Below are 57,671 nucleotides of genomic sequence, written 5' to 3'. Positions count from 1 at the left end.
TCAATGATGGTTTCAATGTGTGACTGATTCACCAACAAAGACTCAGTGACCGAATGCGTGGTGTGCGACAGGGACTGAATACGGCTTTGCATGTTGCGCAGCGATTCTGACACCAATCCTGACGACGCAAACTGTACCGCTGCAATGTTGCCGTCAGCAAAGTGTTCAATTTTACGCGCCAAGTCTTCCGGCTCATCACCTAAGTTGGTATCGATCTCTTTTTTGACGATGTAAAACACCACCAGTGCCAAGATCAGCCCGACAGCCAGCAAGATGAAGACAAACATCATTAGCATGGTATTGCGGTTGGCAATGGTTTCTTCTTGCTGGGTGAAGGAAAACACGTCGTACTGACCGTTATAGTCTTGTTTAGACACGGTGTAGTAAACCCCTTCGCTGTCTTGGTAAAGCAAAGGCGTGGCGCTGGCTTGTTTGAAATTCGGGCGCACAGTGTAAATGTTTTGACCTTTCCAGTGTGCGGTTTGATCATGCACAAACAGTACATGGCCGTCTTTGCTGGTAATGGTGAATTCCATATTCGTGCGGGCTAAGTCGGCACTGATGTCGACATCAATGCTCAATACGCCTACGATTTTTTGGTTACGATCTCGAACAGGGGAGGCCACACTGATGATGGTTTCACCGGTGGAGCTGGAATACGGGGAGGAGATCACGTTGCGGCCTTGCATCGGCACAACAAACCATTCGCGTTGCAGGGCTTTGGCATTGAAGTTGGGCATCACGCCGCTCAGTTCCGCCGAATAGGTGAAGGTTTCACCGCTTGGCTTACTGAAATACACGCCCATGAAGCGGCCGTTTGAATCGCGGACGACATTTTCCATAATGGCGAGGGTTTGGTCGTCAAAGTCGTAATCAGCAAAGCTGTTAGACAGGGCAGTCACGCTAGTTTCGGCACTGAGCAGGGTGTTTTCCAGTGCAACCAGCAAGGTGTTGGTGACCGCGTTGTTTTCTTTTAATACGTTGACATCTTTCCACGCATCCAGATAGCGATAACTCACCATACAGCTGAGTGAAATTAATACCGCTAACGTCAGTACAAAAGATAAGGTGATTTTTTTAAGCACGTTCCTCTCCCTGAGGCTAAACATGACGTTGTGGCGGTGTGGCCACGAACCATCAATACTTATAACGACGGCATTGAAGGGTTAAAAATGTTACTACGTGTTAATTAAGTGAAAATAAAAAATATTATTTTCAAATCAAACGTAAAACGTCCCGCTTTATATCCACCGTTCTTTGTCCAGAGGTATATTCAATCGGGATAATAACAGTTCAACGAAATAGTCTATGGGTGTGACTTTCAGGGGGGAAGATACCACGGCCTCACTAATCGGACTCACCGTAGCATGCTGTAACTGTGCGGTCTGCCGCCTTTTTTTGCCTCTCTTTGGGTTGTTTTTGTCTCAATGTGTTTTGTTTTGGTTGTTTTTTCTCGAGAGGGTACAAAAATCATGTGTCAAATACCGATGTAATGAACCGCAATAGCGCGACAGTCACAGAATAACAAGACAGTGAAAATATAAATAAGCGCATTTCCCATTATATAAATCACGCCTTTCAATAATGAGGTGAATGAATAATCAGTCGCAAGAAAAAGCGCCGTGTTATATCCCCCTTTACGGTGTGCATAGATATAAAGGGGGACTGAACGTTATTCTCGTGTACAACATGTATTATGCGGGCTGTGGCGCCATGGCTGAATCACGTTTGATCAATAGGGGGTGAAAGATGCGAGACAGCGGACTGTCGGTGCCTTCCAGTGATAAACGGGCGGCATTGATCGCCATGCTTTCAATCGGGCTGCGAATGGTCGTCAGCTTCGGACTGAAATAGCACTGCGGCAATACATCATCAAAGCCGACAATAGACAGTTGTTCTGGGATCGCCACGCCGTGCTCTTTGAATACTTGCATCGCAGCGGCGGCATAGAAATCATTGAACGCCACCATCGCCGTCACCGGCAACCCTTTGTTGAGCAGGTTAGTGGCCGCTAATGCCCCGCCAGGCTCACCGAAAGGCACTTCTTCAATCCAGTCAGGATTCACATCAATACCGGCTTCTTCTAGGGCGCGGCGATAGCCATCAAAACGATCGAATTTATCATCCACTTCCATTTCACACGATAAATACGCAATGCGTGTATGGCCCAGTTCAATCAAATGCTGGGTCGCTTTGTAGGTGCCTTCACTGTTATCCAGCCACACACATTGTGATGCGATGGCGGGTACATGACGGTTGACCACGATGAAACCGGGTAGCTGTTCCGCATGGCGGATCAACGCATCGTCACTCATCGCTTTACTGTGGATCACGATATTACGGCAGCCTTTGTTCAGCATGAACTGAATCGCCTCTTCTTCGCACGTGGCATCGTAGTCACCGCTGGCGACAATGACTTTGCGCTGGTGTTTACGGGCGATTTTTTCCACCCCTTGGGTCAGCAAGCCATAAAAGGGGGAGTTAAAGCGGCTGACGATTAAGCCGAGGGTATCGTGACCCTGGTTGATCGTCAGGCGACGGTTCCCTTTGACCTGATAGCCCATCTGTTGCATGACCGCTTCCACTTTGGCAATGGTGTCAGGCATGACATTGGGTGATTGGTTGATCACGCGGGAAACAGTGGCGGTCGAGACGCCTGCGGCTTTGGCTACATCATTAATCGTGGTCATGTGTGTGCAAGATCTCATTTTTAAATCATGTAATTTACATCTGATAATATTGTTTTTTATTGGTGAATTCCATCACAGAACTCTCGTTTCTGACACATTATTCTGCAGGCATTGAGTTAAACCGGTTTTGTTTCAAAATTTCTCTGTACCATCATACTGTTTCGGATGTAAATTACATGAATAATAAAACAATAACGACACCGCCAGCAGGATTAGCCTTGCTCCCTATCATTGCTATGTTGGGATTTTTAGTGATTGGCTACGGCATGTACGGCCTGCCAATCGAAAGTTTATTGCTGGCGTCTGCGGTTGTTGCGGCAGGCGTGGCGTGGAAACTGGGTTACGGTTGGGATGATATTCAATCGGCCATCATCGATCGTTTGGCGAAAGCCTTGCCTGCGGTATTCATTTTGGTGCTGGTGGGCGGTTTGATCGGTAGCTGGATGGTCGGCGGTACGATTCCGATGTTGGTATTTTACGGCCTGAAAATTATCAGCCCTGAATACCTGATCCTGACAGCATTTTTAGTGACCTGTTTAGTGTCACTGTGTACGGGTACCTCTTGGGGGTCTGCCGGTACGGTCGGTGTCGCACTGATGGGCGTCGCAACCGGTATGGATGCGAACTTGGCGGCGGTGGCCGGTGCGGTCGTATCTGGCGCGTATTTTGGTGACAAGATCTCCCCCCTTTCAGACAGTACCAACTTTGCCCCTGTCGTGGCGGGTACCGATTTGTACTCGCACATTCAGCACATGCTGTGGACAACGATTCCCGCGTTTTTGTTGACGAGTGTGGTGTTCTTCTTTGCCGGTAACAGCGATGTGAGTGCGGACACCCCTGAAAAAGTGTTGGCGATTCTGGCGAACATTGAGCAGTTGTTCACACTGAATATCTTCTTATTGCTGCCGCCTGCGCTGATCTTGTGGGGCGCAATCCGCAAGTTGCCAACGATCCCATTGATGCTGGCTGCCATTGCTATCGGCGTGGCAAACGGTGTGATCTTCCAAGGTTTCAGCTTGGTGACGGCGCTGAATGCGATGCTGAGCGGCTTTAAAGTGAGCATGTTTGCGGATGCGGGCCTTGGGGATGTGGCATTGGTCTCTGATGTGGTGACATTGGTGAACCGTGGCGGTATGACATCCATGATGGGTGTGGTGCTGTTGGTGTTCTGTGCCTTCTCTTTTGCCGGGACGTTAGCACTGACGGGCGGCCTGAATGTGTTGGTGAACACGATGGCGAAAGGCATTAAAGGCACTGCGAGCCTGATTGGCGCGACCATTGTGACCACCATTACTGTGGTATGTACCACCTCTGACGGTAAGTTAGCCCTGTTGATCCCTTCTGAATTGTTCCGTGACACGTACAAGAAAATGCAGCTGGATGCGAAGAACCTGTCTCGTACCATTGAAGATGCCGGTACGGTGATTGAGCCGCTGGTGCCTTGGACCAATGCCGGTGTGTTTATGGCGGCGACACTGGGTGTATCAACGTTAGATTACTTGCCTTGGGCGATTCAAAACTACTCTGCGATTTTCTTTGCCATGATTTGGGCGGTGACAGGGGTGGGTATCGCGAAGGCTGTGAAAGACGTGCGTCAGGGTGAACCGGCGACGGCGTAACACATTGGCGGCATAAAAGAACGACGACGTGAAGCCACAACGGCGTCATGTAGAAGAAAAAATATCATCATCATTTGAAGAGAAAACACAGGCAGCGTTGAGAGGGTCAGCGCTTCCTGCTTTATACGAGGTTTATATGGCGCACGAATTGGATACAGTGATCAACCGTTACGGTACGGACTGCTTGAAGTGGGATTACATGGAAAAGTGGCTGGGTGTGCCGGAAGGTGAGGCATTGCCAAGTTGGGTGTCTGACTGGGATTTTAAAGCGCCCGATTTTATTACAGAACCACTGAAAGCACGCCTTGAGCACGGTATTTTTGGTTACTCTGAGCGTGGCGACGAGTATTTCAATTCGGTGATTGATTGGTGGCAAGAACGCCATCAGGTCACATTGAAAAAAGAATGGTTCCACACCACGCCGGGCAGCCTGCCTGCGATTGCGATGCTGGTGGAGCGTTGGAGTCAGGTGGGGGATAAGGTGTTGGTACTGAGCCCTGTGTACCATGCCTTCTACCGTACCATCACGAACACGCAGCGTACCGTGGCAGAATCGGCGCTGATCAATGACAACGGATATTACACCATTAACTTTGATGATCTTGAGCAGCAGTTCAAAGACGGCGTGAAGATCATGATGTTCTGTAACCCGCACAATCCGGGTGGTCGCGTGTGGACTGAAGAGGAAGTGACACGCGTGTGCCAGTTGTGTCACCAGTACGGCGTGTACTTGATCTCCGATGAGATCTGGGCGGACATCGTGTTCCGTGGTCACACCTTCTTTAGTTGCCTGCGCGTTGACCCAACGTACTTTGACAAGCTGGCAGTGTGTATTGCTGGTACCAAGTCATTTGGTCTGCCATCGATGCGTCTGACCAACACCATGATCCCGAATGAGAAAGAAGCAGAGGCATTAAAGTCTAAGCTGCTGGCCTACGGGATTGACGTCTACAGTGCGTTCAGTATTTTGGCGAACCAAGCGGCGTACCGTCATGGTAAAGACTGGCTGGATGATACCTTGGTGTATCTGGAAGCCAATAACCAGCGTTTGGCGGACTTTGTCGGTAACGAATTGACGCAAGTGACGTACCGTTTACAGGAATCGACCTATCTGGCGTGGCTCGATTGCCGCGGCATGGGCATGGACGATGAAGAGCTGGAGCAGCGTTTGCACAAAGCCGGTGTTATTCCGACCATGGGATACGGGTTTGGTGACGATGGCCGCGGTTTCATCCGTTTGAACCTGGGTTGCCCAGCCTCGATTTTGGAAGAGAAAATTCAGCGTTTGCGTACCGTGCTAAAATAATCGCATTCAGAGGCACGCTGACACATTCTGATACGAGAAAGCCCTCATCATGAGGGCTTTTTTCTGACCCGCATGGGGGCCACTGCATTAATCCAGCGCGTGAATTACTTTAGGATCTTGATGCTGTCGACATCCACTGCATTGGCAGAGCTGTCTTTCTCAATCTCGCCGCGAATTTCCACTTTGTGATTGGGATTGATGGTTTGACCGTTCCATTCATCGTCATCAATTTTGATCGGCATTTTGCCGGTATCATCGGCAAACATGTAACGTTCTTTGCCTAATGACAGGGTGACGTGGCCAATCAGCGTGACCTCGGTGCCGTCGGTTAACCATGCTGCATTTTGTACGTCTGCCACGGTATTGAGGTTGTCACTGGCACTCGGACCTTGGAAACCGCCTGCCGCATGAGCAGTACCCGCGCAAAGCAGGAGTGTGGCCAGTGCCAGATAATGAGGACGAATGCTCGAACGAAGAGCGAATTTGCGTGTCGGTGTGTGCACAATACATCTCCTTGGTGTTAAAGTGGCGCGACAGGAAGTCCCCCATCCGGTTTAGAGAGTCGAATGACGAAAATCGCGGGGGAGTACCTTTGTCGGGTAATGCCGGACGAGGGTGCCATAATGCTGCTTTTCACTGTAGTGCATATCATCATGAAATACCATTGGCCGGGATCACTCGCTCTTCTTATGAACAGTTATGTGCGAATAAGTTCCAAATCTTGAACTCGGTCACTCTATTTGAATGAAAAGTTGATAAAACGCATAGTTCTGCGATGTCTGAGTGCATAATGTCTCGGTATTCCGTTCCATAGAAGTGTTAAGGTTACTAAATATGTCTGATGTACCCGTATCTGTTACAAATGTGGCCGACGTGGTTCAGCCTGTGGCTGAGTCTTCTGGCTCTATCTGGGGCTACGTAGCAGGTGGTGTTGCTTTGTTGATTCTGGCCGGTTATTTCGGTTACAAGAAACTCAACAAACCAGCCTTTATCATCAATCAGGTACGTAAACGTAATCTGAAAGAGATTAAAAAGCTGGGTATGGAGAATTCTGATTTTGTCGTTGATTTGGATCGCTTGCTAGACTCTGTCCTGACGTATGCAAACGAAAACGGCAAAACCGGGGGTGATGTGGTGAAGATCATCAGCCCATTGAACGATGCAGCACGTATTAAGACTGCGCGTGATATGTACCAATCCATGATTTACATTGCCAACGAAATTCACGATGCCTCACTCGCGCGTGAATTTAAGAACAAAGCCAAGCAAGTGAAAGCGAGTTCGCCATTGATGGCGGGCCTGCTAAAGCGCGCTGGGATCTAATCACGGTGGGGTGTTCGCCTTGGGGCTGACACGCGACGGTGAAAAACCATGAATAAGCCACGTCGAAAGACGTGGCTTTTTTTATGGTTTTATTTCGCAGGGCGATAAAAGGGAAATGTGTGATGCCACAAGGGAAAGCGTGGTTTTTGTCACCCCAGAGGAGAGCTTTATCACGGCAGTGGTCGGCTGGACTTGCTAGGCTGGATATAGGCAGTAACGATTTTTCTACTGGCTTTTATTGAAAGGGGGACGCGTATGAACACTCAACTCACCATCACCCTCGCGGGCGACGATCACCCGCAATTGATCAATGTACTGGCAGCCAAAACCCATGCCTTGGGCGGGAAGTGGTTAATCAGCAAAATTAACCGGTTGGATAACCAAGTGGTCGGGATCATCAAAATCGATATTCCCACCACCGCGGTCAGTGAGCTCAAACAAGTTTTTATGGCCCAACCCAGTCTTGATGTTCGTGTTCTTGACACGCCCTCACTGGTCGAGGCCATTCCTACCCATCCCGTTACACTCAAAATCAAGGCCAATGATCGCTCGGGGTTGGTGCATGACCTGAGTCGAATTCTCGATGAGATCGGGATTGGCATCGTGAAGATTGAAAACCACCGTATTGGCGTGCTTGATGTGGGCAAGGCATTGTTCTTTGCGGAATTGCAGATCAATGTGCCGGAAGACATCGACCTTGATCAGTTGCTTGATGCCTTGCAGCAAGTGGATGAAGGCATGGTGGTGAAAGTGCTGGAACCGGCATAGCCAACGGCCTAGTCAATGGCGTGATCACGTAACGATACAGAGACATTGATGAAAAAGGGATGAAAAAATAGATGAATAAAAAGGCCTGCACAGATGCAGGCCTTTCTTTTGGAACGCGTTGATTCGGCGCTTATTCGTCGTTCGTGCTTAGTAGCGCTTAGTGCCATCAGGCTGGGTGCGTAATACGCTTAAAATCCACATGTACTGCTCTGGTTGCGCGCGGATCATCGATTCCAGCGTCTGGTTCATGTAGCACGCATCAGCGTACTCGTCGCCGGACGGGAAGTGGGTCAGCGGTGCGCGAATGTCCATTTCAAAGCGGCCAGTATCGAGATTGTAAGACGGGTACACCGGTAAGATCGCGGCATTAGACAGTTTGGCCAGTTTGCCGACGCCTTTGACAGTGGCTTTGTCGTTGCCAAAGAAAGGGGCAAACACACTCTGCTGAATACTGTGTTCTTCGTCAGGCAGGTAATAGGCGAGGTAACCGTCTTTGATGGAACGCAGGTACGGTTTGATCCCTTGGCTGCGTTGGTAAATACGGCCACCAAACTGTTTGCGCTGTACGTTCATCAGCCAGTCCACAATGGGGTTGGATTGCGGCTTGATCATGGCCACCATCGGCATGTCATTGGCGGCAAAATACAACGCCGAGAAGTCAATCGCCCAGTTGTGTGGCACCAGCATGATGATGTTCTTGTTGTCAGCTTGCAGGGCTTCTAAGTGGTGTGCGCCATGAATATCATGGCTGTCGAGTACGAAGCGGCGCCCTTTAATGAACGGTTGAGCAAACCCCAACAGGACACAGCCTGCCACGGTAAACGTACGAACCAGTAAATCTTCCTGCTGCTGCACCGTTAATTCCGGGAAGCACAATTCGATATTTTTCAATGCACGTCGTTTGGCGCCACGCTTGCGGGTCAGAATAAATTTGGCCGCTTGGTGTGAAATACCACGGCGGACACGGTGTGGCAGAAGGGCCAGTAAAACGATGAGGGGCATCGCAAGCCAGATCAGCCAGTGTTTAGGGTGCAAAAAAGACAAAGAAAAGGTGGGGTTGTACTGATTAGCAGTGGTGTCGCTCATGAATAGTATCCGGTATAGGCGAGGGCTGAATCTCGACGTGCTGATATCGAAATAGGGAGATTCAGGTCTGGCCTTATTCCTGTTGTCGATGTAAGAGGGGGTGTTCAGCTTGAATACAGGATTGTAGGTGGAATGGTTAAGGATGCAACGGCTTAATAACTGGCATGAAATAACTGTGATCTGGATCGCCAAATGGCGGTAGGTGAGGGGGTTATGGGTGATCACCGACCAAAGCGAGCCGGTGATCGCGGTGTTACGTTGTTATGAACGTGTTACGTGACGGCCGCCATTAGCGTAACACGGTATTGCGTTTCATCCCGGCTTTCGCGTGCCCGTTTTCATGACAGGTAAATTCGACAAATTTGTCGCCCATGAAATGCCAGCCCATTTCTGCGGACTCCCCCGGGGGGAGGGTTATTGTCGTGTCGTTATTGTGGTGTACCATTTTCATGTTCGCCATCATCTTGCGATGCGCTTGCTGCTCGTTGACACTGCCAATAGAAAACGAATGGGGTTCTTTACCGGTGTTGGTGATGACAAAACGCACCACATCCCCTTGTTGAATAGACAACGCGGGCGAAAATTGCATGCGCATGTCGTCACTCAGGGTCACTTGATAGGTGTGTTTGGCTTGTGCTGTGGGAGCCGGCATGCCGACTGTGGATGCCATTTCACCATGGCCCATTTGGCTGTGATCCATTTGGGCGTGGTCCATTTTTTTCGCGCTCATGGCATGGTGATCATGGTTTTCCATTGCGCTGGCGGAGCTGCTCAGCAGTACGTATGCGAAGGGCAGTAATGCGGTGAGGCATGGCTTGATGAACGTCGGTTTGGTTAGGTGCATTATCATTTCTCTTCCTTTAGTGAGTCGGAACGGCGGTGCGTTCCGACTGCTGGTGATGGTGAATAGGGACTATTGTGACGCCGTCTTACTCGATGGTCTTGTTATGAAGCCGGTGACTGCGACTCTTCCAGAGTTTGAACACGGCAGGCAATACGACCAGCGTTAACAGCAAGGCCGATGACATGCCGCCGATCATTGGGGCGGCAATGCGCTGCATGACTTCTGAACCGGTCCCGGCCCCAAACATGATGGGGATCAGGCCAATGATGACGGTGGCAACGGTCATCATGATGGGTCTGACCCTGAGCCCGGCGCCTTCTTGGATCGCGTGGTTCAGGTGCGACGCCGTCAGTGGGGTATTGGCCTGTGCGGCATCTTGCTGGTGGAACGCCCACGCCTGATTGAGGTAGACCAGCATGATCACCCCAATTTCCACGGCGACCCCCGCCAAGGCGATGAAACCGACGCCGACGGCAATGGAGAAGTTGTACCCGAGGATTTCCATTAGCCAGACTCCGCCGACCATGGCGAGGGGCAAGGTGCCCATGATGATCATGACTTCACCGACACGGCGGAAGCTCATGTACAGTAACATCATGATGATCGCGATAGTCGCTGGGACAACGACACTCAAGCGGGCTTTGGCGCGCTCCATGTATTCGTATTGACCAGACCAGACCAACGAGTAGCCCGCGGGCAGGGCCAATTGTTCAGCCACGGTTTGCTGGGCGTCTTGTACATAAGAGCCTAAATCACGATCTTCAATATCGATAAAGACCCACCCGTTAGGACGGGCGTTTTCGGTTTTTATCATCGGCGGGCCGTCTTCGAATCGAATATCGGCCACATCGGCCAAGGCGATACGGGCACCGTTAGGCGTGATCAGTGGCAGATTTTTCAGTGCGTCCAAAGAATCGCGGTAGCGTTGTGGATAGCGGACATTGATGGGGTAGCGTTCTAACCCTTCTACTGACTCACCCACATTCATGCCGCCCACCGCAGTGCTGATCACCTGTTGGATGTCGCGAATGTTGAGGCCATAACGGGCGGCTTCTCGGCGTTTAATGTCCATGGTGATATAGCGGCCACCGGCAACGCGCTCGGCATACACAGAGGCGGTGCCTCTGACATCCTTCAATACCGTTTCTAGCTGAGTACCGATGTGCTCAATCTGCTTGAGATCCGGCCCAGCGATTTTGACCCCGATGGGCGTTTTGATCCCCGTGGCTAACATGTCGATACGGGTTTTGATCGGCATGACCCATGCGTTGGTTAATCCCGGGAATTGGATCAGATTATCCAGTTCACGGCGCAGGCTTTCGGGGGTTACGCCTTCGCGCCATTGGTCTTTGGGCTTGAGCTGGATAATGGTTTCGATCATGGTCAGTGGCGCAGGATCGGTGGCGGTGTCGGCACGCCCAATTTTGCCCCAGACGGTTTTCACCTCCGGAAGGGTTTTGATCAGCTTGTCCGTTTGTTGCAGTAACTCTCTGGCCTTGCCGATAGAAATCCCCGGATAGGTGGTCGGCATGTACATCAAATCCCCTTCATCCAGCGGAGGAATAAACTCACTGCCCATTTTTTGGATCGGGTAATACGCCGATGCCATGAGGGCAATGGCAATGACAATGATCGTCTTGGGAAATTGCAGGCTAAGGGTAAGTAGCGGGCGGTAGAGGGCGGTCACGACACGGTTCACCGGGTTTTTATGTTCCGGTAAAATCTTGCCGCGCACTAAATACCCCATCAAAACAGGCACGAGGGTGATGGCCAAACCGGCTGACGCTGCCATGGCGTAGGTTTTGGTGAAGGCAAGGGGGGAGAACATTTTGCCTTCTTGGCCTTCAAGCGCAAACACAGGCACAAAGCTCAGGGTGATGATGATCAGTGAGAAGAACAGGGGCGTGCCTACCTCCTCGGCCGCCTTGCCGATCACCTGCCAGCGGTTCTCATCGGTTAACGGTGTGCGTTCAATGTGTTTGTGCACGTTCTCTATCATCACAATGGCGCCATCTACCATGGCGCCAATGGCAATCGCGATGCCACCGAGGGACATGATGTTGGCGTTGATCCCCTGCCAGTGCATGATGATAAAAGCGGTGAGAATGCCAATCGGCAGGCTGATCATCACCACCAAGGATGAACGAATATGGAACAAGAACAGTGCGCAGACAATCGCGACAACAAAGAACTCTTCCGCCAATTTTTCATATAAGTTCGTGACGGCACTGTCGATTAAGCCAGAGCGGTCATAAGTGGTGACGATTTTCACCCCATCGGGCAGGCTGCGTTGCAGATCGGCGAGCTTGTCTTTGACGCGACTGATCACCGCTTGGGCATTTTCCCCAAAACGCATCACGACCACGCCGCCGACGGCTTCCCCTTCGCCGTTGAATTCCGAAATACCTCGGCGCATTTGTGGGCCGATATTGATGTCGGCAATGTCACCCAGCAATAACGGGGTGCCGTTGTCGGTGACTTTTAGCGGGAGGCTTTTGAGATCATCAAGGGTCGATATGTAGCCCGTTGCGCGGATCATGTGCTCGGCTTCGGCCATTTCAATGACCGATGCGCCTGCTTCTTGGTTACCGGCCTGAATGGCCATGTTGATCTGTTGCAGCGTGAGATCATAACCGCGTAATTTCGCGGGATCGATCTGAACCTGATATTGCTTGACCATGCCACCCACGGTGGCAATTTCAGAGACGCCACTGACGGTTTGCAGTTCATATTTCAGGAACCAGTCTTGCAGGCTGCGCAGTTCGCTTAAGTCGTGCTGGCCGGTTTTGTCCATCAAAACATAGCTGTAGATCCAGCCCACACCAGTGGCATCCGGTCCAAGCGTTGGTTTCGCGCTCTCAGGCAATTTTGGGGCGACTTGGCTGAGGTACTCCAGCACGCGTGAGCGTGCCCAATACATGTCGGTATCATCATTGAAGATGATGTACACATAGGAATCCCCAAAGAAGGAATAACCCCGTACGGTTTCTGCTCCCGGTACGGCGAGCATTGCCGTGGTTAAGGGGTAGGTGACTTGATCTTCGACCACTTGCGGGGCTTGCCCTGGGTAACTGGTTTTGATGATCACCTGCACATCAGAAAGATCTGGAATGGCGTCAATCGGGGTCTTTTTAACACTGTAGATCCCGGCGGCAATCAAAAAAACGGTGGCCATCAAGACCATGAATCGGTTTTGGATCGACCAGCGAATAATAGCGGTAATCATAATGCACTGACCTTATTTTTTTTATCCACTACGCTGTGATCCATCGTGCTGTGGCCCATTGCAGCATGTCCCATCGCGCTGTGATCCATAGAACCGTGATCGGTACTGTTGTGGCTCATATCACTCTGGCTAATGCTTTCTTTTTCGTCTGGCGCAATGTCGGAGACGGTGTATTGTCCGTCATCGTGTTGGGTGATCAGAAACCGGATGGATTGTCCGCCGATGAGCTGGCTTAGATCGCTGTCATCCGTTACGGTGAAATCCATCGTCATAGCAGGCCAATCCCACTGTGCGATGGCAGGGTGTTCGATGGTGAGCATCTGGTGGTTCAGCATGATGTTTCTTACCCGCCCGCTCACCATGATGGCGTTGGTTGGCAGTGCGTTTTGGTTGATGCGGCTGAAATCAGCACTTTTGCTGGATTCTGCGTCGATCATAAATTGGGCGGAGGTCACGATGGTATCGTTGGCCGCTAAGCCGTGCGTCACCTCGACCATGCCGCCCGCACTGCGACCGATCTCGATACGGGATGAGCGGTATTTGCCGTTGCCTAATGCCAGTACAACACGCGCCATGTTGCCTGAGCGGATAACAGCTTGCTCTGGGACGACAAGGACGGGGTCAGCGCTGCGCGGCGTGAGGATCAGATCCGCTAACATGTTGGGCTTTAAGTCGCCATTGTCATTGTTAAATGTCAGACGGATGCGCTGGGTGCGTGTTTTTGCATCCAGAATGGGGTAGATATAATCCACGTCACCTTGCCAGCTTTTACCGGGTAAAGCATCAATCTGCATCGTGGCAGCGGTACCTGGCGTGATCCAATGGGCTTGGCGTTCAAAGACTTCAACGTCCACCCACACATTTTCAAGCGAACCGCCACTGATCACGGTTTGCTGTGGCGACAAATACCCGCCTTCACGCACATTCAAGGCGGTAATAACCCCTGTCGCTGGGGCTTTAACCGCAATGGTTTGCTGGGTTCTGCCCCGTTTCAGCAGTGCATTGATCTGGGCATTATCGACCCCCAGTGCGCGCAGTCGGTCTTTTGCCCCTTGAACCAGAATGGTTTTGCCAATGCGCTTGGCGTTCAGTAATTCTTCTTGTGCCCGCACTAATTCCGGTGAATAGATCGCGAATAGGACATCGCCTTTTTCGACTTTTTCTCCCACGGTATTGACGTTCAGGGTTTGGATCCAACCACTGACTCGGCTGTTGATCTGCCAGCGTTGGGTGTCATCAAACGCCACGTAACCCACGGTATCAATCTGAGGTTCGAGAGGCTGTCGGCTGACCAGCGTTGTTTTTACCCCGAGGTTATTTTCCACCGCAGGATTAATTGTGACGGTGCCTGCGGCTTCTTGCTTGTTGGGCGTCACATCGTCGGCGTAGACGGGAATGAGATCCATGCCCATCGGGGACTTGCCCGGCTTATCTCGTTGATAATTTGGGTCCATTGGTGCGACCCAATACAGCGGTTCGTGAGTCTTGGCGCCCGCATGTGCAAGCATTGGAGAGGCCGCGTGATCAGGCATGTTGGCGTAGTAACCCAGCGCGCCGCCGACAGCGAGTGCAATAACAGCAACGGTAATCGTCTGTTTCATGGTATCCCTTAATATTTGTTCAGCAGGTAAGCGAGGTTATTGTTGGCCTGATGGAGATCCGCGCCCAAACGGGCTTGTTCGAGTTTTATCGCCAGTTCATCACTGGCAGCCCGAATGTATTCGTCCAATTGGCTGGTGTTGTTTTGATAGCCTCGTTCGACGGCGTGGGTTTTTTCCTGTGCCTGTTTAAGCAAACTTTGCTGATAACGGGAGAGGCGTTGTTGCGTATTGTGGCGATCAATCATTAAGCTGCGGATGTTGGCCTGCATGCTCTTCAATAAAAGATCGCGTTGAGTTTTGGTGGCGCCGACTTGGTGCTGGGCGGCGGAAAGCTTTTTGTCCTGCCTTTTTTCAGTGAACAGCGGGATATCGAGTGTCAGGTAGGCACTGAGCATGTCAGGCGCGGGGGAGCCGTCCATGCGATCCGCTTGGCGGTGGGCATACATGACTTCAACGCCAAATTGGGGCTGATACGCCTCGTTCGCGATATCGATGCCGATCTCGGCACTTCGGATCACGGCATCTGTGGCCATAATGGCCGGGTGTGTGGCCAGCGTGGAATAGAAATCCGTGGGCTCGCTCGCTAAATAGTGATTGAGGGGGAGCCACTGCGGGTAGTCATACACGTTCAGTTGTGCGGCGTGATGACCGACCCATTCAGAAAGTTGGGCTTTCAGGCGATCTTGCATTTGTTGGTTGGCTTGCAGCTGATCATCAATACGGCTGAGTTGTACGTCAGCTTGGATCAGATCCTGGGCTTGATTGGCGCCCACGCCGTAGTTGGTGCCCAGATAGTGTGCCAGTTCCTGAAATAACCGTTGGTTTTGGGTCATGATCTGACGCGCTTGGTTAAGGTAGGCTAATTCAATCCACGCTTGGGTGAGGGTTTTGGTCACATCGAGCTGACGCACCCCGGCTTTTTCATGCAGGCTATCGGCTTGTTGACGACTTTGTTTCTGCATCAGAGACAACGTATCGCCACGGCCAAATTGCTGCATCAACCCCACTGACATGCTGGTCATTGGGTCTTCATCGAAGGAAAACGTATCCACGGGCAGGCCGCCGATACCCACTTTCACTTTCGGATCCATCAGCTGGCTATTCGCCATCCCCAGATCGATGATCGCGTCTGCTTGGTATTGGAGTTGTTGCTGTCCGGCGTCATGCTCAACCGCCCACAAAATGAGCTGTTCAAGGGTCGACGGGGTATTCATCGGGATCACTGCGGCACTTTCTTGCGCGTAAGCAAAAGAAGAAAGTGGCGTCGTCAAGCCAATGATTAATGCCATGCCAAGGGCACGGGAAATCATGCTTTTTTTCATGGTGTATTCACTACATCAAAATTAAAACGTGCTGGTGTAGAACGCGCTACAAACAGCCGACTTTCAAAATGAGTATCAGTGAATGGGAGGGCGTAAAACGCTTTCTTGGCGAGTTAGCAGGGTATTGGCCAGTGCTGTTGGCGTGGGAGTGTGATGGTGCATATCCACGCTGGTGGAGAACAACGTGGTGAGCGTGCTGTATTGGCAATGTTGGCCATCACAGTGCTGACAATTGTCCATGCTGTCCATGGCGGCGCAATGGGCATTGTCTGTCCCAGCGGTGCTTTCTGCCTCTGTGGTGAGACAGTGATCACTAGAAACGTGGGACGCAGAGGGGGTAGGGGGATCCGATCTATCATGAGGGGCAGAGTGGTCATTGACCATGCTTACCGACGTTGTGTCTGTTGGAAGCATATTCATGGCGTGATTGGCAGACATGGCAAACATCGGCGTTATGATGAGGCTGATCATCATTAACACCGTGAGCAACAAGTGATGTGTTGTTCGCCAGTATGTCATTCCACTACTCAATACGGTTATTTGTCAAAACGGACAAAAATCCTGAAAAGTGTAAACCTTTCCCTAGGGGGAAGGTCAAGTTTGTCCTAGTGTATTTTTTGTCAGGCGCGGATGGCAGCAAAAAAAAGACGCAGCACACGGGCTGCGTCATTGGTAACACGGTATTTACGAGGGCGTTTATGGCTCTCGTTGGTCGCTTTCGTTGATCGAGAGACTGATCGAATAGCGGATCGGGACTATTTATTGCGTGATTGTGGCGTCAGCCGTTGTGTTTGTATCTGTCGTGTTCGCTTCTGTCGCTGGGATGGTGACAGGAGTTGCAGCAGGAGCGGCGTCTTGGGCTGGCTTGGCTTCTGTTACTGCGTCCTCAGCGACAGTTTCATTCGTTACGGCTTCATCTGTGACCACTTCATCAGTGACAGCCGTTTCGGTTTCGGTCTTTTTTGCTTCCGTTGTTTCCATTGCTTCCGTCACGACGACTGGTGTCGCTTCGGTTGTTTCGGCGTCTGTCTGGCGATCTTCAGTCGAACCCGTTCCAGCGACCTCTGCAGTGACAGTCACAGGCGTGGTTGCGGTCGACTCTGGGATGTCCGTCTTGGCATCAACGGGCGCCGCCGGTGTGATGTGCATAGCAGCCAGTTGTGCTTCAAGTTTCGCGACTTTTCGGTTCTGCTCGTTCAACTGGCTCAGGTCATGTTCCAGTGTCTCTACCTTGTCAGTCGCGGCGGCCAGTTTTGCGTTCAGCTGTTTGATATCTTCCAGATCCTGCTGGTACTGCGTGATGAACGCGACCAAGGCTTGGCCTTGCTCCGGCATACTGCGATCACGGCTATCTTCGGCACCCAGCGCTTGAGCAATGTTGAACAAAAGGGTTTCTTGGCTGACGACATAGCGTTCGTAATCTTTCACCGGCAACAGTTTCAGCTGCTGAACGGCTTCGGCAATGTAGCGGGTGTGATGCAACGCAAACATCGCTTCATCGGCTTTGGTTTGGATGGTGGCCATATCACGCGGGTCGGCAGTGATGAAGGCTTCTGCGGCGACGACTGCAGCCGCACCCGCAGCCAGTGTGTCCGGCGCATGTTGAACCACGTTGGCGCTGTTTAACTTGGCCAATTCTTGCTTTGCCGCATCAAGGTAAATGTGTGTCACGGTTTTCACTTCAAATGCGCGTAGCTGGGTCACTAATGCCGGTTGGGCTTGTGTCGCGCGCTCGGCGTCATCCTCGGCAATCCACTCAATCAGTGTTTTGAACTCGCTATCCAATGCACGGCTGGTGTCAGGGAAATACTCAGCGGCGTTTAAATGTTGTAATTGCACGCGGTAAGAGAAGGCTTCCGCTAAAATGGTGTGTGCTTGTTGCTGCAGGGTTTGTGCTTGATCAACCGCATCATTAAATGCCGCCAGGCTGTCTTTTGCTGCTTGCCAGTTGGTGGTTGAGCTGAAAAACCCACTGCTGCTGTTAGCTTGGGTCGGATCCTGCTCAATGACGGCGTAATATTCTTTTGCGTCTGATAGGGCTTTCTCGGCATCTTGCATTAAATCTGACGCTAGCCACATCAAGTCTTGCGCCTGAGCGTGTTCCATACGCGATTCTGCTTGGGTGATGTGCTGCTGTAACGACGCGGCTTCTTGGGTGGTGTCCGTCTGATTCGTTGTCGGGGTCACCGTGGCCGTTGAGTTGGAGTCGGAAGCGCAGCCCGATAACAGTAGGGCGGCAGCAAGCGCGGTCAGTTTTAAATCCATTTTCATGAGATATACCGAAATAAAAGGCAATAGGATGGAATATCGGCACTGTCTAATTAACCAGTGATCGATGTCTGTATTATTATCGCGCCATAATAAAACGATATTTTTAGAATGGAAGTCTGCAACAGATTGTTCTGAATAAAATATTCGTAAATATTGATATTTTTTTAGGGAATATATCAGGGGAAGAAAATGCGTCAAAATGATGACGCACTAGAGGTGATGGTTTTGCCTGTCGTGTGCTACCGATAGCCTGTTATCGATGACGAACTACCGATGACGTGTTTCGTTGTCTTCTTGTGCGACCTTGCGTTCTAAATCGCTTTTCACCATCGCCAGGGCGGCTAAGGCAACCTTGGGATCAATCTCGTTGCTTTCCAGCAAATAGATCAAATCGACCGCTAATTTTACCTCTGCCGGGGCGTTATCCAGTGGCGAAGCCGCTGGTGCTTGTTCGTCTTTTTCGTTTGTGTTGGACATGGTTGTGTTCTCTGTGTAAACCGTGTGAATAGGGGCGGCACTGTGTTTCGATTTGCTCTTATCCGGGCCGATTATCTTCGATCAGGATAAGCCTGATGAGCCGTCGTTCGGCACGGGGAATACGTGTACCGCTAAGGCCGCGTGGATCAATTGTGCGTGCAGGTGAACCAGTAATTGGTGATCGCTGCGGTAGCCGCCGCCAATGACGGCGGCCACTGGAATATCGGCGTGCTGACATAAGCTGAAAACCAGATAGTCACGCTGATAAATGCCTTGGGTACACACATTGAAATAGCCCAGTTCATCGTCTTGGTGAATATCGACCCCCGCATCATAAATGATCAGATCCGGTTGGTGTTGAGCCAGTGCAAGCGGCAATATCCCGCGAAAGGCGTCGAGGTAGTCGGTGGTGCTGGTGGCTCTGGGCAGCGGCAGGTCGATATCCGAATCCGGCTTGCGTGCGGGGAAATTTTTATCGCAATGCACGGAAAAGGTAATGATATTGGGATCGTCAGCCAGCAAGGTCGCGGTACCATCACCATGGTGCACATCGCAGTCGATGATCATCACGGTATCAATGCCCTCCAGAGTGAGCGCATGCTTTGCGGCTAACGCGAGATCATTGACCAAACAAAAGCCACTGCCGAAATCATGGTGGGCATGGTGATACCCACCACTGAGGTGGATCCCTACGCCGTATTCATGGGCCAGTTCCACCGTGCGTAAAGTGCCACCGGATGACATTAGGGTACGGTCAATTAATGGTTGGCTCCACGGGAAGCCGATCCGACGCATTTTGGCGGCAGGCAGTTGGTTGTGGAGCAGGGCATCAATGTAGTCAGGCTGATGCAGGGCTTTGAGGTGTGCGATGTCGATGGGCTGCGGGGTAAACAACCGCAACGGGGTCTCGTGATCTACGTCGTCCTGCTCTGCCAGTGGCAAGGTGTCCACCACATACTGGTATAACCGTTGGTACTTGCTGATGGGGTAGCGATGCTGAGCCGGTAACACCAATTGCGAATACAACGGGTGATACACCAAAGGCAAGAAGCGTGTGCTGGCGGCGGTTAACGTTGGCATATCCTTCTTCTTATCCTTTGCGTTCCCGTTGGCCAATAGAGACTTCAATTTTCACCCGCGCGGCGGTACAGCGTGTCAGGCGCGCTTCAAGTGCGACAATTTCGCGCTGAGTGTGCAGTTGTTCTTGTTGGGTGGTACAGCGCGGTAACAGTTGATGTTTATCACGCACCATGTCTTCCAATCGCCGTTCCCATTCTTGGTGCTGGGCAAGTTCCTGATACAGTTCGTGCAGGGGCTTACGCCATGAACGCTGGGGTTTGGGTTCATTTTTACGAATGTCGAGCGTCGCGAGTTCGCGTTGTACCGCTTGAATTTGCGCGACGATACGCTCGCACACATGGCGGGTGCGGGCAGGGAGTAATCTCCCGGCGTCTTGTTCGCTGCGCAGGGCCTCGATTTCATGTCGGATCTCATGGATACACGGCATCAATTGTTTACTGCGGCAATGAAACAGTTGTTCATCAAACAAGGGGCGTCGACCAACCCCGCGTTGTTTATCGACTTGCGTGGCCTGTTGCGCCAGTTGCGAAACAATCTGTTCTAAGCGGCTTAAATCCGGCATGTGTAGGTGACTCCGTGATCAAAACCAAGCTTGGATAGCCAATTTGGCGGCCAAGATAATGACGACCGTGACAAACACGGGGCGAATAAAGGCCGCGCCAAAGCGAATGGCTGAGTGGGCGCCGATGTATGCGCCCAGCATTAAGCACACCCCCATGGTTAAGCCTAGTGCAACATTGATATGGCCTAATAGTGCGAAGGTCATCAGTGAGGTGACGTTACTGGTAAAGTTCATGGCTTTTGAGAGGCCAGAAGCGCGCAGGATATCCAATTTATACAGCGCCATGTTCGACACGGTCCAAAAGGCACCGGTGCCTGGGCCTGCCACGCCATCGTAAAAACCCAGAGCGGTGCCTTGCAGCCACTGCTTACGCGTGAGGGCGCGGCATTTTGTCGGTAGGGTATGGTTGTCCCCTTTCGGGTGTGGGTGCCAGATGGTATAGACAGCGGCAGCCAGAATGATCAGAGGGAGTACTTTCTCTAACCATTCGGTGCTGATCATATCGACCACGAGCGTGCCGCCGATGGCACCGATCAACGTGGCAATAAAGGACAGACGCCAAAATGCGGGCGAGAAGAGCTGTTTGCGGTAGTAGGTCCACGCGGCGGTGGAAGAGGCAAAGGTGGCCGCTAATTTATTGGTGCCCAGCGCAATGTGAGGGGGTAAACCCAACGACAAAAGGGCAGGCACGGTGAGCATGCCACCACCGCCTGCCACCGCATCAATAAAGCCAGCAAGAAAAGCTACAAGGCCAAGTATGATCCACATACTTGGTTCCATCATCTCAATCATTCATTATTCTTTGTTATGGTTATTCAATGACACGCTTAAATGGCGGCAACGAGTCCAGCAGTGCTTTGCCATAGCGACGGGTGACCACACGTCGATCCAGAAGGACGACTCTACCAGAATCTTCTTCCTTACGCAGTAAGCGGCCGACTGACTGGATCAGCTTTTTACTCGCTTCTGGTACAGAAATTTGTAAAAACGGATTACCACCACGGCTTTCAATGTATTCCGCATGGGCTTCTTCCACGGGGGAGGTCGGTACCGCAAACGGGATTTTGGTAATGATCAGATTGGTCAGTAATTTACCCGGTAAATCAAGGCCTTCAGAAAAACTCCCGGTGCCAAATAGAATGCTGACTTTGCCTTTTTCACAGTTCTCTTTATGTTTTTTTAGAATGACGTGACGGGTTTCTTCCCCCTGAACCAGTAACGCCCATTTGTTTTTCTTCGCCAGTGGGGCCAGTTTCTCGGCCACTTGGTTCATCTGCCAATAGGAGGAGAACAACACCAAGCTAGCGGTTTCGCCTTCCAGATATTCCGGTAGTGTTTCAATGAGCAGGTCGGTAAATTTCTCTGCTTGCGGTTCAAGCGGTAGCGCTGGCACCACCAAACGCGCATTGTTTTGATAATCAAACGGCGATGCCAAGGCCAGAAAGCGGGTGGCGTCTTTTTCAAAAATCCCGGCTTGGCGGCAGAAATAATCAAATTGATTCAGCGCGCGCAAGGTCGCGGAGACCAAAATGGCCCCGACCGCACGGCTCCATAACAGTTGATCCAAGCGATGGCCGACTTCGAGCGGTGAGACTTCAACCAGATAGTCATCTTCGCGTTCCGGACTTTTTTCAAGCCAGCGTGCTAATGGTGCGCCTTTGTCTCGGTTGGGTTGCGCCATCAAATGCCAGACTTTTTCCAGATTCTCTAAACGTTGCAGATAAAAGCCGGATTCTGTCAGGGCTTGTTCGCCGAGTCGTTGTTGGATTTCATTGTCTTTGGTGCGCTCTGAAATTAAGTCATGGATTTTACCCAGCGACTGCAAGGCTTTTTTACTGGCGTCTTTACAGCCTTTGGCTTCTTCTTGTAGCCAGTCGGGCAGTTCGCCGTGCTCAAAGCGATAGACCCCGTCTTTATTAAACTTTGCGGGATCGATGTGACTGGCGATTTGACGTAACGCCGGGATCAGAATGGCAATGTTTTCATTCAGCGTGGTTTGGAAACGGCCTGATTTTTTATAGTCGGCCAACTCTGCCAATTTCCCTGCGGACTGGTTCAGTTTTTCCAGCCACGTACAGGCGCCTTTTAAGCTGGAAGAGGCGGAAGAGAAGTCCCGTGCAACCTGCGGCAGGTGGTGGGCTTCGTCAATCACATAAATGGTTTTTTCTGGCTCGGGCAATATTACCCCGCCGCCAAGCTCAATGTCGGCCATTAGCAAGGCATGGTTGGCAATAATGACATCGGCTTTTTCCAAATGCTCACGGGCTTTGGCGAACGGGCAGTCGCGGTGTTTCGGCAGGCCTGCGTGACAGCTGTGCTTGTCGGCCACAATTTGCTGCCAAACGCGATCGGGAATGGTGGCTGGCCAACTGTCGCGGTCGCCGTCCCATTTTTTGCTTTCGCATGCCGTCATCATGCGCTTCAAAAGATCTAAATCTGCCTTTTTAGGTTTTTCTTCCCATAGGCTCACCTGCTGATCCGTATCGGTACTGCAGCTGGCTTCCAGTTTGTGGTGGCAGCAGTAACGCTGTCGTCCTTTCGCCAGGATAAAGCTGAAGGATTTAGGGTAAATGCGGTTAAACAGGGGCAAGTCTTTATTGATCAGCTGTTCTTGCAGCGCCACCGTGGCCGTCGAAATGAGCACTTTTTTGTTGTTGAACACCGCAAAAGGTATCGCCCCCATTAAATAAGAGAGTGATTTGCCGATCCCCGTCCCGGCTTCGGCGACTAACATGCGGTGCTTAGCGTGGTATTCCCCGCCTAATGTTTTGGCAATTTCTGCCACCAGATAGTTTTGAGCCCGTCGCGGTATAAAGTTATCGAGCTGATTGGTGAGGTTGTCATAGCACTGCTTGATATCACTCTTTATCTGGGTATTTAACATTTTTGAAACTTCATAAGGACAGGGTGAAGCATTATAGCACGAACATCTGATTGTGAGCGGGCGCAAATTTCGGCTCGAATATGGCCAAAAATGCGAAATGCTTCACGAAATAGAACGGAACTCTTAGCGGGGTAACGGGCGGCATATTCATAAATCTAAAAATAACCACAAAGTATGGTCTAGGCTAGGGTTTTGTTCTTTTGATGTCGTGAATTTTGCATTTTTATAGTGTTTTATTCTGTTTTTTACTGACATCAAAAAAGTAAATGAGTTCCCTATCAAATAGATTAAGTGATTAATTGTTGTACCGATCACAAAATAAGTCATTGATATTATAATTGTTTGATGTTTTTTTAGATTCGCTTTAGGTAATTTGACAGCTAGAGGATTCTTCTGTCAGGATGGCGCCACAAATTACTGCTTCTTTGGACTTTCTTATTGTTCTTTATGTCTGTAAGGAATGGGGTCGAGAGAAGAAATTAAAAAAGAAAAGGAATTCTGGAAACCGGAATTCTCGTCAATATAAGAAAAGGCAGTGGATATCATGAAAAAGACTCTTCTAGCACTATCTGTACTAGCAGCGGGTTCTGCACAAGCAGGCATCAACCTATATGACGCGAACGGCGTAGCTGTTGACCTATCTGGCGCAGTGGAAGTTCAGTACCTTCAGAACATCCAAGACAAAGACAGCAATGCTGATGCTGGTCTACACCTAGATGACGGTGATCTACAGCTAAACACAACTATCGCTGTTAACGAGCAGCTAAACGTTGTTGCTGGTATCGGTTTCGCATTCGAGAAGCGTGATGTTTCTAACGATGAGCTATGGGCTGGTCTAAGCGGTGACTTCGGTACACTGACTTTCGGTCGTATGCTATACATCTCTGATGACGCAGGCATCGGTAAAGACTACGAGCTAGGTTTCGGTCAGGTTGACTTCGTACAAACTGAAGGTAACGAAGTAATCAAATATGTATTCGACAACGGTCAGTTCTACTTCGGTCTATCTCACGACCTAGACACTGACGGTTCAGGTGCGTCTGACTACCAGAACACTGACGGTACTGTAACTGACGTTCGCCTAGGTGCGCGTTTTGCTGACCTAGACGTTCGTGGTTACTACTACACCGGCGACGACATCCAGCGCTCTGCAGACCAGAACGGTAACCCAATCTTCAACTCTGGTACTGACGTTGACGCGTTCAACCTAGAAGCTAACTACGTAATGGGTCAATTCGCATTCGCAGCTTCTTACGGTAACTTCGAGTACTCAGACGCAAATGGCGCAACTTACAGCGACATCGACGTGATGGAAATCAACGGTTCTTACACTATGGGCAAAAACACCTTTGCTCTAGGTTACAACCGTGCTGACGATTCTAAGTCTAACGACACTATCGACAACGTTTACGCGAACGTAACTCACCAGCTTCACAGCAACGTGAAAGTATACGGTGAACTAGGTTGGGCTGACCAAGATAGCCAAGACCTAGACCTAGGTTACCTAGTAGGTATGGAAGTTAAATTCTAATTCGTTTCGACGTTTAGAATAATTCCAGAAAAAGCCGCCTTTATGGCGGCTTTTTGCTATCTTGGCCGACGTGAAGGCGAAGTGTTAATCATTAAGCAAAAAGGAACGAATCATGAAAAATTGGGTTATGGCATTGGGCTTGATGGCACTGCCTGTTGCAGGTCAAGCAGGGGAGTTAGCGGTTGGTGACGGTATTTCGTTGCTGGTTGTGGACGGTAAAAAAGTGCAGTCTTCCTTCTGGTCTGAAACCGAGAGTGTCAATTTGCCTGCCGGTAAACATCAGGTCGTGGTGCGTTTTGATGGTGAACTAAAGGACGGGTCTAAATCGCGTATTTACACCACACGTCCGTACTTGTTTGAGTTGGATGTGCCAGAACAAAATGTAGAAATTACGCTGCCGCGTTTCTCTACCTTGTCACAAGCCAAAGCGCATTTTCAGCGTGGCCCAGAGTGGACGATGAGCTTGGCGGATGGCGCATCACACGCGCTAGAATATGTTGAATTACAAGGTAAAGGCTTGGCCGCTTACAGTGATATGGAAGCGCTAGTGGGCGAGTATAACCGCCAGCAAGGCATTACGTTTGAAGAAGGTTACGCGGTTGACTTAGAAGCGACGGTGGTGGAAGTGACCGAGCAGGGTAAAGTGAACATTACCGGTGAAGCGCTGGCGCAACTGAAATTGTGGTACACCAAGGCGGATAACGCTGAGAAAGCGGCATTTGCAGAGTGGGTGAAAACACAAGGGCAGTAAGCGAAAAGTCACCCTGAATGGGTAACCCGCCGTAAGGGCGAGGGGTTCACAGCAATGGGCGGAAGCGGCCTATTGCTGTGAGATCGGCTGAATACGGTCTGGCGGTGTATTACGCTTGGGCACACAACGCATCGTGATGGTAGCGGCTGTGTTCGCGGCAGTTATGACAACGAGGCTGAGCCGGATCATCGTTAAGATCGGCGATGGCGATCTCTTCTTCACAATCCACACACAGGCCGTACATGCCCAGTTTCACGGAGCACACGGCAGCGTCCACCTTTTCCATTCTGACAGCAAGATCAAACAAATGGGGAATGAATGATGATTTCGCCATCACGATAAGCTCACTCAGCTCAGCGTTGTTGATGGTGTCGGCTGACGGTACCAGGGTATGGAGTAACATTTCATTTTTGAGCATGCGGGACTGTTGAGCATGTTCTTGCTCTAAACGATGCTGCAATTGCTCGAATGCGATATCTGACGTTGTCATAGGATCATCATTATTATTGTCGGTCATTTTAGTCTAAGACGATTTTAGAGTTTGATTGTGATTTGAATCAAATAAATACGGGGTTATGAGCGAATAACCGCATTTTCTCTCGGTTTTTGTCCCTTTATTTATCCGCTATATTGATGCCTCACGTGTCTTTCACCTTCATTTACCAAGGACGTATCGGATGGAACAGGGATATAAAGATCCTTACAGTGCAAAGTATTTTTTCGGTTTAATCGTTGTGTTAGGGCTGCCGACGTTGCCTGCTAGCCTGACATTGCTCGGTCTGTTTTCACAGTAAAGCACGATAAGCCCTCTTATTCTCTCCTTCCCGGCGATCCCTGATGACCCTTTTTTTAAGGGCTGGTACACTCAATAAAAAGCGGGGGGATCGTGTCGGCATGATTAGAAAAACACTCTTATTATTCTGTGGTTGGGTGTGCGTGGCGTTAGGGCTTATTGGGGCGTTTCTGCCGCTATTGCCGACTACGCCTTTTCTATTGCTCGCCAGTGCCTGCTTTATGCGCGGCTCCCCACGCGTGAATGCATGGTTACTCGCGCATCCCCGTTTTGGTCCCGTGTTGCACGATTGGCATACGCATCGGGCGGTGTCACGGTCGATTAAGCGAAAAGCGAATGCGATGATCGTGCTGAGCTTTTCGTTGTCGGTGTATGTGGTGCCATTGTGGTGGCACAAGCTACTATTATTGAGCATGCTGGCGGTGTTATTGGTGTGGTTTAACCGCTTACCCGAAAGCGCCTCGCCATCCTCATAATGTGATATTGTGCTCTGCTGTGTCGGCTTGGGCAGGCGCCTCTGTTACTGCGATCATTCTCTGGGGGATCAATCGCGGCCAATCCTTGCTCCTCTGGCCGAAAGTCACTACTATTTGACCGGATTTTGTCGGCGGAAAACGTTCTGCCGTTTTATTTAGATTGAGTTCCTTCCTGCCGGTTGTTAACGCAAAGAGGGAACGCGGAAAAGATTATGACTCAAGAAAAGCACGCGTTAATCTACAACAGCATCAAGTCTATCCCTGACTACCCAAAACCAGGCATCCTGTTCCGTGATGTGACCAGCCTGATGGAAAACCCTGCGGCCTACCGTGCCACCATGCAGGTGTTGGTTGAGCAGTACAAGCACAGCGGCATCACCAAAGTGATCGGTACTGAAGCGCGTGGTTTCCTGTTTGGTGCGCCTCTGGCACTTGAGTTGGGCGTGGGTTTTGTGCCTGTGCGTAAGCCGGGTAAATTGCCGCGTGAAGTGATTGGCGAAAGCTATGAGCTAGAATATGGTCAAGACACCTTGGAAATCCATATTGATGCGATCAGCGAAGGGGACAAAGTGTTGCTAGTGGATGACTTGCTAGCGACGGGTGGCACCATTGAAGCGACCACAAAATTGGTCCGTCGTTTAGGTGGCGTAGTGGAAGATGCAGCATTTGTGATCAACCTGCCTGATATTGGCGGTGAAGCCCGTCTGAAAGGCTTGGGTTTGAACGTATTCAGCATTTGTGACTTCGACGGTCACTAATCTCACCTCCCTGTAGCCAGTTATACCTGCAACGGCGGTGTGGCTGGCTAATCATTGGGCGCTCAACGTGGCGCCTCTCGCTCAGAAATCCTCCCTGTGCTAGCATTGAGTTCTTGATTCTGTAAGGTTAGTTAACATGAGTTATCAGGTTCTGGCTCGTAAATGGCGCCCGCACCAGTTCGATGATGTGGTGGGGCAATCCCATGTCTTAACGGCATTAGCCAATGCGTTGGCCCACAACCGTCTCCATCACGCCTATTTGTTCAGCGGTACGCGAGGGGTCGGTAAAACCACGATTGCCCGCATTTTTGCTAAAGGCTTGAACTGTGAGCAAGGGATCACTGCGACACCGTGTGGCCAGTGTGATACGTGCCGTGAGATCGATGAAGGCCGTTTCGTTGATCTGCTTGAGATCGATGCGGCCTCTCGCACCAAGGTCGAAGATACCCGCGATCTGCTTGATAACGTTCAATACAAGCCTGCGCGAGGGCGTTTCAAGGTTTACCTGATTGACGAAGTGCACATGCTCTCTCGTCACAGTTTTAATGCCTTGCTGAAAACGCTCGAAGAGCCACCGGAATATGTGAAGTTTATTCTGGCGACCACGGATCCTCAGAAACTGCCCGTGACCATTTTGTCGCGTTGTTTGCAGTTTCATCTTAAACATTTGGATAATGTCCAAATCCAAACCCAACTTGAGCATGTGCTGACACAAGAGCAAGTGGCGTTTGATGCCCGTGCATTAAGCTTGTTGGCCCGTGCGGCCGAAGGCAGTATGCGTGATGCATTGAGCCTGACCGACCAAGCCATTGCGTTAGGCAATGGTCAGGTACAGGTTGACGCTGTCTCGACCATGTTGGGGACATTAAATACCGAGCAAGCCCTGTATTTGCTGGAAGCGGTTGCCCAAGGCGATGCGCAGCCTGCCATGGCGTGCTTGGAAGAATTAGCGGGCATTGGCGTGGAATGGGACAGCTTGTTGCGTGAACTTGCCTCACAGTTGCACCGTGTGGCGATGCACCAAGCCTTGCCAGCGTCGTTGGATGAAAGTGCGCCGGATGCTGAGCGTATTATGACGCTCAGCCAAGCGGTGTCACCGCAAGAAATTCAACTGTGTTATCAAATCGCGTTGCAAGGGCGTCAGGATTTGGCGTTTGCCCCTGATGGCCGTACCGGCTTAGAGATGGTTTTGCTGCGTATGCTGGCATTCCGTCCGGTGTCTGTCTCGGCGATGGCACCGCAAGCCATCGCGGTACCAGCAGTTCAGCCAGCTAGTCAGTCGATGAACCCGTCAGCGCCAAGCGCGCCGGTAAGCACTGCTGCACCACAAGGTATTGAACGCGTACAAGCCTTGAAAGCACAGATGCAGCAGCCGTCTCAGGGTCCGTCTCAACAGCCATCGGCCATGTTGCCGCCGATCCAGCACATGCAGCAGGCACCGGTACAGCAACCGTACGTCGATCAATCTACGATGGGGCAACCCGCGCCACAGACGCACGGTATGCCGGCTCAAACGGTACCCGCACAGCAGGCGGTGTATCTGCAGAATGATGACGCCCCGCGAGCGCAATCACCGTCTGTGCCATTGCAGCCGGTCGTTCAACCAGCATCACAACCTGCTGCACCGTCAGCAGCCTCCGGGTTGTTAGCGGCACGTAATAAGTTACGTAGCCAGAGTAAACGTGACGGCAGTGAATCACCGCACGGAAAAAAGGCTGAACCGGTACGGGCGAAAAAAGTCGCAACCAATGTGTTAGACCGCATTGCTAATAAGCAAAGTGGGCCAGCGTCGATGACGCCACATGCGATGTCGGTACCGGACACCTCGGGTGTAGATCTTCCTGTGTCTGATGCGTCAGATACACCGGAAGAATACCAGTGGCGACCGACCGTTGCGCCGCAAGAAAATGAGACGCCGCAGGTCGTCGCGCCAACCAAGCTGAAACAGGCGTTGGAGCATGAAAAGACACCTGAGATGGTGAAATTGCTTGTCAATGAAGCGGCAAAACAGGATAGTTGGTCGGATTCGGTGACCCAGCTTGATGTGGGCCGTATGGTGCAGCAGTTGGCGTTAAATTCTGCATTCACCCGTGACGGTAGCGCGGTGACATTGCATTTGCGTCCGGCGCAAAAGCATTTAGACACCCCGAAAGCCCGTGAACAACTTGAAACGGCATTGGCGGCATGTTTGCATGAGCCAGTATCGTTACAGATCGTATTGAGTGATGAAGGGCGCTCGCCGCTTGAATGGCGAGAAGCGCTTTATCAACAAAAATTGGATCAGGCTAAGCAAAGTCTGCAGGCTGATCCGAACGTGAACTTCATCTGTCAGCGCTTTGCCGCTATCTTGGATGAAGAGAGCGTAAGACCCTTATAAATTAACCAGACCACAGAGAGAGAAGATATGTTTGGTAAAGGCGGTATGGCTAACATGATGAAGCAAGCGCAGCAGATGCAAGATCGCATGCAGAAAATGCAGGAAGAGATCGCAAGCATGGAAGTGACTGGCGAGTCTGGTGCTGGCTTGGTAAAAGTGACACTGACGGGCAGCCACAGTGTACGTCGCGTTGACATCGACGAAAGCTTGATGGAAGACGACAAAGACATGCTAGAAGATCTGATCGCGGCAGCATTCAACGATGCGGCGCGTCGTATCGAAGAAACGCAGAAAGAAAAAATGGCAGGCGTGACTGGCGGCATGAACTTGCCTGCTGGCTTTAAAATGCCATTCTAATTAATGCGTACCAGTCACTTACTGGAACAATTAATGGAGGCCTTACGTTGTCTGCCTGGGGTGGGTCCCAAGTCAGCCCAGCGGATGGCCTTCAATTTGTTACAGCGCAATCGACAAGGCGGCTTGCAACTGGCCGATGCCTTGAATAAAGCCATGACGGATATTGGTCACTGCCGTGATTGCCGTACGTTTACGGAAGAAGACGTGTGTGCGATTTGCGCCAATCCGCGCCGACAGGAAAACGGTCAGATCTGTGTGGTGGAAAGCCCGGCAGACATTGTGGCCGTTGAGTCCACTGGTCAGTTTTCGGGGCGCTATTTTGTTTTGATGGGACACTTGTCGCCGCTTGATGGTATCGGTCCGTCAGATATTGGCTTGGATACACTGGAATTTCGTATGCAAAGTGAATCCATGAGTGAGCTGATCCTCGCCACCAACCCAACGGTGGAAGGGGAAGCTACGGCCCATTACATTGCTGAATTGTGCAGTGAGTATGACATCCCAGCTACCCGTATCGCGCACGGTGTGCCGGTCGGCGGGGAGTTGGAGCTGGTGGATGGCACCACATTGTCGCATTCACTAGCCGGTCGACAGCGACTGTACTGATCACGACATGCTGATCGTAAAATCCCCATACAGTGGTGTTCTGTGTGGGGATTTTTTTTGCCCTTATAGGGCGTACAAAATGTTAGAGCCATAGGTGAGGCTGGTCAGTAAAATGGCCTTTTTATTAAGCACGTCTAAGCGACGGCTCTGTTGGGCATCCATGCGGTAGATCTGTTTAATGATCGCCAAATGTGCCGGTTTAAAGTCTTGATTCTGGCCTGAGGTAATGTCTTTAAATTCGACCGGTTCAGTCAGCAAATACCCGCCACTGATGTCCCACTTCCCCGATTCCGAAATGTGCAGCGTGAGCGGCTGTGCTTCATCGCTGAACAGGTGCACCAGTGTGATCCGCGAATACGTGTGATTCGGCAGATACACCACATGGCTGTTTTGATCGACCCGACGCAACATGCCCAAATCATCGAGCTCGGTGGCTTCAATGTGGCTGGTGCTGCGGGTTTGCCATTCCTGTGACATTAACAGCTGAGCCTGCTTATAATCCCCGGAAAAATAGATCCCGGCGCTCAGTAACACAGAAAGCGCAAGCACCATCAAGGCGGCGTAACGCCAAAGCCCTTTGGGCCTAGACGGAGAGTGAGAAGTTACTGACATATCGTGGTGTTGTCCTTTTGACTGGTCAATAAACGTAATGTGACATTTTCACTGGGACGCTGGCTGGTATGGACATAGTTGAGCCAAATCTGGCTGTTCTGGCCGCCGGTCGCAATCACTTCTACCGGGCGCAGGGCATCCGGGTGATGGGTGATGTAGCGTTTAACACATTGGGTGATCAACGGCTGCCACGGCGTGAGATCCGGGTTATGGTTGGGCACCAATATGGGGACACCATCAACGTGTTCTATTGGCGTGAAAGCGGCAGACACCGGGGGTAGGCTTTGGTTTACCCATACCGGTAGCAGCAGAGCGATCAGTAAGACGATACTGGTGCCTATCCACTGTGCCCGACGCGGCCAAGCATGGCCAGCCTCGCGTGAAGGCGTGGTTGTGTGTGTCGGGCGGTGATGTGTCTGTGCTGCGTGATGAGCGTGAGAAAAGGCGGCATCCGTTGATGCTGACGAAGCGTCATCTGATAGCATCGTTGCCTGCGGTGTGGCCTCGCTATCTGTTATCGATGGTGCATGGGAGCCGTCTTCGGCCGCACGATGCTGGTTAGTCGCACTATATGCAGGGGCGGGCGGCGGTGTGATGGGCTCGACGGGCGCAATCATCTGGTAACCGCGCTTAGGCACGGTTTTGATAAATTCAGGGGATTTAGTGGCATCTTTTAGTGCTTTACGCAGCGTTGAAATGGCCTGCGTCAGGCTGGAATCATCCACTTCAAAGCCTTGCTCTCGCCATACGTAGTCGTGCAGACGTGTGCGTGTCACAATGGCGCCGGGGGCTTCAATCAATAAGCTCAGAGCGCGGCTTTCATTGCTGCCAAGTCGGGTAATTTCTTCATCTTCACATTGATCGATCAAGCTGTTGTCATGGGGGATAAACAAAAAGCGTTGACCGATAAGGAATTTCGTTTCGGTTGTATTCATAAGTCCGTCTTTCAGGCATTAAGCTTAGTGATATGTATCACACCTCGCCTGAATCCCCTCTGAACATAAAAAAACAAAAAGCACATCTAAAAATGCGCAAAGAAAATATAAAGCAGATAAAAGGTCGCTTTTAGGTTGAATTTTCCTGCTTCGCCCTTATCTCTATGGGTAATGAAAAAGGAAATACAGCCGGAGGGGCTGTGGGGCGTTGTTTTATACGTCTTTCCTTGTCTGTTTTAGTGTCCAGTTTCGGAGTTGAAATGAGCGAGCATACAATCCATAACGATCAAGAAACCCACAACAATAAAGAAACCCGTGGCTTTCAGTCTGAAGTGAAGCAATTACTTCAATTGATGATCCATTCTCTCTATTCAAATAAAGAGATTTTTCTGCGTGAGTTAATTTCAAATGCGTCAGATGCGGCCGATAAGCTGCGCTTCCGTGCCTTGTCACAGCCGGATCTGTACGAGAGCGATGCTGAGCTGGGTGTGAAACTGTCTTTCAATGAGCAGGCTGGCACACTAACGATTTCGGATAACGGCATCGGTATGAGCCGTGACGACGTGATTGAGCACCTTGGCACCATCGCGAAATCCGGCACCAAAGATTTCTTTGCAAAACTGAACGAAGATGAGTCGAAAGAATCACAGTTGATTGGTCAGTTTGGTGTGGGCTTCTACTCGGCGTTTATCGTGGCAGATTCTGTAACGGTAAACACCCGTGCGGCAGGTGTGCCTGCCGATCAAGCCGTATCTTGGCAGTCATCCGGTGAAGGTGACTACACCGTGGAAGACATTGAGAAAGCCGGCCGTGGTACCGAAGTGATTCTGCACCTGCGCGACGAAGACAAAGAATTCCTGAGCGAATACCGCTTACGTGACATCATCGGTAAATACTCCGATCACATCGGTATCCCGGTGCAGATCCAGACCATTGAGCGTGATGAAGAAGGCAAAGAAACTGGCCGTAAGTGGGAACAAATCAACAAAGCACAAGCCTTGTGGACGCGTAATAAGTCAGACATCAGCGAAGAAGAATACAAAGAGTTTTACAACCATGTATCGCATGATTTTGCTGAGCCGCTGACGTGGAGCCACAACCGCGTAGAAGGCAAACAAGACTACACCAGCCTGCTGTACATTCCGTCAAAAGCGCCGTGGGACATGTATAACCGCGACAGCAAGCACGGTTTGAAGCTGTACGTGCAGCGCGTGTTTATCATGGATGACGCTGAGCAGTTCATGCCATCTTACCTGCGTTTCATGCGCGGCCTGATTGACTCGAACGATTTACCATTGAACGTATCGCGTGAAATTCTGCAAGACAACAAAGTGACTCAGTCATTGCGTAAAGCGTGCACCAAACGTGCGCTGACCATGATGGAGCGTTTGGCTAACAATGATGCAGAAAAATACCAGACCCTGTGGAATGAATTTGGCCAAGTGCTAAAAGAAGGCCCAGTAGAAGATTTTGCCAACCGCGAGAAAATTGCCAAGCTATTGCGCTTCTCGTCAACCCACGCTGAAACGCTAGAGCAGACGGTATCGCTGAGCGATTACGTGTCACGCATGAAAGACGGCCAAGAGAAGATTTACTTCCTGACCGCCGACAGCTTCACCGCCGCGAAAAACAGCCCGCACCTTGAGCAGTTCCGCGCGAAGGGCCTTGAAGTGATTCTGATGCAAGATCGCATTGATGAGTGGCTAATGGGTCACCTGCCTGAGTTTGAAGGTAAAGCGTTCCAGGCGATCACGAAAGCGGATCTGGACCTATCTGCGTTTGAAGACGACGCTGAAAAAGAAAAGCACAAAGAAACCGAAGAAGCGTTCAAATCTGTCGTGGATCGCACTAAGCAGTACTTGGGTGACCGCGTAAAAGACGTACGTACCACGTTCAAGTTGAAAGACACCCCTGCGGTTGTCGTGACGGATGAGAACGAAATGGGCACGCAAATGGCGAAATTGCTGGCAGCGGCTGGTCATGACGCACCAGAAGTGCAGTACATCTTGGAACTGAACCCTGAGCATGCCTTGATCACGAAGATGGCAGACGAAGCGGACGAAGAAGTGTTCGGTCGCTGGGTAGAGATGCTATTGGGTCAAGCAATGCTGGCTGAGAAAGGCGCGATGGATGATCCATCCCAGTTCTTGGCGGCAGTGAACAAGCTGCTGGCATAAGGCCAATGAAACGAAGGCGGTAGGACTAAGGTCTAATCGCCTTCGTGCTCGCTCTAATTGTATGCTGATACAAGGTGTAATCCCGTAGTGACCGCATGATGACAGCCGTGTCGGGCTTGCGACTAAACGCTAATCAGTGTATTTTCCATTTTTTAAAAATGGTTGAAAACACCATTCACATTTAAGGGGATCAAGATGCGCATCATTCTTCTGGGCGCTCCAGGTGCAGGTAAAGGTACTCAGGCACAATTCATCATGGAGAAATTTGGTATTCCACAAATTTCAACCGGTGACATGCTACGTGCTGCGATCAAAGCAGGTACAGAGCTAGGCAAACAAGCAAAATCCGTTATTGATGCGGGCCAGCTGGTGTCTGACGACATTATCCTAGGTCTGGTTAAAGAGCGTATCGCTGAAGAGGACTGTGCTAAAGGCTTCCTACTAGACGGTTTCCCTCGCACTATCCCACAGGCTGATGGCCTGAAAGAAGTAGGCGTTGATGTTGACTACGTGATCGAGTTCGATGTGGCTGACGATGTGATCGTTGAGCGTATGGCGGGCCGTCGTGCTCACCTAGCATCTGGCCGTACTTACCACGCTGTTTACAACCCACCAAAGGTTGAAGGCAAAGATGACGTAACCGGTGAAGATCTTGTTATCCGTGAAGATGACAAAGAAGAAACCGTACGTGCACGTCTAACGGTTTACCATACTCAAACTGCACCGCTTATTGCTTACTACGGCAAAGAAGCAGAAGCAGGCAACACCCAGTACCTGAAGTTTGACGGTACTCAGCCTGTTGCCGCGGTAAGCGCTCAGCTAGAAGAAGCACTGGCATAATTCCCAGTCTGCTAGACAAACATCAAAAGCGGGGTGATCGGAAACGATCACCCCGCTTTTTTATGTCTGGCGTGATGAGACGATGATCGTTATGCTTTGAAATCCGGTATAACTGACTGAAAAGAAACTGATACAGTAAGCACAACATTGTGCCCGCTGACGTATGAAGGATGCTATGAGCGAACAAAGCCCAACAATGACAACAGCCAGCGCCCGATATGGCGTATTACTGGTGAATTTAGGCACCCCGGATGCGCCCACTTCGGCGGGCGTGAAACGTTTTTTGTCTGAGTTTTTGCATGATCATCGCGTGGTCGACATGACACGCTGGCTGTGGTGTCCTTTGTTGCACGGAGTGATTTTACCGGTGCGCGCACCCAAAGTGGCCAAGCTGTATCAATCGGTCTGGATGGATGAAGGCTCACCGTTAATGGTGTACTCCAAGCGTCAGCAACAGCAATTAGCTCAGATGCTGGATGTACCTGTTGAGCTGGGGATGACTTACGGTAATCCAAGTCTTGCTTCTGGCCTGGCTGCGTTAAAAGCACAGGGGTGTGACAAGGTGTTGGTGTTACCGTTGTATCCGCAGTATTCGCGTACCACCACGGCGGCGGTGTTTGATAAAGTCGCTAAAGTGTTAAAGTCTCAGGCAGACATACCTGAATTGCGTTTTGTGAACCAGTATTTTGATCACCCCAGCTATATTGATGCACTGGCCGGTTCTGTGTCGACGTTTTGGGCGGAGCATGGCGAGGCCGATTATCTGCTGTGTTCATACCATGGGATCCCGAAGCGCTACGCAGACAACGGCGATCCGTACCCTGAACATTGCAATGGCACTACGGCCTTACTGGCTGAAAAGCTGGATATGCCAAGAGAAAAAATGAGCATGAGCTACCAATCTATCTTTGGTCGTGAAGAGTGGCTCAAACCGTATACTGAAGGCACGATTAAAGCGTTGGCTGAGAAAGGCGTGAAACGCTTAGATGTGATTTGTCCGGCTTTCTCGGTTGATTGCCTGGAAACGTTGGAAGAAATCGCGGAAGAATGTAAAGCGGTCTTCTTGGCGGCTGGCGGTGAGCGTTTCCGTTTGATCCCATGTTTGAATGATGCGCCCGCCCATATTGATGCGATGGCCGCGTTAGTCGAGCAACACACCCAAGGCTGGTAAGCGTTTGTGGTATAGAGACAAATTGACCGTTTTTTCGGTATAGACGGTGATTTTTACATTTAAGCTCTCGTTTTCGGTGAGAGCTTTTGCTTTTCTGTTCTATATTCTGTGATAGAATTCGCAAAAATTTCTCAACAGATAGCGCATTGACATGAAATTTCCCGGCCAACGCAAATCCAAGCATTACTTTCCTGTACATGCTCGCGATCCACTTCTTAGTCAAACCAAACAAGAAAAGCGTCTAACACGCACACACATTGTGGGTATTGATCAAACCTTGGTTGATATTGAAGCTTGTGTGGATGATGAATTTCTAGAGCGCTATGGGCTTAGTAAAGGCCACTCATTGGTGATCACTGATGAGAAAGCCGAAGCACTGTACCAAGAGCTGAAAGAAAACGCGCTGATCAGCCATGAGTTTGCGGGTGGTACTATCGGTAACACCTTGCACAACTACTCAGTATTGGCGGATGATAAGTCGGTATTGCTGGGTGTGATGAGTAAAGACATCGAAATCGGTAGCTACGCTTACCGTTACCTGTGCAACACGTCAAGCCGTATGGACATGAACTACCTGCAAGCGGTAGACGGTCCGATTGGTCGCTGTTTTGCGCTGATCTCAAAAGAAGGTGAACGTACGTTTGCCATCAACGAAGGTCGCATGAACCAGCTTGATCCATCAAGCATTCCAGAAGCGGTATTTGAAAACGCATCGGCATTGGTGCTTACCGCGTACTTGGTACGTTGTAAAGAAGGCGATCCGATGCCTGCTGCGACCATGAAAGCGATCGAATACGCGAAAAAATACGATGTGCCTGTGGTATTGACCTTAGGGACGAAGTTTGTCATCGAAGACGACCCACAGTGGTGGTGTGATTTCCTACGTGATCACGTGACCGTTGTGGCGATGAACGAAGACGAAGCGGAAGCGCTGACGGGTGAAACCGATCCGCTGATGGCTTCTGAGAAAACCTTGGAGTGGGTTGACTTGGTATTGTGTACTGCAGGCCCTGTTGGCTTGTACACCGCCGGTTATACTGACGATGACGCGAAGCGTGAGACGAGCCTGCACTTGTTGCCAGGTGATATCCCTGAGTTCAACCGTTTTGAATTCAGCCGTCCAATGCTGAAAGCCGATTGTGATACGCCAATTAAGGTGTACTCGCACATTGCGCCATACATGGGTGGTCCAGAGCGTATCAAGAACACCAACGGTGCCGGCGACGGTGCGTTGTCAGCATTGCTGCACGATATGTCAGCGAACCGCTACCACAAAGAGAACGTGCCAAAGTCGAGCAAACATCAGTTTGATTTCTTGACCTACTCATCGTTCTCTCAGATCTGTCTGTACTCGAACCGTGTAAGTTACGAAGTATTGGCGCAGCACTCACCGCGTCTATCGCGTGGTTTGCCAGAGCGTGAAGACAGCTTGGAAGAAGCATACTGGGAGCGTTAATTCGCCGATGCTTGAACCATACAGAGAAAAGAGAGCCCTTGTGGCTCTCTTTTTTTTTGCTTGTGGCGGTGTGCATCAACGTAAGGATGAGTACTTTTTTGCGTTATCTGTGACCAATGAGTGAAAAATAGCCATTATTTATCCTGCAAATAGTTAGAAAAATACCTTTTCCGCATCTACGCTTATTTTTGCTACATCAATAAGGAAGTGGAGAAGAATATGAAGAAAAATGCAGTGGCTTTAGTATTAATGGGTGCTTTTTTTACCCCGGCATTATGGGCGGGGGTGGATTTACCTGAAGGGACGCAAGAGTTCGGCTTGCAGGGGAGTCTCGACCTCGATTATGTCGATGACTATTTGTTTGTGTTGAATACCTCATACGGATATTTCATCTACGACGATTGGGAAATCGGTGCGGTGCTGGATGTCAGCATGAGTGACAGTAATCAGCAGTTCCAGTTTGGTGGTTTTACCGAATATAACTTCACTAACACTTCTAACTGGGTGCCTTACCTTGGGGCGGCCGCTCAGCTGGCGAACTTATCGAGTGATGACGGTGACTTAGACTTTGATGTTGAAGATGTCACCGCCCTGAACATTAAGCTATCCGGTGGTGTGAAATATTTCATCAATAAGCATGTGGCGATCAGTGCAGAAGTGAATTACAACATTTCCACCGATGACATCAATGTGAGCAAAGACGGGGTAGAAGACAGCTTTACCCGCTTTGTGTTTGGTACCCGTTTCTACTTCTAACCCACACCGGTTAGCCGTTTGAGATGGCAGTAAAAAAAACAGCGAGTGCCGATAGGCCCTCGCTGTTTGTCGTTAGTGATGTTGTTATGCAAGTACTTTTAATCTGTACTTTTATTATTGCCTCTGTTTAACAGAGTGCATGTCTACACGTCGTGAACACGGTTATAAAATGGGTCGCATTGTTATTTTTCCGCCACATAGGCTTCGTTATGGACGGCTGCGACAGCACGGCCTGATGGGTCCGCACAGTTTTTGAAACTCTCATCCCACTCAATGGCTTTGGCACTTGAGCAGGCAATGGATGGCCCCCCCGGTACACATTTCGCCGCATCTTCCAGTGGGAATAACTCCTCAAAGATTTCGCGGTAAACGTACGCTTCTTTTGTCGTTGGGGTGTTGTACGGGAAGCGGAACTTGGCCGTTTCCAATTGTTGCTCAGAGACTTTAGCTTCGGCGACTTCTTTCAGAGAATCAATCCAGCTGTAACCCACGCCGTCAGAGAATTGCTCTTTTTGGCGCCACGCCACAGATTCAGGCAGATGATGACCGAAACATTCACGCAGAATGTGCTTCTCCATCTTGCCGTTGCCACACATTTTGTCTTCAGGGTTCAGGCGCATGGCCACTTCGAGGAACTCTTTGTCCAAGAACGGAACGCGCGCTTCAATGCCCCATGCTGCCATGGATTTGTTGGCACGGGCACAGTCAAACATGTTCAGTGCCAGTAGCTTACGCACGGTTTCTTCGTGGAACTCTCTGGCGTTTGGCGCTTTGTGGAAGTACAGGTAGCCCCCAAAGACTTCATCGGCACCTTCACCGGAAAGGACCATTTTGATCCCCATGGCGCGGATCTTACGTGACATCAAATACATCGGCGTAGAAGCACGAATGGTGGTCACGTCATAGGTTTCAATGTGGTAAATCACATCACGGATGGCATCCAGCCCTTCCTGCACCGTGTAGGTCAGTTCATGGTGTACAGTACCAATATGATCGGCCACTTTTTTCGCGGCTTTCAGATCCGGCGCCCCTTCTAAGCCCACAGCAAAGGAGTGCAGGGTCGGCCACCATGCTTGCGATTGCTCATCGTCTTCAATACGGCGCGCGGCGAATGTTTTCGTGATCGCGGAAATAACAGAAGAATCCAAGCCACCTGACAGCAGCACCCCATAAGGCACATCCGTCATCAGCTGGCGTTTTACCGCGCCTTCTAATGCATCAGTGAGTGCGACTTTATCTGTTTTTGCGTCAGCAACGGTATCAAATTCCATCCAATCGCGTTTGTAATAACGCACGGGTTCACCAGCTTTACTCCACAAGTAATGACCCGGAGGGAATTCGCTGATGCTTTTACATACCGGTACCAAGGCTTTCATTTCTGAGGCCACGTAGTAGTTACCGTGTTCGTCGTAGCCGTGGTACAGCGGGATGATTCCAATGTGGTCACGGCCGATCAGGTACGCATCTTCTTGCTCGTCATATAGGATAAACCCAAAGATCCCGTTGAGGTGATCCAGCAGCTCAGGGCCTTTTTCTTTGTACAGCGCGAGAATGATTTCACAGTCAGATTCTGTCTGGAACGGGTAGTCTGGCGCACATTCAGCACGGAGTTCTTTGTGATTGTAGATCTCACCGTTTACCGCGAGTACGTGGCTTTTATCGGCGTTATACAATGGTTGTTCACCACTGTTCAGATCGACAATCGCAAGGCGCTCATGCACCAAAATCGCTTTGTCTGAAGAATAAATACCGGACCAATCTGGACCACGGTGGCGCATTTTTTTCGACATTTCCAGCGCGGTAGTGCGCAAGGCGGTTGCATCACCTTTGATGTCTAAGATGCCAAATACTGAACACATACTTCCTACCCCAACATTATGATTATGACTTTCCACAAACAGGCGGCGAATGTGCGTGGCTAAAAAAGGCTCGAAGCAGATAGAACTTGGCCACAACACCGGTTCGCTTTCCTGTTTGTTAAAATTGCGTATTCAACAATGAAATGCAACCGTTAATCTCTAATCAATACACAAAAAGGCCTAATGGTGAACTAAATTCGGTTTTAGGTGTTTTAAATGAATATTTTCCATATCAGGTTGGTTTTTTGCGCAGATAAACAAACGGCAGCCGAAGCTGCCGTTAGTGCAAAAAGAAATAAAGCGCCTGTCTGTTAGAGGGCTTAGATCCGTTAGATGGGTTTAATAGGGGGCGATAAGTGATCACACACATGGCGAGCAAATCCGCTACCGGCCTCATGGTAGATATTAAAGGCCGCATCCACACCCAGCGCATATAACGCATCTTCATCATCATCGTATTTAGCAATCGCCGCGATCTGCCCTTTGTAGTTGCGTTCACGGATTTGCTCAAGGGCGAAGCTGTTGGCTTGGCTGTGGGGCATGGCTAACAAGATGAGCTGCGTGTTGTGCTTTGAGATCACGCGCGCCCAAAAGTCGGGGTCGGTGGCATCGCCGTGGATCACTGTGCGGCCTTGTTCGCGGTGTAAAGCGACGGAGTCTTCGCGGGTTTCAATGCCGATGACTTGCTCACCGTAGCGGCTGACCAGTTCATCGTAAGCGCCGCTGCCGATACGCCCCATGCCTAAAATCAAAATTTTCTTGTCACCTAAGTCAATCAGGCGATCGTTGGCGTTAAGGCGGTCGGGCTCAAATTCTTTCAGCCACTTGGATGCATCCTTATACAAGCGATGCCCGAGACTATTGAGTGGGGCGGCAATTAGGAACGACAGTGAGACGGCAATGGCAATCGCGACCAGGAAATTACCGGGTAAGTAGCCCATATTGTAGGCAAGGCCACCGACAATCAAACCAAACTCACTGTAGTTAAACAGTGTCAGCGTGCCGAGCAGCGACGTACGCACACGGTAGCGGAACAAGTTGAAGATGACGTAGTAGAGAATACCTTTAAGCGGCAGCAGTACCAGCAAAATGAGCGCCATGAATAAGCCATCGAATGTTGGTGTTTCCGAGAGGCCGATATTGAGGAAAAAGCAGACTAGCAGTAACTCTTTCAAATTGAAGAGTGATTTTGACATTTCTGAGGTTTTTGGGTGACCCGCCAGCATCATGCCGACAATCAACGCGCCTAAGTCAGCCTTCATGCCAACGGCTTCAAACAAGCCTGAACCGGCAACCAAGGCCAAGAAAATACCGTACAGCACCAGCATTTCACCGTGGCCTGCGCGATCAAGAATACGGAACAAAGAAGGGCGCAATAGGGGAAGGGCAAACAAGGCCAGTGCGGTAACTTCAGGCACTTTTCCGGTGGAGATGGTCAGGAATAACACGGCAAAGATATCTTGCATGACCAAGATCCCAATGGCCAGGGTGCCGTAGGTGGCGTTTAATTCGCCTTTTTCTTGCAGTGCTTTAATGGCAAACACAGTACTGGAAAACGACAGGGCAAAGCCCATCAACGCTAATTGGCTAATATCTAACTCGGCCATCATGCCGATGCCCAACTGTTTGAGCACCAACAATGCTAAGGTGAACAAACCGGTGGTTAACACATTGTGTAACGTGGCACCGCCCCAGATCTCTTTGGCCAATAAGGTACGGATATCCAGTTTCAGGCCGATGGAAAACAGCAGTAGGGTGACCCCGAGATCAGCCAGCGTCGACAAGGTTTCTGTGGATTGATAACCGGCGGTATTGAGGGCAAAGCCCGCTACTAAAAAGCCCACTAAGGGAGGGAGCTTGCAGCGAAGGGCAAGAAAGCCGGCCAAAAATGCGGCGATGATATAGACAAGTTCCATTGCTGGCTAACATCCTTTTACTAAGTGAAGAGGGGGAACCTCTGCGCATTGAGGCAGGAATATAGCATAAGGGGCATGTTCCTGTCTGGAACATGCCCCTTGAATTTGTTACAAATTGAGTGACTTAGCGTAAAGGAAATGATCGCTGTTGCGAGATCAGTCTTCTAAGAGACGCTGCAGCAGGACGCCGTTGAGCATGGCACGTTTAATCATCGAAAAGGCGCCAATGGTTGGCTGGGTATACAGCTCTGACACGACAATTGGCAAATCTTTATTAAACGTTGAGAGTGATTGGGTTTCCACACAGCGGCGAATAGCAGGGAAAATCACGTCTTTGGCATGCGTGATATTGCCGGCGACAACAATTTTTTGCGGGTTGAATAAATTGATCGTCATGGCCAAGGCTTTGCCGAGCTGATTGCCGACTTTGATCAGTGCTTGAGTCGCTAATTCATCACCGTGATTGGCCGCGTCACAAATGGCGGGCATGGTCAGTGACTCGAGATCTTGCAGGCTGCTTGGGTAGCCTTGATCGAGCAGATCTTGAATGTGGTGAATAATGGCAGGATCGGCCGCGACGGTTTCAAGGCAGCCGAAGTTACCGCATTGACATTTGTCACCGAGTGGATCAATTTGGATGTGGCCAATTTCACCGACATTGCGGTTAAAGCCAAGGAAGACTTGGCCGTTCACAATGATGCCGGCACCGGTACCGTTGTGCACACTGACTAAAATCGAGTCTTTGCAGTCGCGGCTAGCACCAAAATAGTGTTCCGCCAATGCGAGGCCGCGCACGTCATTACCGACAAAACAGGGCACGCCGTATTTATCGGAGATAATATCCGCCAGTGGCAAGTTATCGACATCAATGGTCGGCATGTATTCGACCACCCCTTTTTCAGGGTCGATCAAGCCAGGCAGCGTAATGCCAAAGGCGACGAGTTCGCGTATTGCGGGCTGGTTTTCGCTAATAAATTGGCGAATATGTTCAAGCAGACCATCAACCAACACTTGTTGGCTGGTATAACTGAAAGGATGGGCGTTGCCTGCGATGAATTTGCCGCTCAAATCATAGAGCGTGATTTCGATGTAGTTACGTCCTAAACGGATCGCTATCGAATGGAACGGGGCCGACTCTGTGGTCAGAGAGATCGCTCGTCGACCGCCGGTAGATGCTTGTTGCGCGACCTCTTTGATCAGGCCGCGCTCAAGCAATTGGCGGGTAATTTTAGTAACGCTTGCAGGCGCAAGCTGACTCACATCAGCAACCTGAATACGTGAGATAGGGCCTTGCAAGTCGATGAGCCGGTAAACCGCTGCACTGTTCAGCTGCTTTACCAGATCTACATTACCAATTTGTCCGCCAGTCATAGTTAATTTTGCTCGTATTCGCCGTTAACAACAGTCGCCCGAACATGGTAGTCACGATCAAAAATAGCCAGGTTAGCGACCATGCCTTTTTTGATAGCTCCCAATGTCTTGTCCACGCCAATGGCGCGAGCTGGATAAAGGGTTGCCATACGAATCGCTTCGTCCAGGGCGATACCTGCATGTTCGACACTGTTTTGAACTGCTTCAATCATCGTGAGTGCCGAACCACCAAGTGTGCCATTTTCATCCACACACTTACCATCACGGTAATATACTTTCTTACCGACAAAAATAAAGTGATCCATGTCCGCTCCTGCAGGTGCAGTTGCATCGGTAACCAAAATAAGTTTGTCACCTTTTATGCGCTGAGCGATACGGATGTTGGCGTAATCAACATGGAAGCCGTCCGCGATAACCCCAGTGTAAACCTCTGGCGTATCATAAATCGCGCCCACCATACCCGGCTCACGCCCTGTAATGGGGGTCATCGCATTGAATAGGTGAGTGGTAAACGTGATACCCGCAGCAAAGCCTGCACGTGCTTCTACATAGGTCGCGTTCGTGTGGCCCGCAGACACCACGATACCCGCTTCAACCAATTGCTCGATGTGTGCGTGTGGGTTTAGCTCTGGTGCCAGTGTCACTTTTGTCACGACATCAGCGTTTTCACAGATGGTGTTGATCATGGTGTCATCAGAACGACGGATGTGATCAACCGAGTGAATGCCTTTTTTCATTACGTTTAGGTAAGGACCTTCAAGGTGCAGACCTAATGAATGATGTTGGTATTTCGCTTGGTACTCACGCTGTGCGACAATCGCGGCTTTCATGTCTTCGTCAGAAGAGGTGATCAGCGTAGGCAGGAAGCTGGTGCAACCTGATTTCAGGTTAGCCAGGTGCATGGTGTGAATCGTGTCGGCATTGATTACATCGTTTAGCATCACGCCACCACAGCCATTGAGCTGTAGGTCAATGAAGCCCGGTACCAGATTGGCACCGTCAAGGTCACGTGTTTCAATGTCGGCAGGTAGCTCTGCCACAGGGCAGACGGCATGAATGTTTACGCCGTCAATGATGACGGCGTAGTTATTCAGCACATCGCTACCGGTAAAAATACGGCAATTGGTCAGTGCGTACATGGATCAATCCTTCGTTACAGGTGCGAAATATTGTTAGCTTCAAGTTCTTGGAAGTACTTAACGGTCTTCACTTTGAGCTCTTGAGTTGAAGGCTCATCACAAACGATCAGTGATTTAGGGTGAAGTTGTAGGGCAGAGACTGTCCATAGGTGATTGACAGAACCTTCTACCGCTGCTTCCAGCGCTTGTGCTTTGTTGTGACCTGTTACAAGGATCATGATCTCTTCAGAATCAAGCAGTGTACCGACACCGATAGTCAGTGCGTACTTAGGTACTTGGTTCATGTCGCCATCGAAGAAGCGAGAGTTCGCAATGCGCGTATCAGCCGTTAGCGTTTTGATACGCGTACGAGAAGCCAATGATGATGCTGGCTCGTTGAATGCGATATGACCATCGTTACCCACGCCACCCATGAACAGATTGATGCGGCCGTAAGACTTAATTTTGTCTTCGTAGCGCTGGCATTCAGTGGCGTGATCTTCGGCATTACCGTTCAGAAGGTTAATATTTTCTTCTTGAATATCAATGTGATTGAAGAAGTTGTTGTACATGAAGCTGCGGTATGACTCTGGGTGATCAGCAGGAATGCCGATGTACTCATCCATGTTAAAAGTCACAACGTGTTTGAAACTTACTTCACCTGCTTGATAAAGCGCGATCAGGCGCTTGTAGGTTGCTAGCGGAGTGCCACCGGTTGGCAAGCCTAGCACGAACGGACGCTCGGCAGATGGCTCGAATTTATTAATACGATCAGCAATATAGCGAGCAGACCACAAACCTACATCTTTAGCTTCATTGAGTGGGATTAGTCTCACGGTGACACCTCATTCCAAGTTAAAATACGGGAAAATCTTAGCGTGTTATCGCCTTTGTTTTGGATAATAAAATAAGTTTTATGATCGAGCTAGCAAATTCGCCTGTTTATTGCCCTTACAGGTGATAAAGATCACAAATGATGACCTTTTAATTTGCGGGGCGAAATTAATTTCTTAAACTGCAAATAACTTAATCGAGTAACTAAAAAAAGTAACTCACATCGCGTCTAAGAAAACCATAGGGGGAACTATAGGGTGAACATTCTTGGATATATGCAAAAAGTAGGTAAAGCACTGATGGTGCCGGTAGCAACGCTACCAGCAGCAGCAATTTTAATGGGTATTGGCTACTGGGTCGATCCAACAGGTTGGGGTGCAAACAGTGCACTGGCAGCCTTTTTGATCAAAGCCGGTGCGGCAATTATCGATAACATGTCTGTACTCTTCGCCGTGGGTGTTGCGTACGGTATGTCAAAAGACAAAGACGGTGCAGCTGCACTTTCTGGTTTTGTTGGCTTCTTGGTGGTTACCACGTTGCTAGCACCAGGTGCCGTTTCACAGATTCAAGGTATCGAGTTAAAAGACGTTCCTGCGGCATTCGGTAAAATTAATAATCAGTTTGTCGGTATCCTTGTTGGTATCGTTGCTGCAGAAATTTACAACCGCTTCTCAACCGTTGAGCTGCACAAGGCGCTATCATTCTTCTCTGGTAAGCGTCTAGTACCAATCATGATGTCTTTCGCCGGTATCTTCATTGCATTCGTACTGATGTACATCTGGCCTGCAGTATACGGTGGCCTAGTGACATTCGGTGAAGGCATCCAGGGTATGGGCGAGATGGGTGCGGGTCTATACGCATTCTTCAACCGTCTATTGATTCCTGTCGGTCTACACCACGCACTGAACTCAGTATTCTGGTTCGATGTAGCAGGCATTAACGATATTCCTAACTTCCTTGGTGGCGCAAAGTCTATCGCTGAAGGTACAGCAACTGTTGGTGTAACAGGTATGTACCAGGCGGGCTTCTTCCCAATCATGATGTTCGGTCTACCAGGTGCGGCATTGGCTATCTACCACACCGCTAAGCCTGAGAACAAAGAGAAAGTTGCTTCTATCATGATCGCAGCGGGCTTCGCATCATTCTTCACGGGTGTAACTGAGCCACTAGAATTCTCATTCATGTTCCTAGCACCTGGCCTATACGTGCTTCACGCCGCGCTAGCAGGTCTATCTGTTTACATCGCAGCAAGCATGCAGTGGATTGCAGGTTTCGGTTTCTCGGCAGGTCTAGTAGATATGGTTCTATCTACGCGTAACCCACTAGCGGTTAACTGGTACATGCTGATTGTTCAAGGTCTTGTATTCTTCGGTCTTTACTACACCATCTTCCGTACGGTGATTGTGAAGTTCAACCTGAAGACGCCTGGCCGTGAAGATGACGACGAAACAGTGAGCGACGTTCAAGGCTCAAAAGAGACGGGCGAACTGGCGAAGCAATACATCAAAGCTCTGGGTGGCGTATCTAACCTAGAAAACATTGATGCATGTATCACGCGTCTACGTCTAACTCTGAAAGACAGCAGCCTAGCTGACGAGAAAACACTGAAAGCACTGGGTGCGATGGGTGTGGTTAAACTAGGTTCAAACAATCTGCAGGTGATTCTTGGCCCACTGGCTGAAATCGTAGCGGGTGAAATGAAGAAAGTCTCTCCATCAGAAGACCTGTCTTCAGTAAAACTGCCTTAATTATTTCACGCTAAATAATTAATCGTAATACATCGGCCTTCCACGCGAAGGCCGATGATCCCCTCGACTGAACAATCATCTGTTACTACAACACTCTTATTGGAATGCTATCCCCTTTCAGACGCTGTTTGAATCAAAGGGCGATAAGTTGTGTCTGCAGTTTCAGATTATTGTTTTGTTTGTTATTTATGTTTTATTTTGCCTCAGTACAGATCTTTGATGTTGGCTGAGGATATTCGGGAAAGGAGTTACTCGTGAGAACATTTAAGCTAAGTTTATTGGCATCAGTCGTGGCCCTCGTGGCAACGGGCTGTGCGTCAAACGCGCCAAGTCCATCCGTGATGACGGACCAGCAGGTGGCTGATACGTTAGCGGCCAACTTGGGTGTGAACTACAAAGTCATCACCAATCACGGGGCCAATGAAGGCCTTGAATGTCGCCAGCTAGAGGCTGAGTGGGCATCGTGTGATGTGATTAATCTGACGCTGACAAACAACGGTCCAGCGGTTGACAATACGGATTGGAAAATCTATTTCCACAGCATCCGTATGATTTTGGATGTACAGAATGATCAATTCAAAGTCACACACATTACCGGTGACCTTCATACCCTAGAGCCAACCGAGAAGTTCAAAGGCTTCGCGGCGGGTGAAAAGGTGGTGATCCCTTACATCGGTGAATACTGGACGTTGTTTGAAAATGACTTTATGCCGCGTGCCTATGTGATTGCCGGTGACTCGACACCAAAAACACTAGAAAGCCTTGATCATGAAGATCCATCGGCTTACTTGGATCCAATTGATGGCGATAACTGGAAGCGTACCCCAACGGATAACAACATTCTGGCGACAGCCCAGTCGCGTTTTGAGAAAAACAGCGATGTGGATCTGATTGCATCAGAAACGTTGGCCGGTACCATTGTGCCTACGCCACTCAGCACCACGTTAACGGGTAACACGGTGTCGTTGGCACAGGGTATCCGTATTGAAAACAAAGCACTGACCGCTCAGAAGCTGGATGCGGCTGTTAGCCGTATGGCGACCTTGGGCATCAAGACCAACGGTCAATACCCAGTAGAAGTGATCCTTGACCCAAGCCGCTTTAGCAAAGAGACCAAAGTCTCTGGTGCTTACCAGCTTGACGTTCGCGATGGTTCAACGTTGATCGTGGGTTATGATGCTGACGGTGCCTTCTATGGCTTGCAGTCATTGATGTCATTGGCGAGTACGGGCGCAGACAAAACGATCCCAACGTTGAAAGTGGTGGATGCACCGCGCTTTGACTACCGTGGTGTGATGGTCGATGTTGGCCGTAACTTCCACTCAAAAGACGCGATTCTTCGTACGCTAGACCAAATGGCCGCGTACAAGATGAACAAACTGCATTTCCACCTGACGGATGATGAAGGATGGCGTATCGAGATCCCTGGCTTGCCAGAGCTGACGGATATCGGTGGCAAGCGTTGTCATGACCTGTCTGAAACAACGTGTTTGTTGCCTCAGCTAGGTTCAGGCCCTGAGAGCGATAACTTCGGTTCTGGCTACTACAGTACACAAGATTACTTGGATATCCTGAAATACGCGAAAGCACGTGGTATTGAAGTGATCCCTGAAATTGACATGCCGGCACACTCACGTGCCGCGGTTGTGGCAATGGAAGCGCGTTACAAGCGTCTGGCAGAAGCGGGCGACTTGGCTGCCGCCAACGAGTACCGTCTGATGGATCCACAAGATACGTCTAACGTGACCACCGTACAGTTCTACGATAAGCGCAGCTTTATCAACCCATGTATGGATTCGTCGCTGAACTTTGTCGACAAAGTGATCTCTGAAGTGGCTGCAATGCACCGTGCAGTCGGTATGCCACTGAATACCTGGCACTTTGGTGGTGATGAAGCGAAAAACATCAAATTGGGCGCAGGCTTCCAAGACGTGAATGCCGCTGACAAAGTGGACTGGAAAGGCGATCTGGATCTGTCTAAGCAAGACAAGCCATTTGCACAGTCTCCAATGTGTCAGAAAGCCATTGCCAAGGGCGTGGTATCGGATTACGGCCACCTACCAAGCTACTTTGCTGAGAAAGTCAGTAAAGTCGTGGCAGCGAAAGGCATCGAGAATTTCCAAGCATGGCAGGATGGCCTGAAGTACTCGAAAGATGCACAGTCATTCGCGACCGACAACGTGCGTGTTAACTTCTGGGATACCCTATATTGGGGCGGCGGTGCGTCTGCGTACGACTGGGCGGCAAAGGGGTATGACATGATCATCTCTAACCCAGATTACGTTTACCTGGATATGCCGTACGAAGTGGATCCTGAAGAGCGCGGTTACTACTGGGCAACACGTGCGACCGATACACGTAAGATGTTCGGGTTTGCACCAGAAAACTTGCCTCAGAATGCGGAAACATCGGTAGACCGTGACGGTAACGGTTTCACCAGTAAAGGTGAAGCAGCGCCACGTAAGGGCTTCCATGGCCTATCTGCACAGCTATGGAGCGAAACCGTACGTACTGACGAACAGTATGAGTTCATGGTCTTCCCTCGCGTATTGGCGGCTGCTGAGCGTGCATGGCATAAAGGCGATTGGGAACGTGATTACCAGCCAGGTCTGGAGTTCTCGCAAGAGACAAATTACGTAAACAAAATCGCGTTACACAGCGATTGGTCACGTTTTGCAAACCTATTGGGTCAGCGTGAGTTGGCGAAATTGGATGCGGCAGGGATCCAGTACCGTGTACCGGTACCGGGTGCGAAGATTGAAAACGGCGTATTGCACATGAACGTGAGCATGCCGGGTCTACCGCTACAGTACTCAACCAACGGTGGTAACAGCTGGTCAACGTACAACGCGAAAGCCAAACCGGCTGTATCTGGCAAGGTGTCAGTGCGTGCGGTGAGCGCGAACGGTCAGCGTTACAGCCGTGTGATCACGCTGTAATTGACGGTCACCGAGCACCATTTTATGGGTCAGTCTCGGTGAGTCAGTGATCAAGAAGGCCATTCTTACAGGCCGATAATTTCCAGCCCCGCATTTTGCGGGGTTTTTTTATCCATATCGACAAACAATGCATACTATTTGTTGAGTAGTGCCCCCGATTTATGGATGATAGAGGACTTAAAAATCCTGTCAGCACACGAGGTGTAACTAGATGAGTGAATCTGAAGCTCGTCCATCAAACTTTATCCGTCAAATCATTGATGCGGATTTAGCCAGTGGCAAACATACCAGCGTACATACCCGATTCCCGCCAGAGCCAAATGGCTACCTGCATATCGGCCATGCGAAATCTATTTGTTTGAACTTCGGTATTGCTCAGGACTATCAGGGTCAATGTAACTTACGTTTCGACGACACGAACCCTGAGAAAGAAGACATCGAGTACGTTGAGTCTATTAAGAACGATGTTAACTGGTTGGGCTTCGAGTGGAGCGGTGAGATTTGTTATTCATCAAACTACTTCGATAAGCTGCACGGGTTTGCTATTGAATTAATTAATAAAGGCTTAGCGTACGTTGATGAGCTAAGTCCAGAGCAAATGCGCGAGTACCGCGGTACGCTAACCGAAGCGGGTAAGCACAGCCCTTACCGCGATCGTAGCGTAGAAGAGAACATTACACTGTTCGACAAAATGAAGAATGGTGAAATTGAAGAAGGCAAGATGTGCCTTCGTGCGAAAATTGATATGGCATCGCCATTCATGGTAATGCGCGATCCTGTGCTTTACCGTGTACGTTTTGCGAGCCACCATCAGACTGGCGACAAGTGGTGCATTTACCCAATGTACGACTTCACGCATTGTATTTCTGATGCGCTAGAAGGTATTACGCACTCTATCTGTACCCTTGAATTTATGGACAACCGTCGTCTGTATGATTGGGTACTGGAAAACATCACCATTGATTGCCAGCCGCATCAGTACGAGTTTAGCCGTCTGAACCTGGAATACACCGTGATGTCTAAGCGTAAGCTTAACCAACTTGTGACTGAGAAATTGGTGTCTGGTTGGGATGACCCACGTATGCCGACGATTTCTGGTTTGCGTCGCCGTGGTTTCACCCCGGCCTCTATGCGTGAATTCTGTAAGCGTATTGGTGTGACTAAGCAAGACAACACCATCGAAATCAGCTCACTAGAATCGTGTATTCGTGACGATCTGAACGAAAATGCACCACGTGCAATGGCAGTGCTTGATCCGGTTAAAGTTGTGATTGAAAACTTCACCGGTGAAGCAGAAATGTTGAACATTGCGAACCACCCAAACAAGCCTGAAATGGGTGCGCGTCAGGTGCCGTTTACGCGTGAAGTGTACATTGAACGTGAAGACTTCCGTGAAGAAGGCAACAAGAAGTACAAGCGCTTGGTGCTGGGTAAAGAAGTGCGTCTACGTGGCGCATACGTGATTAAAGCAGAACGTATCGAGAAAGATGCAGAAGGCAATATCACGACAATCTTCTGTTCTTACGACAATGAAACCTTGGGCCAAAACCCAACGGACGGCCGTAAAGTGAAGGGCGTGATCCACTGGGTATCTGCAGAGCAGGGTATTCCGGCTGAAATCCGTCTGTACGATCGTTTGTTCACCGTGGCTAACCCAGGTGCGGCAGAAGATTTCGTTTCTGTGATCAACCCTGAATCATTGACCGTGATGAACGGTTTTGTTGAGCCTGCATTGGTATCAGCAGAAGCAGAGAAGGCTTACCAGTTTGAGCGTATGGGTTACTTCTGCGTGGATAACAAAGATTCAACCGCTGATGCCTTGGTATTTAACCGTACTGTTGGCCTGCGTGACACATGGGCGAAAATCGGCGAATAAGCCGTATTTGCCAATGAAAGCCAATAAAAAAACCAGCCGATAGGCTGGTTTTTTTTGCAATATAATCACTGAAAATCAAACCGGGAATGATGAGCGAGAGGATTCCCCGTTATTTTGAAGGCGGATTATTTGCGATCGTGCAACGATTCGTCTTCGCTGCAGTTGCCTTCTATGCAATGCCCGTACAGGTACAAGCTGTGGTTGGTCAGGCGAACATTGAAGCTAGCGGCAATTTCTTTTTGGCGACTTTCAATCACGTCATCTGAAAATTCAATCACTTTGCCACAATCAAGACACACAAGGTGGTCGTGGTGATGTTGGGTGGCCAGTTCAAAAACCGATTTACCCCCTTCAAAGTGGTGACGGGTAACAATACCTGCATCATCAAATTGGTTAAGTACACGATATACTGTCGCCAAGCCAATTTCTTCACCGATATCAATGAGCTTTTTGTAAAGATCTTCAGCACTGATGTGTTGGCAGTCAGGTTGCTGGAGAACTTCCAGAATTTTAAGACGTGGAAGCGTCACCTTTAGGCCTGCTTGTTTGAGTGCGTGATTATTATCTGACATTCGAGTTTCCTATTGGCTAGCCGCACCCACATGATGCGGTAGTCTTTCTCTTCTTTCCACATTATAAGTGACGACAAGGTAACAATAAACCATAAAACAGGTCAATCTTGCTGATATCTAACTTTTCTTTTTGTTATGCAGGTGTTGTAAATATGTATGCGTCAGCTTGATGGGGGGGGCTGTCGGCATACCGTCATTATTTTTAGCCAGAATGCGTCGTTATTGAAGATTGCAATGCGTAAGAGTGAGAGGTGGGCTGGGGGTTTCCCTGTTGATGTCTGTTTTTTATGACGGTTATCGAGGCGGCGTGGTGAACGATAGGACTTGTTGCAACGCCGTGAACGTTACAAAGGTGGAATAAAAATGCTAATCGTACTCACTTCGAATAAGGGTAAAAAAAACGCCAGGTATGAGGCCTGGCGTGCAATATTCGGTGTGCTTAGTCAGCCAGTTCAGCCAGACACATTTCGTCGTAAATCTGGTTTACCCATTTTTCAACGCGCGCAGCGGTGAGTTCAGGCTGGCGATCTTCATCGACGCACAGACCAATGAAGTGGTTGTCATCAACCAAGGCTTTTGACGCTTCAAACTCAAAACCTTCTGTTGAGAAGTGACCGACGATAGTCGCACCGCGACCTTCAACGATGTCACGTACGGTGCCCATCGCATCACAGAAGTATTCTGCGTAGTCTTCCTGATCGCCACAGCCGAAGATAGCCACTAGCTTGGTAGAGAAGTCGACGTTTTCTAGTTCAGGGAAGAAATCATCCCAGTCACACTGTGCTTCACCGTAATACCAAGTAGGGATACCCAGTAGCAACAGGTCAAAGTTATCGATATCTTCTTTACTGCTTTTTGCAATATCTTTGACTTCAACCAGCTTGTCGCCCAGCTGTTTCTGGATCATTTTAGCGACGGCTTCAGTGTTACCTGTGTCGCTACCAAAGAAGAGTCCTACACTCGCCATAGTAGAAATTACCCGTATTAATTGTTGACCGTTAACGTAAGTGTTAACGATAGACAGAATGTCTCGCTTGGAGCAAGCCCAAGCATCTTATGCGCATACGCGTAATGAACATAAGAAAAAATTGGTTTCAGCGTTAACAGAGAGGAGTTGGTTTCAGATGAAGCCATCCAACCCATTACCCTAGGCCAGCACCTTCCCAGCTTATCTGGATCACCCCTTTGGTGATAAAGCCCGCGCAGCCAAGAAAGAGGACGAGCCAGACAATCTTTCGACCAAAAGGGGGGACATTGCCTTGCTTGAGGACATCACGGATGGCCATACCGATAAAGAAAAAAATAGCGGCAAACAATAAATCCAATCCGATGGATTCCAGCAAGTCCATATGCTCGTACAACATGTGCGTCTCCCTACGGCCTGTGTTAACACTGAGCTAGGCGCGACTATAGCACAGACAATACCAGCCTGTTAACGTTAAGCCGTCTGTAAGAAGTTCAAAATGATACGATTGACCGTCTCCGGCTTTTCTGCGTGCAGCCAATGTCCCGTATTCGCCACCTGGTGCGCTTTGGCGGTAGGAAACTGGCGTTGAATAGCCTTGCGGTGCGCTGGCAGCAGGTAGTCGGAGAGCTGGCCTTTCATGAACAAGGTGTTGCCATGAAAAGCGGGGATCTCAGGCCACCCCATGATGGTCGCGTAGTTGGCAATTAAGCCTTCAACATTGAATCGCCAAGCGTAATGGCCTTCCGGCATTTTGGTGAAAGATTTGAGCAGAAACTGGCGCACACCCGGATCCATCACATGCTGAGCAAGGTACTGATCGGCTTCGCTGCGCTTATTGACGCTGTGTTGGTTGACCGCTTGCAGGCCGGCAAACACATTTTCATGGCGGTGTTCGTGATAAGCAACAGGGGCGATATCCAGCACTAACAGATGGCGGATACGTGGTGCGGCGAGGGCGGTGAGAGCCATGGCGACTTTACCGCCCATAGAATGACCAATTAGCGAGAAGCGTGGCAGATCAAGATGATCTATCACTTGCAGCACATCCTGTGCCATCGCTTGATAGGAAAAGGTCTCGCTGTGCGGGGATCGACCATGATTACGCAGATCCACACTGATCACTTTGTAGTTATCTTTCAACGATCTGGCGAGTAACCCCAGATTGTCGGCGCTGCCAAACAGGCCATGGATCAGCACGATCGCATCGCCTTCTCCCTCGACGTGGTAATGAAGATTCACTGACTATTTTCTCTTGTTGTTAACGCTTTATCGTAGAGTATACCTTCGGATCACGTTATAATCTCACCGTGATTTTTAAACGGAACGATAATGAACACTACGATGAAGACTATTGAGGTAGACGACGAGCTATATCGTTATATCGCCAGCCAAACGCAACACATCGGTGAGAGCGCATCTGATATTTTGCGTCGCTTGTTGATGATGCCAGATCAAACGTTCGGCACATTGCCGCAAGATGTTGTGCTGCCGGTACGTCCGAAAGGGATCGTGGTTAGCAAAGATGCGGGCAATGTTGTTCATACCGATCGCGTGAAAGAAATGCGTTCACTGTTGATCTCGGATGAATTTGCCGCACAAGAAAAAGCGATTGGTCGCTTTATGTTGGTGTTGTCCTCGCTTTATCGTATCGATCCGCAAGGCTTTACAGAAGCGGCTGCCATCAAAGGGCGTACACGCGTTTATTTTGCCGAGAGTGCAGAAACGCTGTTAGCCAGTGGTAAAACGACAAAGCCGAAGTCAATTCCTGAAACCCCGTTTTGGGTCATTACTAATACGAATACAGATCGTAAACGTCAGATGATCGAACAATTGATGGTTAAGATGCACTTCGGTTCAGACATCATTGAAAAAGTTTGCGGTGAAATCTAAATAGGCGTTTTGCCTAACTTCATACAAGGACAGGTTAATGGCGATTCATCCTCGTGCGGGGCAGCGTGCTCAGCAAGAAGATATGTATAATATTCCAGCGTTAGTGGCTAATTACTTTTTAATTGAACCTGATGCGGAAGATCTCCAGCAACAAGTGGCGTTCGGTACCTCGGGTCACCGTGGTACGGCGGATAAAGGGACGTTCAACCAGCACCATATTTGGGCGATTGCTCAAGCCGTTGCCGAAGTGCGCGCTGCCAATGGTGTCACGGGGCCACTTTTCTTGGGTAAAGATACACACGCATTGTCAGAGCCTGCATTCACTTCTACGTTAGAAGTGTTAGTGGCAAATGGTGTACATGTGGTGATCCAGACGGGCCGAGGCTACACGCCAACCCCTGGGATCTCCCATGCCATTCTATGTCATAACATTGCCAATGAGGCGAAAGCCGATGGTATCGTGATCACGCCATCACATAACCCACCACAGGACGGCGGTATTAAGTACAACCCTGTTCACGGTGGCCCGGCTGAAGGTGCGCTGACGACAGCGATCGAAAGCCGTGCGAATGCGATCATCGCAGCCGGTTTGGTGGATGTGAAGCGTGTTTCCATTGCTGACGCGTTGGCGAGCGATTTTGTTGAAGAGCGTGAGTTGGTGGCCCCGTATGTGGACGACCTGGTTAACGTGATTGACATGGCGGCTATTCAGCAAGCTAACCTGAAGATCGGTGTGGATCCACTGGGTGGATCGGGCATTGAATACTGGCGTCATATTGCGGCCCATTATGGCCTTGATCTTACGCTGGTGGATGAATCGATTGATCCGTCATTCCGTTTTATGTCGCTAGACAAAGACGGTGTGGTGCGTATGGACTGTTCATCGCCTTATGCGATGGCGGGCTTGTTGGCACACAAAGACAACTACGACTTAGCGTTTGGTAACGATCCGGATTACGATCGTCACGGCATCGTGACCCCTGCGGGTCTGATGAATCCGAACCACTACTTGGCGGTATGTATTGATTACCTTTACCGTCATCGCCCAGAGTGGCGCCAGCAGGTTGCCGTTGGGAAAACCTTGGTATCCAGCGCCCTGATTGACCGCGTTGTGGCGGATTTGGGTCGTGAGCTGTGCGAAGTGCCTGTTGGCTTTAAGTGGTTTGTGGATGGTCTGTACAGCGGTGAGCTGGGCTTTGGTGGTGAAGAAAGTGCAGGGGCATCGTTCCTTCGCATGGACGGCACACCGTGGTCTACCGACAAAGACGGTATTCTGCTTTGCTTGCTAGCGGCTGAAATTACGGCTGTCACCGGTAAGAACCCGCAGCAGTACTATGACGAGTTGGCCGCGAAACACGGTGCGTCTGAGTACAACCGTCTGCAAGCGGTGGCAAACGGTGAGCAAAAAGCGATCCTGAGCAAACTGTCCCCAGAAATGGTGGCGGCAGAAACGCTGGCTGGCGATCCGATCACGGCACGTTTGACGCATGCACCGGGTAACGGCGCGGCAATCGGTGGCTTGAAAGTGACGACAGCGAACGGTTGGTTTGCGGCACGTCCATCAGGCACGGAAGACATCTACAAGATTTACTGTGAGAGCTTCAAAGGTAAAGATCACCTTGCGTTGATCGAACAAGAAGCACAGGACATCGTGAGTAAGGTGTTTGCTGACGCGGGCCTATAAGCCTCACTATCAGTAACCCCTTAGCGCATTGAAAACGCCCGCATCTGCGGGCGTTTTTTTATGCCCACTTTTAATGCCCATTTACCGAACTCGGCTTTCAGTTTATACATGAGCGGCAGTCAAGGAGCACCGTGCGGCCAATGTGCTGGCATAACAAACCATAAGCGTTCATCTGCCGCGGCCGCCATGGTGGGGTGGGTGATATCCGCCAGTTCAGGGGACGGGGGTAAGGAGGCATAGGG

48 protein-coding genes (1 of these 48 running past the window's edge) are annotated in these 57,671 nt (G+C 50.1%); 21 read left to right on the top strand and 27 right to left on the bottom strand.

The features are described from left to right. Together L4C36_RS13430 and L4C36_RS13425 are read right to left on the bottom strand one after the other, a co-directional pair. Positions 1-1,085, bottom strand: the 5' portion of a protein-coding gene (locus tag L4C36_RS13430) for a methyl-accepting chemotaxis protein (RefSeq protein ID WP_428478319.1). 772 nt of this gene lie to the left of the window's left edge; the window shows 1,085 of its 1,857 coding nt (coding positions 1-1,085); its start codon is at positions 1,083-1,085; its stop codon lies beyond the left edge, outside the window. Between the two features lie 609 nt (positions 1,086-1,694). After that, positions 1,695-2,690 carry a LacI family DNA-binding transcriptional regulator gene (locus tag L4C36_RS13425; protein WP_428478318.1) on the bottom strand — a complete coding sequence of 332 codons (996 nt, stop codon included), beginning with the start codon at positions 2,688-2,690 and terminating at the stop codon, positions 1,695-1,697. Positions 2,691-2,866: 176 nt separating this feature from the next. Between L4C36_RS13425 and nhaC the strand changes: the two genes are divergently transcribed. Next, on the top strand, positions 2,867-4,309 hold the full coding sequence (nhaC, locus tag L4C36_RS13420) for a Na+/H+ antiporter NhaC (RefSeq protein ID WP_428478317.1): 1,443 nt from the start codon (positions 2,867-2,869) through the stop codon (positions 4,307-4,309). Between the two features lie 136 nt (positions 4,310-4,445). Further along, positions 4,446-5,615, top strand: coding sequence for a MalY/PatB family protein (locus tag L4C36_RS13415; protein ID WP_428478316.1), 1,170 nt, complete (start codon positions 4,446-4,448; stop codon positions 5,613-5,615). 104 nt (positions 5,616-5,719) lie between these two features. Here the strand turns inward: L4C36_RS13415 and L4C36_RS13410 are convergent, their stop codons facing one another. After that, entirely contained in the window at positions 5,720-6,118 is a 399-nt protein-coding gene (locus L4C36_RS13410; protein ID WP_428478315.1) for a NirD/YgiW/YdeI family stress tolerance protein, read from the bottom strand. 331 nt (positions 6,119-6,449) lie between these two features. Between L4C36_RS13410 and L4C36_RS13405 the strand changes: the two genes are divergently transcribed. After that, positions 6,450-6,938 carry a hypothetical protein gene (locus L4C36_RS13405; protein ID WP_428478314.1) on the top strand — a complete coding sequence of 163 codons (489 nt, stop codon included), beginning with the start codon at positions 6,450-6,452 and terminating at the stop codon, positions 6,936-6,938. Positions 6,939-7,193: 255 nt separating this feature from the next. Beyond that, a complete protein-coding gene (locus tag L4C36_RS13400; RefSeq protein ID WP_428478313.1) occupies positions 7,194-7,706 on the top strand; it encodes a glycine cleavage system transcriptional repressor in 513 nt (170 codons plus the stop codon). Positions 7,707-7,853: 147 nt separating this feature from the next. On the opposite strand, the gene lpxM is transcribed toward L4C36_RS13400, so the two are convergent. The 12 genes from lpxM to dinG all read right to left on the bottom strand — a co-directional run bounded on the left by lpxM (position 7,854) and on the right by dinG (position 23,059). After that, a complete protein-coding gene (gene lpxM, locus L4C36_RS13395) occupies positions 7,854-8,792 on the bottom strand; it encodes a lauroyl-Kdo(2)-lipid IV(A) myristoyltransferase (protein ID WP_428478312.1) in 939 nt (312 codons plus the stop codon). A 289-nt stretch (positions 8,793-9,081) separates the two neighbouring features. After that, a complete protein-coding gene (locus L4C36_RS13390; protein WP_428478311.1) occupies positions 9,082-9,642 on the bottom strand; it encodes a cupredoxin domain-containing protein in 561 nt (186 codons plus the stop codon). Between the two features lie 79 nt (positions 9,643-9,721). Continuing rightward, complete coding sequence (locus tag L4C36_RS13385; RefSeq protein WP_428478310.1) at positions 9,722-12,862, bottom strand: efflux RND transporter permease subunit; 3,141 nt, start codon at positions 12,860-12,862, stop codon at positions 9,722-9,724. Further along, positions 12,859-14,463 (bottom strand): efflux RND transporter periplasmic adaptor subunit, encoded by a 1,605-nt coding sequence (locus L4C36_RS13380; RefSeq protein ID WP_428478309.1) that lies wholly within the window; start codon positions 14,461-14,463, stop codon positions 12,859-12,861. The genes L4C36_RS13385 and L4C36_RS13380 overlap by 4 nt, the downstream gene beginning before the upstream one ends. A gap of 8 nt (positions 14,464-14,471) precedes the next feature. Continuing rightward, entirely contained in the window at positions 14,472-15,785 is a 1,314-nt protein-coding gene (locus L4C36_RS13375; RefSeq protein ID WP_428478308.1) for a TolC family protein, read from the bottom strand. A 75-nt stretch (positions 15,786-15,860) separates the two neighbouring features. Then, a complete protein-coding gene (locus L4C36_RS13370; protein WP_428478307.1) occupies positions 15,861-16,304 on the bottom strand; it encodes a hypothetical protein in 444 nt (147 codons plus the stop codon). A gap of 240 nt (positions 16,305-16,544) precedes the next feature. Then, complete coding sequence (locus tag L4C36_RS13365) at positions 16,545-18,056, bottom strand: hypothetical protein (RefSeq protein ID WP_428478306.1); 1,512 nt, start codon at positions 18,054-18,056, stop codon at positions 16,545-16,547. Between the two features lie 267 nt (positions 18,057-18,323). Next, entirely contained in the window at positions 18,324-18,533 is a 210-nt protein-coding gene (gene rsmS, locus L4C36_RS13360) for a pleiotropic regulatory protein RsmS (protein ID WP_428478305.1), read from the bottom strand. Between the two features lie 81 nt (positions 18,534-18,614). Beyond that, on the bottom strand, positions 18,615-19,613 hold the full coding sequence (locus L4C36_RS13355) for a histone deacetylase family protein (RefSeq protein WP_428478304.1): 999 nt from the start codon (positions 19,611-19,613) through the stop codon (positions 18,615-18,617). A gap of 10 nt (positions 19,614-19,623) precedes the next feature. Beyond that, positions 19,624-20,175: a primosomal replication protein gene (locus L4C36_RS13350; RefSeq protein ID WP_428478303.1), complete on the bottom strand. Its 552-nt coding sequence runs from the start codon at positions 20,173-20,175 to the stop codon at positions 19,624-19,626. 18 nt (positions 20,176-20,193) lie between these two features. Beyond that, positions 20,194-20,967, bottom strand: a complete 774-nt coding sequence (locus L4C36_RS13345) for a sulfite exporter TauE/SafE family protein (RefSeq protein WP_428478302.1) — start codon at positions 20,965-20,967, stop codon at positions 20,194-20,196. A 19-nt stretch (positions 20,968-20,986) separates the two neighbouring features. Continuing rightward, entirely contained in the window at positions 20,987-23,059 is a 2,073-nt protein-coding gene (dinG, locus tag L4C36_RS13340; protein ID WP_428478301.1) for an ATP-dependent DNA helicase DinG, read from the bottom strand. 544 nt (positions 23,060-23,603) lie between these two features. Between dinG and L4C36_RS13335 the strand changes: the two genes are divergently transcribed. Together L4C36_RS13335 and L4C36_RS13330 are read left to right on the top strand one after the other, a co-directional pair. Further along, positions 23,604-24,590, top strand: coding sequence for a porin (locus L4C36_RS13335; protein ID WP_428478300.1), 987 nt, complete (start codon positions 23,604-23,606; stop codon positions 24,588-24,590). A 112-nt stretch (positions 24,591-24,702) separates the two neighbouring features. After that, the gene (locus tag L4C36_RS13330; protein WP_428478299.1) at positions 24,703-25,341 is read left to right on the top strand and encodes a YccT family protein; all 639 of its coding nucleotides are present in this window, start codon (positions 24,703-24,705) and stop codon (positions 25,339-25,341) included. A gap of 109 nt (positions 25,342-25,450) precedes the next feature. Here the strand turns inward: L4C36_RS13330 and L4C36_RS13325 are convergent, their stop codons facing one another. Continuing rightward, positions 25,451-25,831, bottom strand: a complete 381-nt coding sequence (locus tag L4C36_RS13325) for a conjugal transfer protein TraR (RefSeq protein WP_428478298.1) — start codon at positions 25,829-25,831, stop codon at positions 25,451-25,453. A 404-nt stretch (positions 25,832-26,235) separates the two neighbouring features. Here L4C36_RS13325 and L4C36_RS13320 point away from each other — a divergent pair, with 404 nt between their 5' ends. From L4C36_RS13320 to recR, 5 genes are all read left to right on the top strand, one after another. After that, positions 26,236-26,610, top strand: coding sequence for a YbaN family protein (locus tag L4C36_RS13320; protein WP_428478297.1), 375 nt, complete (start codon positions 26,236-26,238; stop codon positions 26,608-26,610). A 212-nt stretch (positions 26,611-26,822) separates the two neighbouring features. Continuing rightward, on the top strand, positions 26,823-27,368 hold the full coding sequence (gene apt / locus L4C36_RS13315) for an adenine phosphoribosyltransferase (protein WP_428478296.1): 546 nt from the start codon (positions 26,823-26,825) through the stop codon (positions 27,366-27,368). A 136-nt stretch (positions 27,369-27,504) separates the two neighbouring features. Beyond that, positions 27,505-29,745 (top strand): DNA polymerase III subunit gamma/tau, encoded by a 2,241-nt coding sequence (dnaX, locus tag L4C36_RS13310; protein WP_428478295.1) that lies wholly within the window; start codon positions 27,505-27,507, stop codon positions 29,743-29,745. 27 nt (positions 29,746-29,772) lie between these two features. Further along, complete coding sequence (locus L4C36_RS13305) at positions 29,773-30,102, top strand: YbaB/EbfC family nucleoid-associated protein (protein ID WP_428478294.1); 330 nt, start codon at positions 29,773-29,775, stop codon at positions 30,100-30,102. A 3-nt stretch (positions 30,103-30,105) separates the two neighbouring features. Further along, complete coding sequence (gene recR / locus L4C36_RS13300) at positions 30,106-30,708, top strand: recombination mediator RecR (RefSeq protein ID WP_428478293.1); 603 nt, start codon at positions 30,106-30,108, stop codon at positions 30,706-30,708. Between the two features lie 63 nt (positions 30,709-30,771). On the opposite strand, the gene L4C36_RS13295 is transcribed toward recR, so the two are convergent. Both L4C36_RS13295 and L4C36_RS13290 read right to left on the bottom strand, forming a co-directional pair. Next, positions 30,772-31,320: a regulatory protein ToxS gene (locus L4C36_RS13295; protein WP_428478292.1), complete on the bottom strand. Its 549-nt coding sequence runs from the start codon at positions 31,318-31,320 to the stop codon at positions 30,772-30,774. Continuing rightward, complete coding sequence (locus tag L4C36_RS13290; RefSeq protein WP_428478291.1) at positions 31,311-32,255, bottom strand: winged helix-turn-helix domain-containing protein; 945 nt, start codon at positions 32,253-32,255, stop codon at positions 31,311-31,313. Before L4C36_RS13290 ends, L4C36_RS13295 begins: the two co-directional genes overlap by 10 nt. 260 nt (positions 32,256-32,515) lie before the next feature. On the opposite strand from L4C36_RS13290, the gene htpG reads away from it, so the two are divergent. From htpG to L4C36_RS13265, 5 genes are all read left to right on the top strand, one after another. Beyond that, positions 32,516-34,432: a molecular chaperone HtpG gene (gene htpG, locus L4C36_RS13285; RefSeq protein WP_428478290.1), complete on the top strand. Its 1,917-nt coding sequence runs from the start codon at positions 32,516-32,518 to the stop codon at positions 34,430-34,432. 195 nt (positions 34,433-34,627) lie between these two features. Continuing rightward, a complete protein-coding gene (gene adk, locus L4C36_RS13280; RefSeq protein ID WP_428478289.1) occupies positions 34,628-35,272 on the top strand; it encodes an adenylate kinase in 645 nt (214 codons plus the stop codon). Positions 35,273-35,447: 175 nt separating this feature from the next. Further along, complete coding sequence (gene hemH, locus L4C36_RS13275; protein ID WP_428478288.1) at positions 35,448-36,443, top strand: ferrochelatase; 996 nt, start codon at positions 35,448-35,450, stop codon at positions 36,441-36,443. Between the two features lie 151 nt (positions 36,444-36,594). Further along, the gene (locus L4C36_RS13270; protein WP_428478287.1) at positions 36,595-37,899 is read left to right on the top strand and encodes an inosine/guanosine kinase; all 1,305 of its coding nucleotides are present in this window, start codon (positions 36,595-36,597) and stop codon (positions 37,897-37,899) included. A 219-nt stretch (positions 37,900-38,118) separates the two neighbouring features. Then, positions 38,119-38,655, top strand: a complete 537-nt coding sequence (locus L4C36_RS13265) for an outer membrane beta-barrel protein (RefSeq protein WP_428478286.1) — start codon at positions 38,119-38,121, stop codon at positions 38,653-38,655. A 182-nt stretch (positions 38,656-38,837) separates the two neighbouring features. Here L4C36_RS13265 and asnB read toward each other — a convergent pair whose 3' ends face one another. The 5 genes from asnB to nagB all read right to left on the bottom strand — a co-directional run bounded on the left by asnB (position 38,838) and on the right by nagB (position 45,755). After that, the gene (gene asnB, locus L4C36_RS13260) at positions 38,838-40,514 is read right to left on the bottom strand and encodes an asparagine synthase B (protein ID WP_428478285.1); all 1,677 of its coding nucleotides are present in this window, start codon (positions 40,512-40,514) and stop codon (positions 38,838-38,840) included. A gap of 329 nt (positions 40,515-40,843) precedes the next feature. After that, a complete protein-coding gene (locus L4C36_RS13255) occupies positions 40,844-42,430 on the bottom strand; it encodes a cation:proton antiporter domain-containing protein (RefSeq protein WP_428478284.1) in 1,587 nt (528 codons plus the stop codon). A gap of 156 nt (positions 42,431-42,586) precedes the next feature. Further along, positions 42,587-43,801 (bottom strand): DNA-binding transcriptional regulator NagC, encoded by a 1,215-nt coding sequence (nagC, locus tag L4C36_RS13250; RefSeq protein WP_428478283.1) that lies wholly within the window; start codon positions 43,799-43,801, stop codon positions 42,587-42,589. A 2-nt stretch (positions 43,802-43,803) separates the two neighbouring features. Beyond that, positions 43,804-44,940: an N-acetylglucosamine-6-phosphate deacetylase gene (gene nagA, locus L4C36_RS13245; RefSeq protein WP_428478282.1), complete on the bottom strand. Its 1,137-nt coding sequence runs from the start codon at positions 44,938-44,940 to the stop codon at positions 43,804-43,806. Between the two features lie 14 nt (positions 44,941-44,954). Next, positions 44,955-45,755, bottom strand: coding sequence for a glucosamine-6-phosphate deaminase (gene nagB / locus L4C36_RS13240; RefSeq protein ID WP_428478281.1), 801 nt, complete (start codon positions 45,753-45,755; stop codon positions 44,955-44,957). Between the two features lie 255 nt (positions 45,756-46,010). Between nagB and nagE the strand changes: the two genes are divergently transcribed. The 3 genes from nagE (at position 46,011) to glnS (ending at position 52,316) form a co-directional block, all read left to right on the top strand. After that, complete coding sequence (nagE, locus tag L4C36_RS13235; RefSeq protein ID WP_428478280.1) at positions 46,011-47,501, top strand: N-acetylglucosamine-specific PTS transporter subunit IIBC; 1,491 nt, start codon at positions 46,011-46,013, stop codon at positions 47,499-47,501. 254 nt (positions 47,502-47,755) lie between these two features. Further along, positions 47,756-50,440 carry a beta-N-acetylhexosaminidase gene (locus L4C36_RS13230; protein WP_428478279.1) on the top strand — a complete coding sequence of 895 codons (2,685 nt, stop codon included), beginning with the start codon at positions 47,756-47,758 and terminating at the stop codon, positions 50,438-50,440. A 211-nt stretch (positions 50,441-50,651) separates the two neighbouring features. Next, entirely contained in the window at positions 50,652-52,316 is a 1,665-nt protein-coding gene (gene glnS, locus L4C36_RS13225; RefSeq protein ID WP_428478278.1) for a glutamine--tRNA ligase, read from the top strand. 125 nt (positions 52,317-52,441) lie between these two features. On the opposite strand, the gene fur is transcribed toward glnS, so the two are convergent. The 4 genes from fur to L4C36_RS13205 form a co-directional block, all read right to left on the bottom strand. Continuing rightward, positions 52,442-52,888: a ferric iron uptake transcriptional regulator gene (gene fur / locus L4C36_RS13220; protein ID WP_428478277.1), complete on the bottom strand. Its 447-nt coding sequence runs from the start codon at positions 52,886-52,888 to the stop codon at positions 52,442-52,444. 439 nt (positions 52,889-53,327) lie between these two features. After that, positions 53,328-53,855, bottom strand: a complete 528-nt coding sequence (fldA, locus tag L4C36_RS13215) for a flavodoxin FldA (protein WP_428478276.1) — start codon at positions 53,853-53,855, stop codon at positions 53,328-53,330. A 175-nt stretch (positions 53,856-54,030) separates the two neighbouring features. Beyond that, positions 54,031-54,252, bottom strand: coding sequence for a DUF2788 domain-containing protein (locus L4C36_RS13210; protein WP_428478275.1), 222 nt, complete (start codon positions 54,250-54,252; stop codon positions 54,031-54,033). Positions 54,253-54,326: 74 nt separating this feature from the next. Beyond that, positions 54,327-55,094 (bottom strand): alpha/beta fold hydrolase, encoded by a 768-nt coding sequence (locus L4C36_RS13205; RefSeq protein WP_428478274.1) that lies wholly within the window; start codon positions 55,092-55,094, stop codon positions 54,327-54,329. Between the two features lie 102 nt (positions 55,095-55,196). Between L4C36_RS13205 and seqA the strand changes: the two genes are divergently transcribed. Continuing rightward, positions 55,197-55,745, top strand: a complete 549-nt coding sequence (gene seqA, locus L4C36_RS13200; RefSeq protein ID WP_428478273.1) for a replication initiation negative regulator SeqA — start codon at positions 55,197-55,199, stop codon at positions 55,743-55,745. A 37-nt stretch (positions 55,746-55,782) separates the two neighbouring features. Then, positions 55,783-57,429, top strand: a complete 1,647-nt coding sequence (gene pgm / locus L4C36_RS13195) for a phosphoglucomutase (alpha-D-glucose-1,6-bisphosphate-dependent) (protein WP_428478272.1) — start codon at positions 55,783-55,785, stop codon at positions 57,427-57,429. Positions 57,430-57,671: the final 242 nt, after the last annotated feature.

The sequence above is a fragment of the Photobacterium japonica genome, assembly GCF_050337005.1.
GTDB lineage: Bacteria > Pseudomonadota > Gammaproteobacteria > Enterobacterales > Vibrionaceae > Photobacterium > Photobacterium japonica.
Note: the sequence above shows the minus strand (reverse complement) of the source record. Positions and strands in the feature narration are given on the sequence as shown.

Coding starts and splice junctions, on each gene's coding strand:
- L4C36_RS13295 (WP_428478292.1), bottom strand. CDS start 31,320: ATGTCAGTAACTTCTCACTCTCCGTCTAGGCCCAAAGGGCTTTGGCGT.
- L4C36_RS13375 (WP_428478308.1), bottom strand. CDS start 15,785: ATGAAAAAAAGCATGATTTCCCGTGCCCTTGGCATGGCATTAATCATT.
- L4C36_RS13355 (WP_428478304.1), bottom strand. CDS start 19,613: ATGCCAACGTTAACCGCCGCCAGCACACGCTTCTTGCCTTTGGTGTAT.
- recR (WP_428478293.1), top strand. CDS start 30,106: ATGCGTACCAGTCACTTACTGGAACAATTAATGGAGGCCTTACGTTGT.
- L4C36_RS13255 (WP_428478284.1), bottom strand. CDS start 42,430: ATGGAACTTGTCTATATCATCGCCGCATTTTTGGCCGGCTTTCTTGCC.
- L4C36_RS13350 (WP_428478303.1), bottom strand. CDS start 20,175: ATGCCGGATTTAAGCCGCTTAGAACAGATTGTTTCGCAACTGGCGCAA.
- pgm (WP_428478272.1), top strand. CDS start 55,783: ATGGCGATTCATCCTCGTGCGGGGCAGCGTGCTCAGCAAGAAGATATG.
- L4C36_RS13390 (WP_428478311.1), bottom strand. CDS start 9,642: ATGATAATGCACCTAACCAAACCGACGTTCATCAAGCCATGCCTCACC.
- L4C36_RS13305 (WP_428478294.1), top strand. CDS start 29,773: ATGTTTGGTAAAGGCGGTATGGCTAACATGATGAAGCAAGCGCAGCAG.
- L4C36_RS13270 (WP_428478287.1), top strand. CDS start 36,595: ATGAAATTTCCCGGCCAACGCAAATCCAAGCATTACTTTCCTGTACAT.
- L4C36_RS13380 (WP_428478309.1), bottom strand. CDS start 14,463: ATGAAACAGACGATTACCGTTGCTGTTATTGCACTCGCTGTCGGCGGC.
- htpG (WP_428478290.1), top strand. CDS start 32,516: ATGAGCGAGCATACAATCCATAACGATCAAGAAACCCACAACAATAAA.
- nagA (WP_428478282.1), bottom strand. CDS start 44,940: ATGTACGCACTGACCAATTGCCGTATTTTTACCGGTAGCGATGTGCTG.
- L4C36_RS13425 (WP_428478318.1), bottom strand. CDS start 2,690: ATGACCACGATTAATGATGTAGCCAAAGCCGCAGGCGTCTCGACCGCC.
- L4C36_RS13400 (WP_428478313.1), top strand. CDS start 7,194: ATGAACACTCAACTCACCATCACCCTCGCGGGCGACGATCACCCGCAA.
- hemH (WP_428478288.1), top strand. CDS start 35,448: ATGAGCGAACAAAGCCCAACAATGACAACAGCCAGCGCCCGATATGGC.
- L4C36_RS13385 (WP_428478310.1), bottom strand. CDS start 12,862: ATGATTACCGCTATTATTCGCTGGTCGATCCAAAACCGATTCATGGTC.
- seqA (WP_428478273.1), top strand. CDS start 55,197: ATGAAGACTATTGAGGTAGACGACGAGCTATATCGTTATATCGCCAGC.
- L4C36_RS13415 (WP_428478316.1), top strand. CDS start 4,446: ATGGCGCACGAATTGGATACAGTGATCAACCGTTACGGTACGGACTGC.
- fldA (WP_428478276.1), bottom strand. CDS start 53,855: ATGGCGAGTGTAGGACTCTTCTTTGGTAGCGACACAGGTAACACTGAA.
- glnS (WP_428478278.1), top strand. CDS start 50,652: ATGAGTGAATCTGAAGCTCGTCCATCAAACTTTATCCGTCAAATCATT.
- nhaC (WP_428478317.1), top strand. CDS start 2,867: ATGAATAATAAAACAATAACGACACCGCCAGCAGGATTAGCCTTGCTC.
- L4C36_RS13335 (WP_428478300.1), top strand. CDS start 23,604: ATGAAAAAGACTCTTCTAGCACTATCTGTACTAGCAGCGGGTTCTGCA.
- adk (WP_428478289.1), top strand. CDS start 34,628: ATGCGCATCATTCTTCTGGGCGCTCCAGGTGCAGGTAAAGGTACTCAG.
- L4C36_RS13370 (WP_428478307.1), bottom strand. CDS start 16,304: ATGACATACTGGCGAACAACACATCACTTGTTGCTCACGGTGTTAATG.
- L4C36_RS13320 (WP_428478297.1), top strand. CDS start 26,236: ATGATTAGAAAAACACTCTTATTATTCTGTGGTTGGGTGTGCGTGGCG.
- asnB (WP_428478285.1), bottom strand. CDS start 40,514: ATGTGTTCAGTATTTGGCATCTTAGACATCAAAGGTGATGCAACCGCC.
- apt (WP_428478296.1), top strand. CDS start 26,823: ATGACTCAAGAAAAGCACGCGTTAATCTACAACAGCATCAAGTCTATC.
- dnaX (WP_428478295.1), top strand. CDS start 27,505: ATGAGTTATCAGGTTCTGGCTCGTAAATGGCGCCCGCACCAGTTCGAT.
- fur (WP_428478277.1), bottom strand. CDS start 52,888: ATGTCAGATAATAATCACGCACTCAAACAAGCAGGCCTAAAGGTGACG.
- L4C36_RS13330 (WP_428478299.1), top strand. CDS start 24,703: ATGAAAAATTGGGTTATGGCATTGGGCTTGATGGCACTGCCTGTTGCA.
- L4C36_RS13210 (WP_428478275.1), bottom strand. CDS start 54,252: ATGTTGTACGAGCATATGGACTTGCTGGAATCCATCGGATTGGATTTA.
- L4C36_RS13290 (WP_428478291.1), bottom strand. CDS start 32,255: ATGAATACAACCGAAACGAAATTCCTTATCGGTCAACGCTTTTTGTTT.
- L4C36_RS13325 (WP_428478298.1), bottom strand. CDS start 25,831: ATGACAACGTCAGATATCGCATTCGAGCAATTGCAGCATCGTTTAGAG.
- lpxM (WP_428478312.1), bottom strand. CDS start 8,792: ATGAGCGACACCACTGCTAATCAGTACAACCCCACCTTTTCTTTGTCT.
- dinG (WP_428478301.1), bottom strand. CDS start 23,059: ATGTTAAATACCCAGATAAAGAGTGATATCAAGCAGTGCTATGACAAC.
- L4C36_RS13265 (WP_428478286.1), top strand. CDS start 38,119: ATGAAGAAAAATGCAGTGGCTTTAGTATTAATGGGTGCTTTTTTTACC.
- L4C36_RS13405 (WP_428478314.1), top strand. CDS start 6,450: ATGTCTGATGTACCCGTATCTGTTACAAATGTGGCCGACGTGGTTCAG.
- L4C36_RS13365 (WP_428478306.1), bottom strand. CDS start 18,056: ATGAAAATGGATTTAAAACTGACCGCGCTTGCTGCCGCCCTACTGTTA.
- nagC (WP_428478283.1), bottom strand. CDS start 43,801: ATGACTGGCGGACAAATTGGTAATGTAGATCTGGTAAAGCAGCTGAAC.
- rsmS (WP_428478305.1), bottom strand. CDS start 18,533: ATGTCCAACACAAACGAAAAAGACGAACAAGCACCAGCGGCTTCGCCA.
- L4C36_RS13345 (WP_428478302.1), bottom strand. CDS start 20,967: ATGATTGAGATGATGGAACCAAGTATGTGGATCATACTTGGCCTTGTA.